The following is a 52,045-nucleotide window of genomic DNA, read 5'->3' as shown; positions in this document are numbered from 1 at the left end:
CAGCCCCCGAAACCTCGGCGACATCGTCCGCGCAGCCGTCCACCTCACCCACTTCGAATACCGGTACCTACCGAACCCTCGTTGAGATCACCTCAATGAGGACGGTTACCTGAGGGCGACGCCCTTGGCCTTGAGGAACGTCACCGGGTTCACCGCGTTGGCCCGGGTGGCCGGCGGCGCCGTGGTGTGGATCTCGAAGTGCAGGTGCGGTCCGGAGGAGTTGCCGGAGCTGCCCGCGTATCCGATCAGCTGGCCGGCGCTGACGCGCTGTCCGACGACCACGATCGGCTTACGGATGAGGTGGCAGTACCGGGTGACGACCTTCGCGGCATGTTCGATCTCCAGGTACCAGCCGCAGCCCGAGATCCTGACGGAGCCGTCCTTGTCGCAGCTGTAGCCCTTGGGCACATTGCAGTAGACGCCGATGACCTCGCCTGCGGCGGCGGAGCGGATCGGGGTGTTCTTGGCCGCGGCCACGTCCATGCCGTCGTGGGTGGGGCGGGTCTTGGTGCGGAACCCGCTGCCGACGAGGCCCGGAATCGGGTTGGTCCAACCGGCCTTGCTGACCGCCGGGGTCGCCGGGGTCGTGGGGGTGACGGGCCGGGTGGCCGGCGGGGCGACCTGGCCGGCGGTGGAGCAGCGTGGGATCCGCTGGGAGCTGCGGACGACGTAGGCGTCGGAGACAAAGCGCCCGTTAGGCATCTTGTCCCAGAGAATTGTCGTTCGCACTGAGCCGAAGACCTTCTGACCAACCTGCTGGCAGACGATCGAGATGCGCGCCTTGTTCCGGATCAGTCCGACCCGTGCCGTGACTGTCGAAGCGCCGGCGCGGATATTGAGCTGACCGTTGCCGCTCTTGATGACGCCGCTGCCGGCCGCTGCCTCGGCTGTGGTCGAGGTGCCGGCGAGGACGCCGAGCACGACGCCCACGGTCGCCAGAACGGTAATCGCGAGGTGGCGTGACCTGCCCATCTCGAAGGCTCCAATCCTGGGGCGCTATCGGATGATGGGGTGGTGCCGCGCGCCCTGATTCCAAGGTCGCTGCCGCAGGAGAGCTTGCCGTCGCCGTGGCGGTGCGAACGGGTTGCGGTCAGAGCTCGTGGGAGCGGCGCGGACGCCAGAACACGATGGTGACCATGAGGACGCCCAGCGCGGCCAGCGGCACGTAGTGCTTGTGCTGGGCCCACAGCACCGGCAGTCCGATGGCCGGCACCCGCAGTCGCGCGACGCCGCGGACGCTCTCCTGCGGGACGGCGGTGCTGTCGGCTTCTTCGTTCGCGTCGCCCTTGGTGACGAGGTTGCCGTCGGCGGTCTTGCCGACCAGACGGTGCAGCAGGAGCTTTCCGGGCTTGGCCGGGTCGTCCATGAGCAGCACGGTGCCGGGCGCGAGCTTGTCGATCCGTTCCCGTTCGATCGGCGCCGCGCCGACGATGTCGCCGACCCGGATCGCCGGGGCCATGGAGCCGGTGACGACCACCGACGTGGTCCAGCCGAACGCCGCCGGCAGCACCGACCAGGCGATCATTCCGACGGCGAAGGTCAGCACCAGGCCGCGGACGAGGCCCAGGGCGCTGACGCCGGTGTCGCGTAGCTGGTCGGGCCACCGTCGGTGGGCCTGGTGTCGCCCGCGTCCGGGCACGGGCGGCGGCGCCACGTCCGGTGTCATCGGGGCCGGCGGGGTCGCCTGCGGGCCGGGCGGGAGGGTGCCCGGCATCGGCGGCCCTGCGGGCGTCTGGTCGCTGTGGTTGTGCGAGCAGCAGTCCGCGCAGTCGACGACCGGGGTCGACGGGATTGCTACCTGAGCCGCCTCAGCGGCCTCGCGGGATGGTGCTGACATATTGCCCCCCTGGCGATGGTGTCACCGCTGAAGGTCGGCGGCGGCCCGCTCCAGTTGAGGAAATCAGACGGCTCAGGGCCTCAGTGTGGGTTCGCGGTGGCCGATAGGACCGCGACGAGCAGACGGCCCGCGGAGGACTCATGCCCCAAAAGGCACGGCGCCAACAACACGGCACCTGGGGTGCTGTGTGGCTGATGCTCGCGTTCGGAGCTGTCAGCCTTCTCGCCATCGTGACGATGGCGCCGCCGCAGGAAGCCCCAGAGCGTCTCAGCCATGTGGCCAGCGCGCCGTTGCTCAGCAACGACGGCGGGTCCGCGCTGTTCAACGTATCCGCGATGACGCCCGATCAACAGGTCACCAACTGCATCGCGGTGACCTACGGCGGCGCGGCCGGCGCGAGCGAGGTCCGCTTCGCGGTCGGCGGTTTCGTCGACGCCGCGGTCCCCGACGGCGAAAGCCTGGCCGATCACCTCCACATCGCGGTCGAGCTCGGCGACGCCGACACAGCAGGCGATTTCGGCGACTGTGCGGGCTTCTCCGGCGCGGAGATCTACCCCGGAACCATGACCGTCACCGAGCTGAACTCAGCGCTGGGTGAGCCGACCGGCTGGGTCCCCGGCCCGGATGAGTCACGGGTCTTCCGGATCACCATGACGTTCGACCCCACGCCGGACGTTGAGGACAACCTGCTCCAGGGCGCCGCTCTGGACCAGACGACCCTGGTCTGGGGCATCGAGACCGCGCCGACCCCGAGCCCGTCGACTAGCTCGTCCGCGGCGCCGACCTCGGCCGCGCCGTCGGCAGCGCCGTCGTCTGCGGCGCCGTCGTCTGCGGCGCCGACCTCAGCTGCGCCGTCGTCCGCGGCGCCGACGATCACGGCCCCTACGACTGTCGCCCCGACGACCACCGCGCCCACGACTGTCGCGCCGACGACCCGGCCGCCCACGACCACCCCGGCGACGACTGAGCCGGCGCCCAGCCCGGCCGGACCCAGTTCGGCGCCCCTGGCGCCCACCACCGGCGCCCCGGAGGTCACGGTCGGCCCGACCGAACGGGCGGACTCCAGCCCCACCGCCTCGACCAGCGCGTCCGGCGCCGCCCCCTCGGGCTCGGCTTCCCCGACGGCGCCAGGCCCGGCGCCGGTGACCGGCGACGGCGGAAGCGACGGCGACGGCGGCAGCAAGAGCGCCATCGGCCGTGCCGGCGACGCTGTCCGTAGCGCCAGCAAGGACGTGGCCGCCTGGTTCGGCCGCGCCGGAGCATCGGTGGGCCAGCTGCTGGGCGATATGGAAGACGTCCTGCCGGTCGGTGGGAGCGCCGCCGGATTCTCCATGATCCCGCTCGGTGCGATGCTGCTGTTCCTGCTCACCCAGGACCGTCTGGACCGCCGCGACCCCAAGTTGTCGCTGGCCCCGGTTTCCCGCGAACCCTTCCTGAATTTCGTCAACCCCGGGTTGGACTCTGCCGAAAGGTCGGATGAAGCCGTCGACAGACGTGGGCGCGCCATCGGTAGAGGAGGTGCGGAGTGACCACCGGATACAAGCCTGGCGAGTTGGCGCCGGTCGGCGACCGGCTGCGGTGGATGCTCCGCGCCCGTAGCGCCTTCGGCGCGCTCATCATCGCAATGGCGGCGACCCTGTCGCACTTCAGCGGGCACCAGATCCACGGCGGACCCGCAGTCTGGTTGGCGCTGGCGGTGGGTTGGCCCGCCCTGACGAGCCTGACCCTGCTGGTCCGGGACCAGGGCCGCGGTCTGGTCCGGTTCTCGCTCACAGCCTCCCTGCTCGGCGACGGCGTGCTGCTGGCGTTCGGCTGGTGGGCCACCGGCGCTCTGATGAGTCCGGTGGCGTACCTGGTAGTGCTGCACGGCGTCGCGGTGACGCTTCTGGCGTCGTTCCGCACCGGCGTGAAGCTGGCCGTGTGGCACACCATTCTGGCCTGGCTGGTGTTGGAGGCCGTCCGCGCCGAGCTGCTGCCCGGTGTGGAACAGGCGAACGCGCTCGACCGTTGGCTGTACTTCGGCGCCATGTGGGCCGCGGTGATCGGCACCGCCTCGTTCGCCGCCAGCAACGAACGCGAGCTACGCCGCCGCCGGTACGACAGCGAGGCGTTGCAGCAGTTCGGGGCGACGCTCGTCGCCCAGACCGAGCCGCTGGCCGTGGCCTCCGCGCTCGCCATGTTCGCCAACAGCGAGCTGGCCGCCCGCCGGGCTGTGGTCGTCCTGCGGGCGCGGACGGCGACCAACGCCGGCTTCCTGAGCCGGCCGGTCATGGTGGTGGCCGAAGGTGACGGGATCACCGTGAGCCACCCGGACCCGTCGCGTATGGGCACGTCCGTGGTCGCCGCGGCGATCGCCCTCGGTCAGACCCTGCTGCGTCCCCGATTCGATCCCGAGCGTGACCCCTCCCTGACCGAGGTCATGCCCGGCGCCCGCGGCCTCATCATCGTCCCCATCGCGATGGAGCAGGCGGTCGGCGCGCTCGTCGTGCAGATGGGCGTCGCCTCCCTGTGGGCACGCCAAGTCGAGCGGCGGGCGGTCAACACCGCCGAACAGGCCGCCAGCCAGGCTGCCAGCGCCCTCCAGGTGACGGTCCTCACCGAGCAGCTGCGGGCCCAGTCGCAGACCGACGGCCTCACCGGCGTCGCGAACCGTCGCCGCTTCGACGAGGTGTTCGCCGCACGGGTGTCGCAGGCCGCCGAGAACGGCGCCGATCTGGCCCTGTTGCTGGTCGACATCGACCACTTCAAACGACTCAACGACACCCACGGGCACCAGGCCGGCGACGAGACGCTGCGTGAGGTGGCCCAGGCGTTGCACTCGCAGTGTCAGGAACCGCATCTGGTCGCCCGGTACGGCGGCGAGGAGTTCGGCATCGTCCTCGCCGACACCGATCCGGTGGGCGCCCTGGCGATCGCCGAACGGGTGCGCGGCGCGGTGGCGCGGATCGAGGGCGTCACCCAGGTGACCGCCAGCATCGGCGTCGCCTCGTACCCGGGCCACGGGCTCAGCCCCGCCGAGCTCATCTCCGGCGCTGACGCCGCCCTGTACCGCGCCAAGGCCAGCGGGCGCAACCGCGTCCGTTCGGCGGAGGCGCCGAACATGTCACACCCGCACAGCGTTCCGGCTCAGGAAAACCCCTCAGGCCGTGACTCGCTACGCCGATAGGACCCCGTGAGCGCCACCCCGGCCGCTCTACGTAAGTACCAGCAGGAGGAGTAAGCCATGGATGGGCCAACGTACGCGGCACCGAGCGTGCCTCCCCCGCGCCGCTCACGCGGCGAACGCTTCCGCGGCGCTGCCGTGCTTGTGGGGCTCCTGACCAGCGCAGCGCTGGTCTGGCAGTCCACCCAGGCGGCATTCTCCAGCGTGACCGACAACCAGGGCAACAGCTTTGCTGCCGGTAGCGTGACGCTGACCGAGAACGACGCGGACAACGTCCTGTTCGCGGTCACCGGACTGGTGCCCGGCGGCACAGGAAACAACTGCATCGAGGTCGAGTACGACGGCAACGTCGCGGCCGAGGTCCGGTTGTACATCAACACGTTCGCCGAGAACGATGGCGCGGCCGACGGCGCGTTGCTCGACTCCGAGCTGCGTTTGTACATCCAGATGGGCGACGTCGACGACACCTGCGGCGTGGCCAACGGCTGGTCGGCCGTCAGCGCCGTGGCGCCGGGCGACTACGTCGAGCCGACGTTGAAGACGAAGTCGAACTTCGCCACCGGCTACGACCCGGGTTGGAACCCCAGCGCAGCCAACACGGTGCGGGCGTTCCGGGTGACGTACACGATGGATTCGGACGCCACCAACACCGCCCAGGGCGACAGCCTGTCGTTCAACTTCGCCTGGGAAGCCCAGAACACCTGATAGACCCCTGTGGACGAGTCCGGGCCGCGTGGTGGCGACACCGCGTGGCCCGGGCCCGTCCCGGGCCCTGCCGAGACGTTCGGGGCGAGGTTCGATGACCGACACCGTCACCGCTGCCGCGGTGCTGCTACACCGGCAACCCGTGCACAACGAGAGCCGTCAGCTCGTCGGCTACGAGATCAGACTCGCGCCCTGCGGCGCGGAACCCCTGGCCGAGGCGGGCGTCGCCGCTCGCGTCCTCACCGACCCCCGGCTGGGCGACCTCGGCGGACGCCGAGGCTTCGTGACGCTGCCACCGTCGATGCTGGCCGACCCGGACGCGATGCCGGCCGGACCTGGTCTGGTCGTCATGGCCACCGCGGCCGGGATGGACGAGACCGCCACCCGCAACGTGCTGGCGCTGGCCGCCGCCGGTCGCCCGGTGGGCCTCACCGGCGCCACGGTGAACGCCGACCCCCGGCTCCTGGACGTCGCCAGCTACCTCACTCTCGACCTCGCCGCCGACCCCGACTCGCTGCGGGATCTGGCCGACGAGTGCCGACTCGGCAGCCGTCGGGGTCGGATCACTCTCATCGCCGGCGGGGTCGCCACCGGCGCCCACCTCACCTACGCCAAGCTTCTGGGCTGCGGCCTGCTCGAAGGTCCGCTGCTCAGCCGCCCGGAACCCAAGGCCGGCGGCGCCCTGTCGGCCTCAAGGCTGGGTCGGGTCCAGCTGATGGCGGCACTGCAACGCCGGGACACTTCATTGGACGAGATCGTCGCCATGGTGGCCCGGGACCCGGCGCTGTCGTTCCGGCTGCTCAACGCCACCAACTCGGCCTCCTCCGGACTCTCCCGGCGGGTGTCGTCGGTGCGTGAGGCGGTAGTGCTGCTGGGCACCGGCCGGGTCCGGCAATGGGTGTCGATGATGGCGTTCGCCGACATGGCCGACGCCAACGAGGCATACCTGACGCTGGCGGTCAGCCGGGCCAGAATGTGCCAGTTGGTCGCCGAGCGGCTGCACGCCCCGGGGGAGGCCGCGTTCACCGCCGGTCTGCTGCTGGCGGTCGCGGAGCTCACCGGAAGCCCGATCGCCGACGTGGTGGACCGGCTGCCGCTGGCCGCGGCCCTGGCGACGGCGCTGGTCAGCGGCGCCGGACAGCTCGGTGAGGTGCTCGGGGCGGTCCGCGCCTACGAGCGTTGGCTGCCGCCGGCGATGGGCTGGCCGCTGCCGGTCGGCGAGCTGACCGAGGCGTACCTGGCCGCCGGCGCGTGGTCGGCCCGGGTGCTCGCCGACGTGCTCAGCCAACCGGGCGCCCCGGCCCGCTCGGCCTGACCGGCAGCGACGCTGCCGTGATTGTCGCTGCCGAGGCTACGATCGGTAACTATGCGGCGGCTGACCTGGTGGGGCCACAGCACCGCCGTCCTGGAGCTGGACGGGGTGCGGATTCTCACCGACCCGGTGCTCACCGACCGGGTGGCGCACCTGCGCCGGCGTCGTGGGCTGTCGCCGGCCACGCTGACCCAGCCCGACGTCGTCCTCATCTCCCACCTGCACGCCGACCACCTGCACCTGCCGTCGCTGCGTCGCCTCGGCGGACAGGCGCCGCTGGTGGTTCCGGCCGGCGCCCGCGCTTTCGTCCGGCACGCGCTCGGCGACAGCTTCGCCGAGCGCTGTATCGAGCTGCCGGCGGGCCAGGAGACCACCGTCGCCGGGGTGCGGGTGCGGGCGGTGCCCGCGGCCCACGACGGCGGTCGGCACCACTGGTCCCGCTGGCACGCCGAGGCCGTCGGCTACGTCATCGAGGCAGGTCTCAGCGTCTGGTTCGCCGGCGACACCGGGCTGCACCCGGCCATGTCGACGTTCGGTCCGGTCGACCTCGCGTTGGTGCCGGTCGGCGGTTGGGGACCCAGCCTGGGGCCGGGGCACCTGAGCCCGACCCAGGCCGCCGAGGCCGTGCGCCGCATCGGCGCCCACATGGCCGTCCCGATCCACTACGGGACGCTGTGGCCGATCGGGATGGACCAGGTCCGTCCGCACCTTTTCCACGACCCGGGGGAGCGGTTCGCCGACCACGCGATCGGGCTCGACGTCCCCGTGCTGACCCCTGGCGGCGTTCTGGATCTGCCATCGTGACCACCCTGGCCGGCATCCTGCTCTCGTTGGCGGCGCTGGTCGGATTCGGAGCGGTGGCCCCGGTGGTGCCCACCGGCCCGGCGGTCAGCGCGGCCGCCGCATACGCGCTTCACCAGAACGTCTACACGGTCCCCCTGGTGATTATCGCCGGCGCGCTCGGGGCCTACCTGGGCGACCTCGTCCTGTACGCCGCGTGCAGCTGGGGCGGCGAGCGCCTGGTCCGCCGGTTCGGCTGGTTGCGGGAGGGCGAGCGCAGCGCCAACCTGGCCCGTCAACTGGCCGAGCGGCAGGTGTCGGTGCTGTTGGTCTCGCGAATGCTGCCAGCCGGCCGCGTGCCGGTCCTGGTGGCGGGGGCGGTGGCCGGAATGGATTGGCGTCGATTCGCCGTGGCGAACATTCCAGCCTGCCTGCTGTGGTCGAGCCTCTACACGACGATCGGCCTCGTCGGCGGGGTGGCGTTGGCCGGGTCCTGGCTCGCCGTTCCGGTCGCAGCTGCCGCCGCCGCCCTCATCGTGGTGTCTCTGGAACTCGCTCGGCGGATTGCGGCAGCCCGCCGCTGACCTCGTCAGCGCCGCTGCCCTCGCTGTCCCCGCCGCCGCTGCCCCCGCCGGTTTCGCCATGCGGGCCCAGCCCCAGGTCGTCGCGCCACCGGGCCAGCAGGCGGTGCACCGCCACCGGGCCGACCAGCTCGGCGTCGCCGGCCGGGTCGGACCACTGGGCCGGATGCAGCAGCAGCCCGGCGGTCTGCCACCCGCCGAGCCCGCCATGACAGCCCACCAGCTCCTCGAACGCCGCCACCTCCTCGGTGTCCGGGTCGACCGCGCTGATCAGGACCAGGTCGCCGACGTGGGCGCACGCCTGGTGGGCCAGCAGGTCCGCGCGGGCCCGGGGCCCGTACGGCGCCAGCGGGTCCCGGCCGCGCACCTCGCCGTCGCGGAGCCGGTGCGCCCCGTCCCCGCCGACGGCGATCGGCCCGTCCGCCTCGGTGGCGATGACCACCACGCCAATCCCGGGGTGGGCGGCGAGCCCCCGCACCAGACCTGGGTGCTCCTGGCCCATGCGCTGGCAGGTCACCTGGCCGGGCAGACCGGTCAGATAGATCATGGCCAGGTTGCCCGAGGCCACCACGACCGCGTCGGCGTCCGCGTCAGCGATGGCCCGGCGCTCGCGTTCGGCCGGTCCCAACGCCACCTCGCCGTCGGCCGAACGGGTCCTGGTTGCCGCCCGGGTCGCCGCCGCCGCCGCCCCGCCGTGGCTGGTGACGCTGGTGAGCAGGGTGTTCACCGGGCCCCAACCCTCGACATCGGCGGTGGCTCCGGCGGTCTCCTCGACGGCCTCCGACCGCAACAGCCGACTCACCACCTGTTCGATCGACTCCTGGTACCGCTGCCGGAACGGCGCGCCCTGGCTCTGCCCGTGGTCGGAGAGCACCACGATTCGGTAGTCCCGCGCCCCGCCGTGGGCCGCCAGCCGGGACAGGATGCCGACGACCCGGTCCAGCCCCTCCAACGCCGCCATCGCCTCGTGCCTGGCCGGTCCGGCGTGGTGCGCGACCTCGTCGTAGTCGACGAAGTCGCAGAAGATCGTCGGGGCGCCCCGGGCCATCTGCTCGGCCACCAATGACACGTTGAGGTCCCGGAGCAGGACGTTGGTGACCGGCCGCAGCAGCAGGAACGCCCCACCACGGGCCACCCGGGGCCAGACCCGCCGGCGCCGTTGCAGTCGGGCCTGGTGCAGCTCCTTGAGTAGCTCGCCGACGCCCAGCACCAGTCCGCGGGCCAGGCCGTAGGGGCTGGTCATGAAGGCCGCGTACGCCGAGGAACGGGTCGGCAGCGCAGCCTGGCTGACGGTGAGCAGACTGGTGGGGGCGTCGCCGGTGAAGATGTTGCTGATGCTCACGCCGTCGTGGCGCAGCAGGCCGTCGCCGGTGCTCAGGCGCCGTTCGGCGAGCGCGGCGTCACCAGGCCGGCTGGTCACAACCAGGCGCCGGACGTCTTTCTCGTACCAGCGGAACGCCGGGATCTGGTCGGCCACCCCGTGCAGCAGACCGGCCTGGGCGGCCGGGGTGGTCGCGGGCAGGCCGGTGTGCCACTGACGTAGCCGGTAGCGGCCCGAACGTAGCCAATGCCCGATCTGTGGGAGGTTCCCGGCGCGCACCGCCCACTGGAGCAGCGGCGCGGCCACCCCGTCGAGCTGGATGATGAGCAGGCCGGGCGGGCGGGCCTGCCCGGCGGGTTGGCGGCTCCGGGTCATCCGGCGCAGCGTCTCGGCGAGGAAGGCGTCGTCGGTGCCGGCGTCGGCGATCCAGTGCACGATCGCCGAGAGGGCGGCGGCCACCCAGGCCGCGACGAACGCGAGGCTGAAGTGGGAGATCTGCGCGTTCGGGTCCAGCAGCAACGCCACATAGATGACGGTGGCCTGTAGGCAGATCCCGATGAGCAGCGCCACGTAGCCGCCGGCGATGGTGGCCACCGCGAGCATCGCCGGTCGCAGCACGGCGCCGACTGCCGCGACCAGCACTACCAGCCACAGCATCGACACCAGGCCGCCGGAGGTGATGCCCGGCAGCAGCCAGAGCGTGGCGGCCAGCACGACGAACGAGGTCGCGAAGCTACGCAGGAGCGACTTCACCCATGCGACGGTGGGCCGCCAGTCCCGCAGGACCCGCAGCCCGAGGCGCACCCGGGCGCGGGAGCCGGATGCCGGGGGACGCTTGGCCGCCGACATGCCCTCAACGATCGCACAGCGGCGCCGGCCGTCGGGCCCGTTGACGCGGGCGCCGTGGACGCTGGCTGTTGCGCCGGGCTCAGACGCCGTGCGCCTGGACGGGCTGGGTCCGCGCTTTCATGATCTTGTCGAGTCTGGCGGCGAGCATCGGGGTGAGCAGGGTCGAGTAATGGGTGGTCAGGTGGGTGTTGTCCCGGTAGACCAGGGTGTTGCCGACCAGCGCCGGACAGGTCGCCTTCGTGCACAGCCACGGCGTCGGCTCGATGACCGACGCCCCGGCGGCGGCCAGCGCGCCGGCGACGGCCCGGCGCCGGTCCGGCAGCGGCACCGCCTCGGCCTGCGACCGCTGGCATGGGGCGGCGTTGTCGAGGTTCGCGGCCAGACAGGGCAGCAGGTCCTCGCGCAGGTGCGGGGTGGTGTTGATGTACGCGACCCGCGCGCCCTTGGCCTTGATCTTCTCCAGCGAGGCGAGCCACCCCCGCACCCAGACCTGGTCGTTGTCGGGCCCGCCGTCCGCCGCGGTGGTCGACGATCCGATCGACGAGGTGACGATGAGGTCCGGCGCCAGCTTGCGGATCTGCTCCAGCGCTCCCTTGCGCCACCGGGTGCACTCCGGCAGCAGCCGCCGGTCGCTGAACCCGAAGACGGTGACCGAGGCGGCCGAGCACTCGTTGCGCACGAACACGATGAGGCGCCAACCTCGTTCGACGGCGATGGTGTTCAGCGCCGGGAACCAGTGTCCGGCGTGCGAGTCGCCGAGCAGCACGACGGTCCTGGCGCCGTCGGGGGCCCCGTACCGGCACTTTCGGGCGTTTCGTGCTGGGTCGTCCAGTTCGTGGCAGCCGTCGCGGTAGAACGTGGGCTTGTTCTCCAGCGCGGTGACCAGCGGCGGCGTCAGGTTCGCCGGGACCACCGGGCGGGCGGCGCTGGCGGCGAGCAGTTGGGTGAGGCGTCGCTGCGGCGATGGCGCCTCGGCTACCAGCTCGGTCGGATCGTCGGCGCTGGTGCGCCCGGCGACCGTCGGAGTGATCAGCGTGGCCAGCACCGCGACCGCCGCTGTCGCGGCCGACAGCGACCCGCCCAGCGCCAGGCCCCGGCGCGGGCTGTGGCGCAGCGTCGGCCGGTGCCGGACCGGGTTCTCCAGCCAGTGGTGTGAGGCGGCGGCCAGGCCCAACGCCACCGTCACGAAGCCCAGGCTCTCCACCAGGTGGGGCGCCCGGCCCAGCAGGGCTGCCCCGAAGACCAGCGCCGGCCAGTGCCACAGGTACCAGGAGTACGACAGCTTGCCGAGCAACCGCGCCGGGGCGCTGCCCAGCAGTCGGTCGGTGAGCCCGGCCGACCCACCGGCGCCGGCGGCGATGACCGCGACGGTTCCCGCCACCGGCAGCAGCGCGGCGTAACCGGGGAAGACGGTGCGTTCGTCGAAGGCGAGCGCGGCGGCGGCGATCGCGCCGAGCCCGGCGACGGCCAGCGGCAGGCGCGCCCGGGTCGGCATCCGCACGGTCGCCGTGGCCAGCAGCGCCCCGGCCGCCAGCTCCCAGACGCGGGTCGGACTGCCGAAGTAGGCCCAGGCCAGGTGCCGGGCCGACAGCCACACCGACAGCGCCAGCGACGCCACCGCGATGACCGCGACCCAGGTGAGGATGCGTCGGCGGGGCAGCCCGTCGGTAGCGTCGCGGCGACTACGACGCAGGAGCAGGAGGAGCAGCAGCGGCCAGAGCAGGTAGAACTGCTCCTCGACGGCCAGCGACCAGAAGTGCTGCACCGGCGAGGGCGGCTCGCCGGCGGCGAAGTAGTCGGTTCCGGTCTGCGCCAGCCGCAGGTTGATGAGGTAGACCGAGCTGGCGATGACGTCCCAGGCGGTCTGGACGGCGCGTAGCGGCGTGAGCAGCCAGGCCCCCACGAGGACCGCGACGAGCACCGGCGCGGCGGCCGGGATGAGCCGTACGGCCCGGCGCGCGTAGAACGTCCGCAATGACACTGTGCCGGTGCGGGCGGCCTCACGCAGCAGGCCGGCTGTGATGACGTAGCCGGAGATGACGAAGAAGACATCGACGCCGACGAATCCCCCGGCCAGGCTGGTGACGCCGGCGTGCGAGAGCACCACGAGCAGGACTGCGATGGCGCGCAGCCCTTCGATGTCGCCGCGCAGCGCCCGGCGGGCGGGCGGCGCGGGGGCTTCAGGGGCGATCGGGGCGGCCTCGTGGGCGCGCTGGGGGAGCGGGCGCGCGGCGGCGCCCGCCGGGCAGGGAGGAACGTCCGGCGAGGTCGTCGGAGATGTCATCGGAGGCGCAAACCGTCTCGTCAGCAGTGGGCGATGGGGGATCGCGGGCAACGGTACCGCAGGCACACGACAGCCGTCCGTCTGAAAGATTGGTAGATAACGTGCCATGGAAGTTTCTGTCTAGCTGCCAGATTCATTCGGCCGCGGTCCGGTTCACTGAAGCGGGTTCACTCCGTGGTACGCCAGCACATGCCAGGCGGTGGTGGCCACGTGCCGGACCGGGAAGTACCCCGACTCGGAGACCCCTGCCGGCAGCGGGCTGGACGCCGCGACGAGCCCGCTGCCACGCGGCAACGCCTGGCCGCCGACGGTCTGGCCGTCGCCGAGCCGGTCCTGGGCCTCGGCCAGGGTCGTCACCAGGGCCGCCCAACGTTGCGGGTCGGTGGGGTCGCGGCGGGCGGCGCAGGCGTGCTGCGCGGTCCCCTCGAACCACACCGCGTACGGGTCCGGGGTGGGCAGCGCGTCCCCGCCCGCGGCGCCGACGGTCCGGCTCGCGGTGCTGAAGGTCGCGCCGGTGATCCTGGCGCCGGGCGGCAGCGTGCTGTTCGGGCGGTCGGCGGAGTCGGTGACCGTCAGCGCGTTGTGCACGAACCGCAGCGCCGGCCGGGCCCGCAGCCGCACCGACGCCAGCCACGGGTGCAGCTGCGCCTCAAGGGTGGCTGGCCCACGGTCGACATCCTCGCCGTCGGCGGAGACTGTGGAGAAGCAGCGGTCGGTTTCCCGCCACATCCGGCTCACGAAACGGCCGGCGTGCGAGCGCTGCCGGGCCCAGGCGATGTCCCCGGTCGCGGCGGCCAGCGCCCCGAACAGGGCGATGAGGCCGGCGTTGTGCGCGGTGGACAGCGCGGGCAGGGTTCGCCCGCTGCCGTCCACCCCGGCCCGGAAGCCGCCGAGCGGGCCGGACGAGCGGCAGTGCCGCACCACCCAGGCGCCCAGCCGGGCTGCCCCGGCGGTGTAGCGCCGTTGCCCGGTGCGCCGACCGAGTGCGGCCAGGGCGATGCCGGCCCAGGCCAGGTCGCCGGTGTGGGAGGAGCGGAAGTCGAACGGACCGTCGGTGTTGACGGTCCCGTCGGGGCGGATGAAGCCGTGCGCCTGGGTCACCCCGCCGACGGCGAAGGTCCCGACCGTGTACGCCTGCCGCAGCCGCCCGTCCTCGAAGTCGGGGTCGTGCCGCTGGGCGTAGAGCAGCGCGTCGCCGATGAGTCGGGCCCGGGCCCGGGCGGAGCGGGTGGGGTGGCTCAGGTACGCCAGAACGGCGATGGCGGCATCGTAGGTGAAGGCGGTGGCGTGCAGTCCCATCTGATCGGCGTAGGACTGCGGCAGTCGCAGGGCGTGGGTGGCGCCGTTGCCGTCGAGCATGTGGTCGAGGAAGGCGACGGCGCGGTCGGCGGCGGCGGGGCGTCGGACCGGACGTCGGTCCTGGTCGGAGGCGGGCGGGTGGACGGTGGCGGTGCCGGCCGCGCGGGTCGCCGGCGGGGCGGCGGTGGCTGCTGAGGTCATCGGCGATCTCCCGGCCTTTATTGGATAACATGTCCGGTTTTACGCCAGTTTACGGCTGTGGGTCGGCGTATCCGCCCCCGGCCGCCCACACCCACCCCCGCCAGCGGCCGGCGGCCGAAACTGGCAGGGTGGGGCGGTGAGCATAGCCACCGTCGACCCGGCCACCGGCGAGCTGATCCGCCGCTACGACCACCTGACCGCCGAACAGGTCGAAGCGGCGCTGGCCGCCTCCGCCGCCGCCTTCACCCGTCTGCGCGCCACCGGTTACGTCGAACGCGCCCGCTGGCTCCGCGCCGCTGCGGACCTCCTCGACGCCGAACGCGACGACATCGCCGCCACCATGACACTGGAGATGGGCAAACCCCTCGCCGCCGCGCGCGCCGAAGCCGCCAAATGTGCCATCGCCTGCCGTCACTACGCCGACCACGCGGCCAGCTACCTGGCCGACGAGCCGCTGCCGGACCCGTCGGAGGTCGGGGCCGTCGCCGCCTACGCCCGCTACCGGCCGCTCGGCCCGGTCCTGGCCGTCATGCCCTGGAACTTTCCACTGTGGCAGGTCATCCGCTTCGCCGCCCCCGCCCTCATGGCCGGCAACACCGGGCTGCTCAAACATGCCTCCAATGTGCCGGCGACGGCCCTGTACCTGGGCGGGCTGTTCACCCGCGCCGGGTTCCCCGCCGGGGCGTTCCAGACCCTGCTCGTCGGCGCCGATGCTGTCGAGGGCATCCTGGCCGACCCACGCGTCCGCGCCGCGACCCTCACCGGCAGCGAGACCGCCGGCCGGTCGGTCGCGGCGTTCGCCGGCCGTCATCTCAAGAAGACTGTGCTCGAGCTTGGCGGCAGCGACCCGTTCGTGGTCATGCCGTCGGCTGACCTCGACCGCGCGGCACGTACCGCCGTCACGTCGCGCTGTCAGAACAACGGCCAGTCCTGCATCGCCGCCAAGCGCTTCATCGTCCACGCCGACGTGCACGAGCCGTTTCTGGCGGCGTTCGTGGCCGGCATGCGGGCGCTGCGGATGGGGGACCCGGCGGACGAGGCCACCCAGATCGGCCCGCTGGCCACAGCCTCCGGCCGCGCCGAGGTCGCCGCCCAGGTCGCCGACGCGCTCGCCCACGGAGCCATCGCCCACTGTGGCGCCGTCACGCCCGGCGGGCCCGGCTGGTTCTACCCGCCGACGGTGCTCACCGACGTGACGCCGACGATGCGGTTGTGGTCGGAGGAGGTGTTCGGGCCGGTCGCCGCGGTGCACCGGGTCCACTCGGACGCCGAGGCGCTGGCGTTGGCCAACGCCAGCGCCTTCGGCCTCGGCGCGAGCGTGTGGACCACCGATCCCGCCGAACAGGACCGTTTCGCCGCCGAACTGGACGCCGGCGCGGTCTTCGTCAACGGCATGACCACATCCTTCCCGCAGCTGCCGTTCGGTGGGGTGAAGAACTCCGGCTACGGCCGGGAGCTCGGCGCGCACGGCATCCGCGAGTTCTGCAACCTCACCACCGTGTGGGCGGGTCGCTGACGGCTGTGTTCCACATCACCCAGGAGGTCAATCACCCGTGCGGCTGAACGTCCACCACGCCCTGCCTGGACGGTCGTTGACCGCCCCGTCCTCGGCCCGTTTGATCACCGGCATGCGAACCAACATCACGCGCCGCGTCGCCGGCGCCCTCACCACCTCCGCCATCGGCGTCGTCAGCGCCGTCGCCGTGGCCTCGCCCGCGTCAGCCGCCTATGAGCACAAATTCGAAATCGGGACCCGCTCGTCGGCGGCCACACTCGCCGGCTCCTACGAGTCCATGATGGGCATCCCGGAGAACCCGCCGCCACCGATCGCCGTCGAAGGGACAATCAACCTGCGTAACCGCAACACCTGTGGAATCGTCCAGGTCAGCGGCGACGGCCCGGCCGACGAGCTGGTGTGGCGGACCATCGTCAGCACCTGCCGCAGGGGAACGACGTTCAACGAGCGCGTCAGCCTGATGCGCGGCGGGTTCGCGCCGTCGTTGCGCCTGTGCGCCGGACGCGCCGTCGCCGCCGCCGAGCTGGCCGCCGAGCGGAACCGTTGTATCGGCGAAACGCAGCTGGTCCTGCGTTGATCCAGCAGAGCTGACGCCGCCCCGCCATGTCGCCTTGGGTCTACGTGGGCATCGCCGCCTCGATCGCCGGGTCGGCGGTCTTCCCGCCGCTGCCCAGCGAAGGCGCGCTCGTCGCCGCGATGGGCCTGGCCGCCGCCCGTGAGCTGGACCTGGGCTGGGTCTGCCTCACCGTGGCGGTCGGGGCGACCCTGGGCGACCTGGCGGCGTACTCGCTGGGACGCGCCATCGGCGCCGGCGCCCGTCAACGCCGCCGGTCGCGCGTCCGTCGCGGGCTGCCGCCCGGCCCCGGCCGGCGTCAGGTCGCGCTCGGCTGGCTCCGCCGCCAGGAACGATCGTGGGGTCCTGGCCTCGTGGTGACCGGCCGCTTCATCCCGGGAGGCACCGCCGCGGTGGGGATCTCCGCTGGCCTCCTGCGCTATCCGGTCCGCCGGTACCTCCCGCTCTCGTGCGTCGGGGCGGTGTTGTGGACCGGATACGGCGCCGCCGTCGGCTTCCTCGGACACGCGGTCCTCCCCGGAAACGTCTGGGCCGCGGTGGCGTTGGCGGTGGCGCTCGCGGTTACTGTCGGCGTGGCGCTGAGCCTGCGACGTTCCCGGCCGCGCCGCCGCCCATAGGACCCTGCGCGCCTACCACCGCCGGCGTGTCGATGGCACCCCGAAGCCGCGTTCGTGGGCTCGGAGATGGGTACCGGCGGCGGCTACCGGCACGAACCAGCCCCGTCGGATAATAGCGAAATGACGATGCCGTTTCCCGCGCCGACGGACCCAGCGTCAGAGCGGACCGAGGTGTTCCTGAGGTACCTCGACTACTTCCGCGAGACAGCCATCGCCAAGGTGCTCGCGCTGCCCGACGATGAGCGTCGCCGCAGCCGCCTCCCGTCGGGATGGACGCCACTTGAGCTGCTCAAACACCTTCGATACGTCGAGCTGCGGTGGATCGAGTGGGGATTCCAGGGCGGCACGGTCGGCGAACCGTGGGGAGACCGGCGCGAGGACCGGTGGCACGTCACGCCCGACGAGTCATGCGACGCGCTGGTGACGGCGCTGCGCGCCCAGGGCGCGCATACCGCAGCGGTGGTCGCGAGCAACGAGCTGACCGCCGTCGGGGCTGCCGGCCCGAGGTGGGAGGGGGCGCCTCCGGCGACGCTGGAACGGGTGCTGTTCCACCTGCTACAGGAGCACGCCCGTCACGCCGGGCAGCTGGACATCGTCGTCGAGATCGCTGGCGGTCCGGTCGGCGAGTAGACCAGAATGGACCGATGGCGAGCCTTGGCACCGTCCGCGTCTTCCACGCCGAGCGGGGGTGGGGCGTCATTGACGGCCCGGAGGTCCCCGGCGGGTGCTGGGCGCACTTCTCCGCCATCGCCATGGACGGGTATCGGGAGCTGAGCCAGGGCCAGCAGGTGACGTTCCGTGCCGAGGCGTTCAGTCAGGACGGGTTCGCCTATCGGGCGGTGAAAGTCTGGACGGGAGGCGTCGAGCCGCCCGACCAGCCCCCAACTCCGGACGGCTCGGCCGGCTATCGCAGCTCGCTGACCCTGACATTCGATAACTGATTGGTCAGCGGCGTCCGGTCGCCAGAGCGACGAGAAACTGCCCGCCGCCGGTGTCGACGCTCGCGGTCACCGGCAGCCCGGGCGCCAGCCGGGAGAACCGGTCGACCAGCCAGTCCGCCGCCTCCTGCGCGTCCTTCCTGTTCGCACAGCGGGCGACCAGTTCGCGGCCACCCTTGCGTTCCAGCCGCTCAGCAACGGCGATCAACGGCGCGGGCTCCACCACATGCAGGCGGTCAGGCCAGGCGATGACCACCTTGACGGCGCCCTTGCGGGTGTTACAGGCGCGGTGCGCGAGCCGCTCGATGACCTTGGCCTTCTTGTCGGCGGTGCGACTGTCGATACTGGGGCCACGTGGGTCGTTCACCGACATGCCGGCGTCGACCGCCTCATCGCACACCCAGCATCGCCAGCCGTCTCGCTTCGCCACGTCATCGAGTTTCATCCCAGCAAACTAGCGTGTCCGACTGCACGCCAGTGTGGCAGCGCGACGACGAGCGGAGCTACGGCGCGGCGGGGCGGGGTGGTCGTCGTGCCAGTCCCACCAGCGCCCCGGCGGCGCGGGCCAGCGCGTACGCCGGGAGCGCCGCGTGCATCATCGTCCCGAGCACCCGGCCGGCCGGCTGGTACGCCCACGCCGCCGCGAATGGCCGTTCCGTCCCGGTCGCCAGCCCGTAGGCGATGCCGCTGACCAGGGCGCTGCCGAGGAACAGGACGGTCCCGACCCACCAGCCCAGCGCCGGGGTGGCGACGAGGTACCAGCCGGCCGCCACCGGGGCGGTCACGGCGGTGGTCGAGCGTCCGTAGTGCAGCAGCGCCGGCAGCGGGCCCTGGCGCCAGGCGAAGCGCCCGGTAAAGGCCGCTGAGCGGACGGTATTGCCGAAACCGTCGAGCGATCGGGTGAGGAGCCCACCGACGGTCGTCGGCACCGGCACGTAGGCGCGGGCCGACGAGACGTAGCCGACCTGCCACGCCCGCCCCGCTGCCGACGTCCCGTCGCGGGGCTCGTCCGGGGAGCGCGGTGTGGGCCCCAGCCACGGCTGCCCGACGAGCAGCGCGGCCAGCGACCGCCCCGGCCGCCATGCCGGCAGGCACGGCCAGACGGCCTCGCGTCGGCAGACCGCCAGGCCGGCTGGCAGCTCGACCACGGCGCCGATAGCCGCCTCGGCCCCGATGTTGATCCGGCAGCGGGCCTCCAGCCACGCGTCCTGGGCACGGGTGAGCGGGTTCACCTCGGCGTTGCGGGCGCGCAGGTGCGCGGTGACCGCGCCCAGCTCAGGGTGACGGTGCAGCGCGCGCAGACACCGGCGCACCGCGTCCGGGGCGGCGAGCGTGCCTTCGGCGACGAAGGCGAGCACCTCACCGGTGGCGTGTTCGGCGGCGTGCCGCAGCGCGTCGTGCGGGCCCGCGCCGGGCAGACGCAGCACGGTGATCGGCAGGGTGCGGGCCAGCTCGTCGAGGCCGTCGGCGCTCGGACCGGTGGCCACCACGATGATTTCGGCGGGGCTGTGGTCGGTGGCGGCGAGCGCGGCCACCGCCGTCACGGCCGCGTCGTCGTCCGAGCCGGCGACGGTGAGCAGGCTGACGACAGGGAACGACGGCAGCGCCGGGAACGTGTGGGCGCCGGCCGGCGGGCCGCGCCGCTCGTGCCGGGACGGGTCCTCGTACCGGCCGTACGCCAGGTAGAGCAGCCCGGTGGCGCCGGCGAGCATCGCGTACGGGTAGCCCAGCAGCGCCGGAGCGCCCACGACCAGGGGCGCGAGGACGGTGAGCAGGACGAACAGCGGCGTCAGGCCGGCCAGGGTGACCGCCTGACGGATGGCGGGCAGCGCCGTCCGGTCCGCTGATGGGGTGCGCAGCGTCGTCTCCGCTCGTTATGTCTGGTGGCGTGACGCCCGGGCGGCGCCTGGCTGACGGCCTCGTGCCGCGGTCTGGCTTCATCCTCGTCCGCTGGCGTCGTGGGCGCAGTCCACCGCGTGGACGGGCGAGCGCGCGCCCGGCCGACCCCGGACCATCGCGAATCGGGCAGGTGGCCGTGAACCGGATAGTCGACGATCGAACGGCCAGAGGCCTAGCCAGGGTCTGGTCGAGTTAGGACAATGTGACGATGGCCACCGCCGATACCGGAACCCACGCCGATACCGGAGCACAGCACGCGCTCGCGGCCGCTGCCGACCTGTCCGGGACGACGATCCTGCTGGTCGTTCTGGCGCTTTTCAGCGCCTATGGCCTGGGGTTCGCGCACGCGATCCTGCGCCGGGCGCGCAACGACTACCGCGTCACCAGGAAGTCGCTGCCCGGCCTGCGTCGGGGTGTCGTCAACGCCTTCACCACCACCGCCGGGCGCCTCGCGCTGGTGTTCATCGTCATCGCCGTGACGATGGCCTGGTCGGCGATGGCAGGGGACCGACCCCCGGCCTGAGGGCCCCGCCCGGGGTGATTCAGGCGGTGAAGCGGCCGCGGATGACGTTGGGGGCGCTGTGTCCGGCCAGCCAGCCGGCGAACTCGTCCGGCGGCATCGGCCGGGAGATGAAGTACCCCTGGAGAATGTTGCAGCCCTCCCGGACGAGGTAGCCGTAGGTGTCCTGGTCCTCAACGCCCTCGGCGACGACGTCCAGGCCCAGCGCGTGCCCCAGCTGCACCGCGGAGCGGACGACCGCCCGGTCCCGGTGGTCCACCGCGATCCGCAGCACGAACGACTTATCGATCTTGACTTCGTGGATGGGAAGCTCCCGGAGCCGACCCAGCGACGAGTAGCCGGTTCCGAAATCGTCGATGGACAGTCGCACGCCCAGGGCGTGCAGCTGGTCGAGGACCTCCTTGGCGGCCACCGGGTTGGTCATGATCGATGTTTCGGTGAGTTCCAGGGTCAACCCGCTCGGGGGCACGTTGGTCTGCTGGAGCAGGCGTGAGACCACCTCCGGCAGCGTCGGGTCGAGCAGGCTGTTCGGCGACAGGTTCACCGCAACATGCAGGTCATGGCCGTTGCGGCGCCACGCCGCACAGCGCCGCAACGCCACTTCCAGCACATGCAGGGTCAGCGGCCGGATGAGCCCGGAGTGCTCGGCCAGCGGGATGAACTGGTCTGGCGGGATGTTGCCGTGCGTCGGGTGGTGCCAGCGGGCCAGCGCCTCGGCGCCGGTGACCTGACCGGTGTGCGGGTCGAGCTTCGGCTGGAAGACCACCAGCAGCTCGCGTCGGTCGATGGCGTCCCGCAGGTCGGTGATGAGGGCCAGCCGGTCCGGCGTGTTCTTGTCGTCCTCGGGCAGATACACCCGTAGCCCGGTGTGGGTGGCCTTGGCCGCGTACATGGCGACATCGGCCCGGCCCAGCAGCGTCTGCGGGTCGTCGCCGTGGATGGGCGCCACCGCGATGCCGATGCTGGCCCGGGCGTTGAGCGACAGCGGCCCCCGCTGCACCGGCCGCTCCAGCTCCCGGGCGAGCGCGCTGCCCAACTCCACCGCCTCGACGACGGTGCGGACCCGGCGCAGCAGCACCGCGAACTCGTCCCCGCCCAGCCGCGCCACCTGCCCCTGGTCGGCCACGGCCTGCTGGAGCCGGGCGGCGACCTCGCGCAGCACCGCGTCGCCGGTGTCGTGCCCGAGGGCGTCGTTGACCTCCTTGAACCGGTCCAGGTCCAGCAGCAGCACCGCCGGGCCGTTGTCGTCGTGCCGGGCCGCGTCCAAAGCGGCCTCCAGCAGCATGAGAAAGTGCCGGCGGTTCGGCAGCCCGGTCAACGGGTCGTGCAGCGCCAGGTGCTCCTTCTCCTCGGCCTCCCGGCGGAGCCGGTCGACGAGGTGGGCCCGGGCCAGGGCGACGCTCGCGTGGTTGGCCAGGGCCTCGAACAGCCGGAGGTGTTCGGGGGTATAGCCGCCGATGTCGGGCAGGCTGTCCGTCACCAACAGCACCCCGGTGACGTCCGCCAACGGCACCGGCACCGCCATGCCGTCGCGCGGCCCCTCCCCGCCGCTGTCGGAGCTGCGCAGCACCGCGGCGCCGGTCAGCGCGGGCGTCCACCACTGGTCCGCCGGCCCGATCGCCAACAGGGTGTCCACGAGCCGGTCCTGCTCGCTCAGCCGGGTCCGGCTCGGTCGGTGCTCGTCGATCTGCGGGACGATGAGCTGGGCCTGGGCGCCACGCATCTGGTCGCGGGCGCGTTCGAGCACCACCCGGATCAGCGACCGGGTATCGGCGGAGCCGTCCAGCGCCCGGGTGAAGCTGTACAGCTCGTCGACCTGCGCGTGGCCCTGCTGCTGGGTGATGAGCGCTCGGTAGGCCAGGTAGAGGATGACCGACACCACCCCGAGCAGCACCAACGTCCACGGCGTCTGCTCGACCCCGATCGCGCTGATGATCGCCACCGTCGTGGTGACCAGGACGAACGGCTCGCCCCGCAGCGCCAGCGGCAGCCGTCGCCACTCGCTCGGGTCGTCGTGGAGGCTGATCGCCGCGGTGACCAGGACCGCCGCGACAGTGTCAGCCAGCAGGACGGCGGCGTAGACGGCCAGCCAGTCCTGGAGCGAGTCCGGGACGCCAGCGCCGCCCAGGGCGTGGAACGTCAACGCGGCCACCATCGACTGCACGCCCCACAGCGCCACGTTGAAGCCGAGCTTGAGGCCGCGCTGGCCACGAACGAAGAACAGTCCGACCGCGCCGCCGACGACCCGTGCCAGGACCAACGTCACCGGGTCGAGATGGGCCAGGGCCAGCACCAGCGGGATCTCGCTGACGCTCATCGCGTGACTGCCCCGGCGCACCCGCAGGTGCACCACGAAACCTTCGGTCACGGCGAAAAGCGCCACCAGGGCCACCAGCCACGGCCAGTCCGGCGTCGGCGTCCCGTGCCGGATGACGAGCCAGCCGGCGACCAGCGCGGTCAGCGCGCCGAGCGAGAGGCTGAGCGCGCCGACCCGTGCCTCGGGGCGCCGCCACCACGGGGCGCGGCGTTCGGCGTCGGGCGTTCCTGTCATGTCCAACCGGTCTCCTCGGCGAGTCACCAAGCGGACACCGCCTCGGTCACCGGCAGGGGATCAGCCCCAGGACGCCCCGCCCCAGGAGGTGCCGCCCCAGGAGGTGCCGCCCCAGGAGGTGCCGCCCCAGGAGGTGCCGCCCCAGGAGGTCCCGCCCCAGGAGGTGCCGCCCCAGGAGGTGCCGCCCCAGGAGGTGCCGCCCCAGGAGGTGCCGCCCCACGAGGTGCCGCCCCAGGAGGTGCCGCCCCAGGAGGTCCCGCCCCAGGAGGTGCCGGTCCAGCCTGAGCCCGTCCAGGTGGAGTTGTTCCACGCCCCATCCGTCCAAGCTTGGCCCTGATTCGCGGCCGCTGCCCAGACTTGCGGATTCCAGGTCTGCCCAAAAATGTCCTGTTCGCCCGAGAGGACGACCCCGGATGCCGGATCGACCAGGCGATGGGTGCCCCGCGACGCGTCCAGCGAGCCCAGCCCGGTGGCTTCCCAGCCGGCGGGGGCGCTGTCGCCGGTGACGGCGCCCCGGTCCAGGCGCCGCAGCGCGGCGGCGATGTCGAGCTGCCCGGCGCCGCGGCTGGCCGCCAGCACGCCCCGCACCGCGGTGTCAGAGCGGGTCAGCAGCGCCTTGATCTGGTCGGGGGTGAGATCCGGTCGCTTCTGGAGCAGCAGGGCCGCGGCGCCGGAGACGAACGCGGTCGCCTGCGAGGTGCCGCTGCCGCGGAAGAAGCGGTCGTCATGGCGCCCCTGCGGAAAGGCCAGGTCGAGGAACGAGCCGGCGTCCCGCAACGACACCACCCGGACGCCCGGGGCGTGGATGTCCGCCGAGCGGGACCGGGCGCCGCTGGCGCTGAACGGGGCGACGGTGTCGTCGCGGGTGGTCACGGTTCCGTGGTTGTCGACGGCGCCGACGGCCAGCACCCGTGGGTTCGCCGCCGGCATACCGACCGGCCGACGGGCGCCCTGGTTGCCGACCGCGACGGTCACCACGATGCCGTGCCGCCAGGCGACGTCGACGGCGTAGGAGAGCGGGTCCAGGCGCGGGTCCTGGGCGCCATCGGTGCCGAAGGCCAGGTTGAGCACCCGGATGTTGAGCCGTGGGTCGTCGCGGTGCGCCACCACCCAGTCGATAGCCGCGATCACCTGGGAGACGTCGGCGGCGCCGTCGAAGCTGCCGACTTTGACGTTGATGACGTGCGCGCCGGGGGCGACGCCGGCGAAGGCGCCCGTGTCGGCTGGGGCCCCGGCGTCGCGGCCGGCGATGATGCCGGCCAGGTGGGTGCCGTGACCGTAGGTGTCAAGGTGGCGTCGGTCGTCGGTCTGCGATTCGAAGGACAGGTCCGGACCATTAATGATCTTGCCTGGGCTGGTCAGTCCGGCGACTGGCACGACGCCGGTGTCGATGAGCGCGACACCGACGCCGGCGCCGGTGACGCCCTGTCGCCAGGCGCCGCGGGCGCCGGTGCTGGCGGCGAGCTGACTCATCGTGTTGCCCACGCCCACGCCCACGCCGCTGGCGGTGTTGTGGGGTTTCAGCGCCCTGTCGGCGGTAACGGCGAGCACGCCCGGGGCGTTCCGCAGGCTGCTCAGCGTGTCGTGCGGCGCCCGGACCACCAGCGCGTCGAGGGACCGCAGCCGGGCGGTGACCACGCCGCCGGCGCGCGCCACCGCGGCGTCGGCCCGTGCGCTGCCGTCGTGGCGGACGATGACCGATACGGACGGTTCGGCCGCGGCGCCGGCCGCGGCGGTCGCGGGCGCGATGGCGGCTGGCACAGTGGCGGCGATCAGGGCGATGGCCAGCGTGGCTGCTCGGCGTCGTCCTGGTCGGCTGGGCCTGACGTTCATCGCGCCTCCCGGTACCCAGAGTTGCAACTACTGATAGTAGTTACTCGTGTGCTTTCAGTATCGGCTTGCCGTTGCGCGACCTATGTCGGCCAACAGGGCGGAAGACGCGGCGCGCGGCGCGCCCATCCGGAAGGCACGCCGCGCCGAAGCACCTGCGTGGCACAGCAGAAGCGAAGCGGCAGGCTACGGGTCATGACGCATGGGGACCCTGGGCCCGCGCTACCGGAAGGCGACAACTCGGAAACGCCCGAGTTGTTGCTCCAGCGCGTCGCCCGTGGCGACGAAGAGTCCTTCAACCGGCTCTACAACCTCGTCGCCGCCCGGGTCTTCGGGCTGATCCGCCGGGTGCTGCGCGACCCGGCGCAGGCCGAGGAGGTCACCCAGGAGGTTCTGGTGGAGATCTGGCGCACCGCCGCCAGATACGACCCGGGCAGAGGCTCCGCCACCGCCTGGATCTTCACGATGGCGCACCGGCGGGCGGTCGACCGGGTGCGCTCGGAGCAGGCCGGCGCCGATCGGGCCCGGCGGGTCGCCATGGCCAGCGTCGAACGCGAGTACGACGAGGTCGCCGACGCGGCCGCGACCCGGCTCGAACAGGAGCGCGTCCGCGCCTGTCTGGGCGGGCTGACAGCGCTGCAACGGGAGGCGATCACCTTGGCCTACTACCAGGGCCATACCTACCGGGAGGTCGCCCAGCTGCTGGACGCCGGCCTTCCGACGGTCAAGACTCGGATGCGCGACGGCCTCATCCGCCTGCGCGACTGTCTGGGGGTAGGCCAGTGAACACTGACATTCACGGGCTGGCCGGCGCCTACGCGCTACACGCCCTCACCGACATCGAGCGGGCGGCGTTCGACCGTCACCTCGCCGACTGCGAGACCTGCGCCCTGGAGGTGCGGGAGCTACGCGAGACAGCCGCCCGAATCGGCGAGGCCAGTTTCTCCGTCCCGCCGCCCCGGCTGCGCCAGCAGGTACTCGCCGAGATCCGGCAGACCCGGCAGGTAGGCCCTGGCCGCCCGGAGCGACGCGCGCCGGCCGAACTCGTCCGTTGGCGTCGGCTCACGACCGTCGCCGCGGCCGCCGCGATCTTCGCGGCGGCGGTGGGCGGGGTCAGCTTCCTGCTCGGCGAGCAGCGGGTCCGGGAACAACGCGCGGTGGCCGAGGCCGCCCGCGCCGACGCCGTGGCCGCCCAGGCCGAGGCGTCCCGGATGGCCGCGATCCTCAACGCCCCGGACGCCGTGCTGCGGGGCCGGAACGCCCCCGCAGGCGGTCACGTGTCGGTCGTCTACTCCCCGAGCCACAACACCGGGGTGGCCATGCTCGACAAACTGCCGGCGCCGCCGCCCGGTCACACCTACCAGCTCTGGGTCATGGGCGACCAGCCCGTCTCGGCCGGCGTCGTCCCCGACGGTCTGACGAGCTTCCGGCACACGGTCACCGGACTCCGTGGCGCGAACGCCCTCGGGGTGACAGTCGAGCCGGCCGGAGGATCGGTCTCGCCCAACATGGACACCGCGATCACGCTCGGGCTCTGACCAAAAAAGATCCGAGAAAGCTCCCATCCGCTCGGCTGATGGCAACGAAGCACCAGGCGTACGGATCTTCCGTCATCTGAGAGGACTTATCGTCATGCGTGCTACCCGTTTCGCCGCCATCGCCACGTTCGCCGTCGTCGCCGCCTCGGTAGCGGCCTGCGACTCGACCAACGAGTCCACCAGCGACACCGGCGGCTCGGCGACGGCCACGACGGCCCCGGCGAGCCCGACGGCAGCCCAGTTCGGGGCGGCCTGTTCCGCCGTTCCCGCGGATCCGTCCAACCCGGGCAGCTTCGCCGGCATGGCCGACGACCCGGTGGCGACCGCAGCCTCCAACAACCCGGTCCTCAAGACGTTGGTTACCGCGGTGACCAAGGCCCAGCTCGTCGACTCGCTCAACACCGCCCCGGCGGTCACGGTCTTCGCGCCGACCAACGACGCGTTCGGCAAGATCCCGGCCGCGACGCTGGACAAGGTCCTGGCGGACAAGGCGCAGCTCACCAAGATCCTGACCTACCACGTGGTGCCGCAGCGGCTGGCTCCCGAGCAGCTCGCCGGAACTCACACCACCCTTGAAGGCGGCGCGATCACCGTCGCCGGCAGCGGCGAATCGTTCACGGTCAACGGCGCGTCGGGGGTCGTCTGCGGCAACGTGCAGACCGCCAACGCGACCGTCTACATCGTTGACAGCGTCCTGATGCCGAAGGCGTGAGCATGCGCCGAGATCACCGGCCGGCCGTCGCGGGAGTTCTCGCGGCGGCCGCCGGCCTGGCGGTCGGCGAGCTGGTCGCGGCGCTGAGCAGGCCGCAGTCCGGGCCGGTGGTCGCGGTCGGCGGCGCTGTCATCGACGCCACTCCCACGCCGGTCAAGGAGTGGGCGGTCGCGACCTTCGGGATGTGGGACAAGCCGCTGCTGCTGTCCGGGATCGGACTGGTCGTCGTCGGCTACGCGGCGGCGGCGGGAATGCTGGCAGCGCGGCGTCACCAGCTCGGGTACGCGGCGGTGGTCCTGTTCGGGCTGGTGGCCGCCGGGGCGGCGGCGTCCCGCCCGGACGCCCGCTGGACGGATCCGGCGCCCTCGGCGCTGGCCGCCGTCGTCGCTGGCGTCGCGCTCACGCTGGCGCTGCGCCCTTTGCGCCCGCCGCCTGATCCGCGTCGGCGCCAGTTCCTCGTCGCGGCCGCGGCTGTCGGCGGCGTGGCGGTGGCGACCGGCGGCTTGGCCGCAACACTGCGCAGCACCGGGCGGCAGGCCGCCGAACGGCTTCGCGCGGCCGTCCGGCTGCCGGCGCCCGCTGACCCGGCCCGCCCGTTGCCGGCGGGCGTCGGCCCGGGCTTCCATACCGCGAACGCGGACTTCTACCGGGTCGACACCGCGCTGACCGTGCCCCGTCTCGATCCCGAACGGTGGCGCCTGCGGATCACCGGCATGGTCGGCCGCCCCCGCGAGCTGACCTTCGCCGAGCTGCTCGGCCGCCCGCTGACCGAGCGCGACATCACCCTCAACTGCGTGTCCAACGAGGTCGGCGGCCCGTACGTCGGCACCGCCAGGTGGTTGGGGGTCCCGGTCGCGGCGTTGCTGCGCGAGGCGGGGGTCCTGGCCGGCGCCGACCAGCTCATCACGCGCTCTACCGAAGGGATGACCATCGGGACGCCGCTCACGACCATCCTCGATGGGCGGGACGCGCTGCTCGCGGTGGCGATGAACGGCGAGGCGCTGCCGTTCGCCAACGGCTTCCCCGCTCGCATGATCACACCCGGCGTGTACGGCTACGTCGGCGCCTGCAAGTGGGTGACGGAGCTGGAGGTGACCACGTTCGCCGAGGTGGACGCCTACTGGGTCAAGCGTGACTGGGCCGCGCAGGCGCCGGTGAAAACAGCCTCGCGGATCGATCGTCCTGCCCCGTTCGCCCGGTTGGCGGCCGGTCCGACGACGATCGCCGGGGTGGCCTGGGCGCAGCGTCGGGGGATCAGCGCCGTGCGGGTCCAGATCGATCAGGGTCCGTGGCAGGAAGCGGAGCTGCTGCCCGTTCCCTCGATCGACACCTGGGTCCAGTGGCGGTTGCCTTGGGCAGCCAGCCCCGGCAGTCACACGTTGCGCGTCCAGGCCGTCGACGCCCGCGGCGACGCACAGACCGCGGCGCGGGCCCGGCCGTTCCCGGACGGCGCGACCGGGTGGCACACCGTTGTGGTCACGGTCACCTGAACGATCAGGTCTGGAGCCAGCCCGGGCAGGCCGAGGAGAGCCTGCTGTCGGCCTCGGCGACCAACTCCCGTAACGCTGGGTGAATGTGGGGGCGGCGTTCCAACGCCCGCTCGATCCGGATCCGCCACGAGTCGGCCTCGGTGAGCCGGGCGTCGTAGCTGCGTGGGTTGACCACCCGATGTCGGGTCTGGGCGAGCGCCCGCTGGTAATCCGGGCCCAGAAGCTGTCGGATCTGGTCGCTCATCCAGAGGAGGTGGGCGCCGGTCTCGGTGGCGGTGACGAACGCGCGTGCGGCGCTCCAGGCAATTGCCTGTGGAGGAAACATCAATACTCCCTGATAACAGACTGTCACCAAGTCTGTAGGTGAGTGCGACAGCCGGACAAGCGGGTCATCGGCCCCCGAGATTCAGCCGTAAGTCCCCGTCCGCCATCGGGATCAGCTGCGGAACGGGTGTTCCGGACATCGGCGGGAGGTTAGGCCAGCGTCGAGCTGGGCATACCAAGTCACGTCAGCGAAGCTGCGAACCGTGACGCGGAAGGAAACGGCGATGGCGAACCTCATCACGGAGCACGACACCCGGGAACTGAGCACCGCCGAGCTCATCTCCCGAGCCACCGACCAGCTGTCCCTGCTGGTGCGCGATGAGCTGGCCCTGGCCAAGGCAGAGATCCTGGCGAAGGCCAAGCCCGCGGGAGTGGGCGCCGGCCTGTTCGGCGGCGCCGGGGCGATCGCCCTCTACGGGCTGGGAACACTGGTCGCGGCCGCCGTGCTTGGCGTCGCCGCCGGCGGTCTGGCGCTCTGGCTCGCCGCGCTCATCGTCGCCGCGGGCCTGTTCCTGTTGGCCGGTGTTCTGGTCGCGGTCGGCCGAAGCCAGCTCCGGCGGGCGTCATCGCCGGTACCACACGACGCGCTCAGCGGCTTGCGCGCTGACATCGACATGGTCAAGACGGCCGTACGAGAAGGGCATGCCAAATGACGACCACAGACATCACCGGCCTCCGTGAGGAGATCGCGGCGACCAGGGCCAACCTCGGCGACACCGTGGAGGCGCTGGCCGCCAAAGCGGACGTCCGCGAACGGCTGTCCCGGTCGGCGAGCCAGACCATGGACCGGGTGAGCCACACCGCCAGCGAGAAGGCCGTCCAGGTCGGCCAGGCGGTAACCCGGATGCGTGAGGACGCCCGTCGTCGACCGCAGCCCTGGATCGGTGGCGCGTTGGCGGCGGCAGCCGTCGTAGCGCTCATCGTCATCGGCTCGCGCCGGCGGTGACCGGCGTGTCAATGCGAACCATGGCGTACAAGCCGGTTGGCCTGGTGCTCGGCGTGGGCGCCGGCCTCATCGCCGGAGCGATCTTCAAGCAGGTGTGGCGGGTGGCTGGCGGGCGCGACGAGGCGCCCCACGCCACCGACGAGAAACGGGGCTGGGGCGAGGTGCTCGCCGCCGCCACCGTGCAGGGGGCGATCTTTGCGGTCGTCAAGGCCGCGGTGGACCGTGGGGGAGCGACCGCCGTGCAGCGGCTCACCGGGCGTTGGCCCGGCTGACCCGCCGGCTGTGACGCCACGGGACGGGCCTCAGGTCGGGCACGACCCGAGGCCGTCGGCTCACAGCAGGGTCAGGTCGCTGCGGCTGATGGTGTCCCCGAAGAACGAACGGATCTCGGCGATCGACGACTCGAACGCGACCAGATCGATCGGCTTGGTCACATACGCGTTCGCATGGGCCTGGTATGCGCCGGTGACGTCCCGGTCCTCGGCCGAGGTGGTGAACACCACGATCGGGATGGTGCGCAGCAGCTCATCGCTCTTGACCCGGGCCAGGACCTCGCGGCCGTCCATCCGGGGCATGTTCAGATCGAGAAGCATGAGGTCCGGCCGGGCCGCGTCCTCGTGCGCGCCCTTCCCGTGCAGGTACTCCATCGCCTCGACCCCGTCCGCGACGTGGTGGAGCTGCGACGGCTGCTCACAGCTCTCGAACGCGCCCTCGATGAGCGCGAGATCAGACAGATCATCCTCGATCACCAGAACCTGGAGGGCAGCCGAGTTGGGCACGGGAACCGTCGCTCTCTCGCCCTGATCCGCAAGCGGCCGGGACGGTGTTGTGGTGTCCGAACCCTACACCCGGCCAGCGGATGCCGCGCAGGTCAGCGGGGCACGGCCGGTCGCCCTGCCGCACAGGTGGCCGTCGGATGGCACTCTTGACGGGATGGATGGCTCTAAGCTCGCACGTCGGCTGCGCCGGGGGGCGCTCGCGGTCGTCGCTGTCTCGTTGCTTGGCGGCGCCGCCGTGTTCGCCGCCAACGCCTGGATTCGCGCCGGCGCCCGCCCCCATGTTCACACCGTGTCGTCCGTGCCGGCGGCCCCGGTGGTTCTGGTGCTGGGCGCGCAGGTGTACCCCGATGGAACTCCGTCCGGTTTCCTGGCCGCCCGGTTGGAGATCGCTCGTCAGTTGTTCGCCAGCGGCAAGGTCAGGGCGGTTCTCGTGTCGGGCGACCACGGGCAGTGGAGTTACGACGAGCCGGGCGCGATGGCGGCCTGGCTGACCGCGCGCGGCGTGCCGGCGAGCCGGGTCGTCCAGGACCATGCCGGGTTCGACACCTACGACTCCTGCCAGCGGGCCAGGCGGATCTTCGGGGCCCGGGACCTTATCGTCGTCACCCAGTCGTACCACCTCGAACGGGCGGTCACGCTGTGCCGCGACGCCGGGCTCAGCGCAGTGGGCGTTGGCGACGACACTTCTCGTCAGTTCGTCCCGCAGTGGCGTCGCGCGCAGCTTCGCGAGTACGGCGCGGCCGTCAAGGCCGCGATCGACGTCCTGACCGGCCGCGATCCGGCCCACCTGGGCAGGCGGGAGCCAGCCCTGGACGACGCCGTCGCCGGTTAGCGCTCTCGACCGTCGCCTCTCGCAGGCTGCCTTGTCACGACGGCAGGAAGTCGCCTGAAGTGGGACGTTCACCTTGAGATGCTGGCTCGGAGGCCGTTGCTGGGGCAGGGTGGGGGCGTCGGGCTGGGCAGCCTGACCGAGCGTCGGAATCCGCGTGGCTGGCGTTGGGCCGGCCGGGACCGGCGACAAACTGGAGGTTGCGATGCGGAACCGTCGGATTACCTGGGCCGTGGCGGCCGTGCTCGCGTTGGCCGCGCTTGGCTGCGGCAGCGGCGGTGGGGGCGATGACGACGACGATGACGACGGCGGCGATGACTTCGCCATGAGCGTTGTCCACAGCAGCGGCCACGGGGGATAACGCCCCGTCCGGCCAGGGTGTGCCACGAATGCGCGTGGCGTGACGCCGACTGCCGCTCCTAGGAATCGCTGCTCCTAGGAACCGGCGGCGCGCCAGGATGGCGGCATGCTGACTGTCTCCCCAGAGCGGGCAACCCGCGCGTGTTCGCCGCCGGCAACCACGCCACACCGGGTGCTTACGTATCTCGACGAGGCAGTGGCCGAGTACCGCCTGCACCCGCTCAACGTCCAGCGCGTCATCCCGGACCGCCCCGGCGTCTGCTGCTGCACACCTGTGCCGCCCGCGGGCGGCACAGTCAGCGTCGGCATCGAGGTGAACATCCTGCCTGCCGCGATCGAGGCGACGCGCCGACGCGTTGGTGGAGGCCGTCTCCGTCGACTATCTGGTCGAAGTGGACGATCCTCCGCCGCGGGCGGTCGCCCCCGACGTCACTCTGCCCGCCCTTCACGAGCGCCGGGACCTGCGGATCTGGTCCGAGATGGTCAGCGACGGCGTCCTCGCCCTCGACCGCGTCGGCGCCCTGGACCCCGCGACGGGCGCCACTCCGACACTCAGGCCCAGCATCTCGTCGACCATGCCGCCCACCCCGACGCCCGTGATGAGCTGCGCAAGGCCGGCGCCGACCTGTGGGCTGACGTTCCGTCGGCATCCTCCCCGGCCCAAGGGCGGGGCCGTTGGGTGGTTCAAGTTGCCCAGATTCAGCCAGTGGTCCGCTGTGTATATACATTGCATTTGATGGTACTTCGATCCCCGTTCGTCGTAGATGGCCGCCGCGCATCGTTGGATCCTCCAGATGTGTGGAATTGAACGCCCCGTTTACATAGACAGCGATCGCTGAGTCCATTTAGGGTTGGTGGCGTCTGGGTCGCATCCGACTGATCCGATCACCTGTTGTGGCCCGACCGATCATCTCAATTGCCCCCTGTGCGAAGGACACGAACATGCCCTCACCTGGTTTGACCCGAGCTCTCGCCGGCGCGTCGCGAAGCAGCAGGAACATCGCCCGGACGTCCGCGGTTCTGCTCGCCGTGGTCAGCGCCTCCCTCGGCGCGGGCGCCGCCTCCGCTGCCCCTGCCGACGCTGCGGTCACGGTCGCGACGCCGATCACCGCGGTGGCTGGCCCGCTGCGCCCCGATGCCGCCACGCCCCGTGTGGAGGATGCGTCGGCGCTCCAGGTCAACCTGTGCGGCAGCGGCTACGACAAGGACTGCTACGAGAAGGGCGGCGCGTCCGTCAAGGGCACCGTCCGGCTCATCAAGAAGCTCAAGCCGCAGGTTCTCACCCTCAACGAAGTCTGCCGCAACGACCTCGACACGCTGTTCGACGAAATGCGTGCCGCCAACCCCGGTAGCGGCTCGACCTGGTCGTTCTCGCCGATCCACGGCGCCAACGGCGCGCAGATCAACTGCGTCACGGGCGGCGCCTACGGCACCGCCGTGGTCGCCACCCTCGCCGGCATGACCAGCTACAACTCCTGGACCTACACGTTCAGCAAGCAGGCGCGGGGTGACGAGCGCCGGCTGGCCAACTGCTCAGTCATCCGGGGCCGCCAGGATGCGGGCTACTTCGTCTGTTCGGTGCAGTTCTCGCACGAGGACGCCGACGTGGCCGCCGCGCAGTGCGGTCAGCTCACCGGAAAGATCATGGGCGAGCTCGCTGGCGAAACCCCTTACCCGATCATGTCCGCGGGCACCTTCAACCTCGATGGGACCGGCGTCGCGGACTGCATCGACCCAGTCGCCGACGAGTACGACTACACCAGCGGCGACGACATGCAGTGGCTCGTCGGTTCCGAGGGCGTGACCCTGGGCGGCGCGCAGACCTTCGAGGTGAAGGGAACCGGCATCCCGGCGACCCTGTTCGACATCACCTTCGACACCCGTCGCTGACATCGTCGTCCGCGGCGCCGACAACACGATTTATGTCGCGCGCGTTCGTGGCTGACGTTCCATGAGCTGACGCACCGGTGGGCGCCCCGGAACACGGGGCGCCCACCGGTGCGTATGCCCAAACCCCGGGTCAGCGCGCCTGCGCCTGGCAAGCCGCGGCCGCTCCGCCGTCGCTCGTGGAGTTCCAGGCCGTGAACGTGACATCCGTGGCGCCGGTGGCCCGCTCCCGGCTGGGCGCGCTGGCGACCACCCGTAGCCGGAGCCGCTGCTTGCCCGTCCCGGTCGCGGGCCCGTACCGGGTGAACGGCCCGGCCGTCCGGGCATCGACCGCCGGGCTCGGCGCCAGCTGGGCTGTCAGCCCGTCGGCAAGCAGCTGCCAGCCGCCAGCGGTGGGCACCGAAGTCATCCAGGTGCGCCGCTCGAACCGGCCGTCACCGGTCAGGCGCAGCTGCGCACACTGCGGTCCGGCGCCGAGGTCCTGGAGGGCGTACGTCATCGTGGCAGTGCCACCGGCGGTGACCGGATCACCGAGGTCGGTGGAGTACCTGATGTCCGTGTCCGCCCGCGCGTAGACGAGGGCCGCTGCTGACTGTGCCGTTACCAGCGCCTCGGCGCGCGACGCCGACCGTACGCTGGCGACGATGCCCGCGGTCATGATGGTCCCGACCGTGGACATGATCCCCATCGCCACCATCACCTCGGTGAGGGAGACGCCGCGGTCGCAAACCGGATCGACGCCGTTCACCGGGGCTTGTCCGTCGCCGGGAACTCGCCGATGTCGCCCAGCGGCCGGGCAGGGATGGTCGCGGCGGCCCCGGCCGTCGGCGAATCGATCATGTTGGCCTGGGCGACCGGGCCCGCCCACTTCTGCCGGTCCGAGGCGCCGCATGTCTTGAGAATCACCTTCAGATTGTTCTGCGAACCGGTCCACTGGTAGACGTACGGGTCCAGGGGCAGCGGGATGGGGCTGCCGAGCAGGGTGGCGAGCAGCTTGACGACATTGGCGATCAGGGTCATCAGCCCGGCGTTGTCGAGGTCCGCCTCCTCGCCCACGGCCAGGCAGCGTCCGGTGCTGTTGCTGGCGATGTGGTAGGCGGTGGTGGCGTTGCCGGTGTTGCCGTACACCTTCCACAGCAGCGGGCCCGAGGCCGTTTTCGGGTTGCAGACGGCCCGGCCGGCGAACTTCGGCCAGTTGGAGTTGAGCGTTGCCGCCCCCAGCAACGACCCGACCAGGGCGTTGAGGATCTGGTCGGACGAACTGAGACAGTACGTCCTCCCGTCGTCACCTTTCTGGTAGATCGGCCCCGTAGCCACCGTCTGGCCGGGCGCGGGCACCGGCACCCGCCACAACTGGTCCGGGTCCAGATCGCGCGGATCCGGGCTCTGTGCACACTCCTTCGTCACCATCGGCCCGTACAACTCGCCGGCCCGGTACTCGACGCACATGCTCCGCAGCCCGGTGTTGACGAGCTGGGTGACCCGGCACGGCTGCCCCATCTCGGTCGCGCAGTCGACGGTTCCGTTGTTGCCGGCGAGTCCTGGGCCCACGTCGTCGAGGAAGCTCATCGACTGCAGTCCGTAGCCCTCCGCCGCGTTGAGGAAGTCGGAGAACACGTCGATGGCGCCGAGGCCGTCCGGAATCTCCTTGCGGCAGGCTCCGTTGACCGCGCTGCCCAGTGTGACAGGGAAATCATTGACCGCGGCGACGGAGGTCTTGGCCCGGTTGAGGCAGAAGCCGTCCAGCGCATCAGTGCTCGGTCCGCCAGCCGTGGGGCGTACCCCCTCGAAGTTGTTGGCACCGTTGTAGTACCAGCGGTGGCGCCAGGTCGCGGCGCCGGACCCGCAGGGTTGGAGGGTGACCGGGTTGCCGACGGCGTGCACGCCTCCGCCGTCGACGCACATCGGCTGGTTCACGCTGTACGAACCGGCGTGGACGAGAGCCAGGTCGGACCGGTAGTAGAAATTCTGTGCCCGGGGTCCGGCCGCCGCGCAGTCCCGGGCGTGCACGGGTGTGCCGGCTGGCGGCACCAGGGCGTTGGTGCCGACGTCGAGGCAGACGCGCTGCCGGAAGTACGCCGCGAGCACCGGAGTGAGCAGCACGCTGAACGTGCCGAGCAGCGTGGCGGGCGGACTGTAGAACGCGACCTGGCGGGGCAGGTTCGGGTCGAAATCCGTCCGGATGGTGTTGAAGGCGTACGTGCCCGCCAGGTGCCGTCCCCCGCTCATGACGTTACCGGAGCCGCGGACCGTGGCCCAGGAGTTGAGCCGGGCGTACCGGGGGGTAGCGCTGGGGCCGCCGGTGGCGGCACAGCCGAGCGGGCCGGACACCGCCGACAGCGGGTCCTCGCCGAAGTACTCGATCTCCACGTGGTAGCGGACGGGCGCCGTGGTCCCCGGACCGGGTGCGATCTCGCCGCTGATCGGGCTGTTACACGGCAGGCGGCTCTGGACGATCGTCCCAGGGGTGGCCGGGTCGGACGCGGCACGGATCCGAGCCTGCGCGAGGGCCAGACCAGCATGGGCGGCGTCCAATTCCCGGCCCCGAGTGATGGTGAGGCCGGTGCTGTTGGTCTGTTGGAGGATTACCGGCAGCATTGCCGCTGTCAGACCGACAGTCACCAGCGTGAGCAGCATCGCCATCACCAACGAGCCGCGGTCGCCGTCGGCGGCCGCCCGGAGCGGGCGGAACAGGGCTTGTCTCATCTTCACGCCGCCTTCAGGACCGGTTCGGTGACCGCGGTGGCGAACAGCGTCGCGCTGGCCTGCTCGCAGGTGCGGCGGGGGGGCTGGGTGGGGTTGGCCGGACACCCAGGGTGATCCCAGGTGACCGATACCGTCACCTTGACCAGGGCGCCGGCCGCGGCCAGGGCCGGCTTCGGCGTCACACAGGCGCCGCCGGTGGCCGGCTGCCAGCAGAGCGCCCAACGCTGGGTGAAGGTGACGCCGTTGACGACGACGGCGCGCGGGGTGAAGCTGGTCGTCAGGGCGTTTTCGATATCGGTCACTGGTATCGAATGGACCCGTTCCATGGCGTCGGTGGCGAGTTGCGCCCCCACCTGACGCTGGACCTGCCCGTGCGACCCGCTCATGCCCGAGATGAAGAAGGCGGACACGGCAGCCATCACCGTGCCTATGAGCGCCAGCGACACCATGGTCTCGACCAGGGTGAAACCGTCATCCGGCCTCGCGGAACGCGAAGAGAGCACCCGTGCCCCTCCAACCGTCGCCAGGCCCCTTTGGTCAGCCTCGTACGCGACCTATCGGCGAGACGCGCCCGCTTCTGAGGGGACTAACTAGGAGTGACGGCCGGACATTACGACGAACGCCCGCGACCGGGTTTGCCTGGTCACGGGCGTTTCGTTGCTGGTCAAGCGTGGTGCCCCCGGCAGGATTCGAACCTGCGCCACCGCCTCCGGAGGGCGGTGCTCTATCCCCTGAGCTACGGGGGCTCAGCGACGCTCGAAAGCGTAGCAGCAGAACTCTGACGGGGCCGAATCGGCGCCCCGGGAGTGTCGGTCACGACGGGCCAGGGTCAGCCCGCCACGACGATCGTTCAGTTGGCCGGCAGGGGCGTCCCGCCGAGGCGGGTCAACGCGGCGGTGAGGTTCTTGACCTCGGCGTCCTGCACGGACCTCATGGTGCGGGCGGAGCGGAGCACCTCCTTGTCGTCCCCGTGCTTGATCACGGCTTCGATCATGTGCACCCCGCCGAGGTGGTGACGGATCATCAGTTGGAGGAACAGCACGTCGAGCTGTCGCCCGGTGGCGGCCCGCAGCCGGGTCATCTCCTCGGCGGAGGCCATGCCCGGCATCATGCCGTCGTTGAGCTGGTGCAGGTTCTTGCGGTCATCATGCGGTATCCACGCCATCGCCGGGTCCGTGGAGGTGAGCGGCAGGTCCCATTCGCGGAGCCAGGCGCCCATCATGCCGATCTCAGCCTGCTGGCCGGTGGCGATGTCGACCGCGTACTGGCGAACGAGGGCGTCCTCACCGCGCCGGAAGCCGATCAGCCCCATCTCGACAGCTTGGGCGTGGTGGTTGGTCATGTCGCGGGCGAAGCCCGCTTCGACCGAGTTGTCGGTCGGGGCGCCGATCTTCGGCACGAGCCAGCCGATGGCGCCGCCGAGGATCAGCCCGATGACGATCGCCGCGGCCAGGGCCGCGACGCCGAACCTGGGCGTGCGGCCGGTCTCGGCCGGCGGCGTGGTCGTCACCGTCAGCCCTGGTTCGGAAGGTTGACGGGGACGATTCCGGTGGTGGTGACGCCTTCGGCGCAGGTGGCGTTCTCGATGGCGGCCGTGCCTCGCATCGTCTTGATGAACTCGTTGACCCGCTGGTCGTCGAGCGAGTCGAGCTTGAGCTGGTAACCCCAGGCTTGGAGGGCGATCGGCTTGTCGAGGTTCGGGAACGGGCTGAGCAGCATCTTGTCCCTGCCGCGGACCTTGCCGGCGAGTCTGTCCACCTGGTCCTTGGGCAGGTCGGGGCGGTAGGTGATCCAGACGGCGCCGTGTTCCATGCTGTGGACGGCGTGTTCGCTGGCGATCGGCTCGGTGTAGACGTCGCCGGTGCAGTTCTGCCAGATGCCGTTGTGGGGTCCGAACACCGGCGGCATGATGTCGTACTTGATGGGGCCGGCCTGGTGCCGACCGCCCTCGACGTCCTTGGGGCGGCTCTTGCGGTAGTTCTCCATGCCCTGGATCTCGTCGACGCCGACGACCTCGGGGGTCTGCGAGGTGTAGTAGACGCCGGCGCCGATGATGCCGGCGGTGAGCAGCCCCACTGCGCTGAACAGGGCGATCGCACCCCAGTTGCGCGCGCCGGCCACCTTGACCGGGGTCACCGGCTTGCGGGGCCCACGGCCGCCCTTCGCGCCCGGCTTGCCCGCTCCGCCGGGGCCGCGCCCGGCTCCGGGCTTCGCGCCGGTGCGTACGACGGACGGGTCGCGCGGCTCACCACTGGGGCTGCTGATGCTCATGGCACCTCGTTACGTGGATTGTTGTGGATGGATGTGGTTCTGGGTAGCGCCGCAGGCGGGCTGACCAGGACGGCGGGCCGCCGCGGAAATTCGAATTCTACCCTCGGTAGCATGGATCGGTGACTCCCGCAAAACTTGCTGAGACTGTCCTGAACGCCGCCTGTGAGGTGCTGGTCGCCCGGGGTCTGGACGCGTCGGCGCTGCCGGCGTCGACGAGCGTCGAGCGACCGCGAAGCCCCGAGCACGGGGACTACGCCTCGACCCTGGCGCTCCAGGTCGCCAAGAAGGTCGGTGTGCCGCCGCGCGAGTTGGCCCAGGCGTTGGCGGACAGGCTCGCCGATGCCCCGGGCATCGCCGCCGTGGAGATCGCCGGTCCGGGTTTCCTCAACATCCGGCTGGCCGCCGGCGCCGCCGGGGAGCTTGCCCGGGACATCGTGCTGACCGGCGCGGAGTACGGCCGCGGCGTACGGTTCGCCGGGCAGCGGCTGAATCTGGAGTTCGTTTCGGCGAACCCGACCGGGCCGGTGCACCTCGGCGGGGTGCGGTGGGCGGCTGTTGGCGACGCGCTCGCCCGGGTGCTGCGGGCGGCCGGAGCCGAGGTCACCACCGAGTACTACTTCAATGACGCCGGGGCGCAGATCGACCGCTTCTCCGGCTCGCTGCTGGCTGCGGCGACGGGCGTGCCGATCCCGGCGGACGGGTACGGGGGCGCCTACATCGCCGAGATCGCCAAGGCGGTCGTCGAGAAGCGGCCAGAGGCGTTGACGCTGCCGGCCGACCAGGCCCGGGAGCTGTTCCGGGTCGAGGGCATCGCGTTGATGTTCGATGAGATCAGGACGTCGCTGGCGGACTTCGGCGTCATGTTCGACGTCTACTTCAACGAGAAGGACCTGCATACCGGCGGCCGGCTCGACCACGCCCTGGAGCGGCTCCGCGAGCACGGCCACGTTTTCGAGGCCGATGGCGCGGTGTGGCTGCGTACCACCGACTTCGGCGACGACAAGGACCGGGTGCTGCGCAAGTCTGACGGCGCCTGGACGTACTTCACCGCGGACTGCGCCTACTACCTGGAGAAGCGGGAGCGCGGTTTCGACCGGGTGTTCATCATGCTTGGCGCCGACCACCACGGTTACGTGGGCCGGATGAAGGCGATGGTGGCCTGCTTCGGGGACGACCCGGATGTCAATCTGGAGATCCTCATCGGCCAGATGGTGAACCTGGTCCGGGACGGCCAGCCGATGCGGATGTCCAAGCGCGCCGGCACCGTCGTCACCCTTGAGGACTTCGTGGACGCCCTCGGCGTCGACGCCGCCCGCTACGCGCTGGCGCGTTACTCGGCGGACTCGCCGATCGACATCGACGTCGAGCTGTGGACCAGGGCCACCCGGGACAACCCGGTCTACTACGTCCAGTACGTAGCGGCCCGGACCGCCAGCGTCGCCCGCAACGCTTCAGAGCTGGGGCTCGACCGCGGGCCGGCGGAGACGTTCCAGCCGTCGCTGTTGACCCACGAGAAGGAGAACGAGCTACTCAAGGCGCTCGGCGAGTATCCGGCGATCGTGGCGACGGCGGCCGAGTTGCGCGAGCCGCACCGGGTGGCCAGGTACCTGGAGGAGCTGTCCGGCGCCTACCACCGGTTCTACGACAAATGCCGTATTCTGCCGACCGTGGACGATCCATGGTCGGAGACCAAAGCGGCCCGGCTCTGGCTCAACGACGCCACCCGCACCGTCATCGTCAACGGTCTGAGGCTGCTGGGCGTCTCGGCGCCGGAGCGGATGTGACGTGAGCGGTCGTTCGCACGAGGCTGGCGCGCTCCACCAGGACATCGGCCACCGCGGACCGGGGTGGCTGCGGCCGCCGGCGGACGTCAACGCGCTGCTGCCGGAGCTGTGGTCGCGGACGGTCAGCCGTCGCCCCGACGGGGCGCTGACCGTCGGCGGCTGCGATGTCCGGGAGCTGGCAGAGCGGTTCGGCACCCCGCTGTTCGTCCTCGACCTGGCTGATCTGCGGGCCCGCTGCCAGGAGTTCGGCGACGCGTTCACCGGCGGCGACGTGTATTACGCCGGCAAGGCGTTCCTGTGCAGGGCGGTGGCCCGCGAGATCGCCGCCGCCGGGCTCAACCTCGACGTGTGTTCCGGCGGCGAGCTGGCCGTGGCATTGGCCGCGGGTTTCCCGCCGGAGCGGATCGGCCTGCACGGCAACAACAAGACCGTCGCCGAGCTGGCCAGGGCGCTCGATGCCGGGGTCGGCCGGATCATCGTCGACTCGTTCGCCGAGATCGACCGGTTGACGGCGTTGGCACGCGAGCGCGGCGTCCGCCCCGGGGTGTTGATCCGGGTGACCGTCGGCGTCGAGGCGCACACGCACGAGTTCATCGCGACCGCCCACGAGGACCAGAAGTTCGGGTTCTCGTTGGCCGGCGGCGCGGCGCTCGCGGCGGCCCGCCGAATCCTTGACGACGGGGTGCTACGCCTCGACGGTCTGCATTCGCACATCGGGTCGCAGATCTTCGACGCGTCCGGTTTCGAGGTGTCGGCCCGACGGGTGTTGGCGTTGCAGGCCCAGATCCGCGACGAGCGTGGGGCGCAGTTGCCCGAGCTGGACCTGGGCGGCGGCTACGGCATCGCCTACACCAGCCAGGACGACCCGGCGCCGGCCAAGGAGTTGGCCGACCGGATCCGGGCGATCGTTGTCGGCGAGTGCGCGGCGTTGGGTCTGGCCGTGCCCAGGCTGTCGGTGGAGCCGGGTCGGGCGATCGTCGGCCCGGCGATGTTCACCCTGTACGAGGTGGGCACTGTCAAGGACGTCGACGGCATCCGCAGCTACGTGTCGGTCGACGGTGGGATGAGCGACAACCTACGCACCGCCCTGTACGGGGCGGAGTACTCGGCCTGCCTCGCCTCGCGCGCCTCGACGGCCCCGCCGGCGTTGACCCGGGTCGTCGGCAAGCACTGCGAGTCCGGGGACATCGTCGTCCGGGACGAGTTCCTGCCCGGCGACGTGGCGCCGGGTGACCTGGTGGCCGTGCCGGGCACCGGCGCGTACTGCTACAGCATGGCCAACAACTACAACCACGCCCCGCGGCCCGCGGTGGTGGCCGTCGACGACGGCGACGCCAGGGTGGTCGTCCGTCGGGAGACCGAGGATGACCTGCTGCGATTGGACGTCGGGTGATGGCGCCGGACCGGACGCTGCGGGTGGCGCTGCTGGGTTGCGGCACGGTCGGCGCGGAGATGGTCCGGTTGCTGCACGAGCAGTCCGCGGACCTCACCGCCCGGATCGGCGCCCGGGTCGAGCTGGCCGGTATCGCGGTCCGGCGTCCCGGGCGGGACCGCGGCGGCCTGCCGGTCGACCCGGCGCTGTTCACCACGGACGCGTTGTCCCTGGTCAAACGCGACGATGTGGACGTGGTCGTCGAGGTCGTCGGCGGGATCGAGCCGGCGCGCGGCTGGCTGATCGAGGCGCTGCGGGCCGGCAAGAGCGTCGTCACCGCGAACAAGGCGTTACTGGCCGAGGACGGCGCGGCCCTGCACGCCGCGGCGGCCGAGGGCGGGGCGGACCTGTACTACGAAGCGGCGGTGGCCGGGGCGATCCCGCTGCTGCGCCCGCTGCGGGAGTCGCTGCACGGCGACACGATCACCCGGGTGACCGGCATCGTCAACGGCACCACCAACTACATCCTGTCCGCCATGGACGAGACCGGCGCCGGCTTCGCCGAGGCGTTGGAGCGGGCCACCGAGCTGGGCTACGCCGAGGCGGACCCGACCGCCGACATCGAGGGCTTCGACGCCGCGGCGAAGGCGGCGATCCTGGCGTCGTTGGCGTTCCACACCCGGGTGACGGCCGCCGACGTGTACCGCGAGGGCATCACCGACGTGTCCGCCGCCGACGTCGCCAGCGCCGCCGAGCAGGGCTGCGTCATCAAGCTGCTGTGCCTGGCCGAACGCTCTGGGGACGCGGTGTCGGTGCGGGTTCATCCGGCGATGATCCCGCGCTCGCACCCGTTGGCCGCTGTCGGCGACGCGTTCAACGCCGTCTTCGTGGAGGCCCGCGCCGCCGGTGAGCTGATGTTCTACGGCCGGGGGGCCGGCGGGGCGCCGACGGCCAGCGCGGTCCTCGGTGATCTGGTCGCGGTGGGCCGGCACCGGCTGTCCGGGGTGCGGGCGGCGGGCGAGTCGGCCTACGCTGACCTGCGGGTGCGGCCGATGGGCCAGGCGTCGACCCGGTACCACATCAGGTTGGACGTGGCCGACAGGCCGGGCGTGCTGGCGACGGTGGCGAATGTGTTCGCCGCCCATGACGTCTCCATCGGAACGGTGCGCCAGTCCGGCCGGGGGGCCGACGCGGCCCTGGTGATCGTCACCCACCTCGCCCCGGACGCGGCCTTGGCGGCGACCGTCGCGCAGCTGCGCGAGCTGGACATCGTCCGGTCGGTCGCGAGCGTGTTGCGGGTCGAGGGAAGCTGAGCGAGGGGAACCGATCGACATGAGCGGGGGCGCCGGAATGTGGCGGGGGCTGATCGAGGCGTACCGGGACCGGCTTCCGGTGGACGCGGCGACGCCAGTGGTGACGCTGTACGAGGGGAACACCCCGCTGCTGCCGGCCCCGGCGTTGTCGGAGCGGGTCGGGGCGGACGTCTTCCTCAAGGTCGAGGGCGCGAACCCGACCGGGTCCTTCAAGGACCGGGGTATGACGATGGCCGTCTCGAAGGCCGTCGGGGCAGGGGCTGAGGCGGTCATCTGCGCCTCCACCGGCAACACCAGCGCCTCGGCCGCCGCGTACGCGGCGCGTGCCGGCATCACCTGCGCGGTGCTGGTGCCGCAGGGCAGGATCGCGTTGGGCAAGTTGGCCCAGGCGTTGGCGCATGGCGCCCGGCTGCTGGAGGTCGAGGGCAATTTCGACGACTGCCTGACGCTGGCCGGAAAGCTCGCCCAGGACCACCCGGTGACTCTGGTCAACTCCGTCAACCCGGACCGCCTGCATGGGCAGAAGACCGCCGCTTTCGAGATCGTCGAGTCCCTCGGCGACGCCCCGGACGTCCACTGTCTCCCGGTCGGGAACGCCGGCAACATCACCGCGTACTGGATGGGCTACGGCGAGGACCACGTCGCCGGCAACGCGACCCGGCGCCCCCGGATGTTCGGGTTCCAGGCCGCTGGCGCGGCGCCGATCGTGCGCGGCGAGGTGGTGCGGGAGCCGGAGACGATCGCCACCGCGATCCGGATCGGCAACCCGGCCAGCTGGGCGGAGGCGGTGGCGGCCCGGGACGAGTCCGGCGGGCTCATCGACGCGGTCACCGACGACGAGATCCTGGCCGCGTACCGGTTGCTGGCCCGCGAGGTGGGTGTCTTCGTGGAGCTGGGCAGCGCGGCCAGCGTCGCCGGTCTGCTCAGGACCGGCGCGGACGGCCGCCTGCCGCGGGGCGCCCGGGTGGTCTGCACCGTGACCGGCAACGGGCTCAAGGATCCGCAGGCGGCTATGTCCAACGCCGACACCCCGCAGACGATCCCCAACGACGCCGCGGCAGCGGCCGCGGCCCTCGGGCTGTCCTGACCGAACCGGGTCGCATCGGCCTGACTTGGCCCATGATCCGGGTCGTCGGTCCGGGAGCGTAGGGTCGGCCGGTGTCGTCGCCACTGGACCTGCTGAAGCGTAACCGTGACTTCCGGCGCCTGTTCTTCGCCGAGATGGTGGTTTTCGGGGCGGACTGGTTCGTGTTGGTCCCGCTGCTGGTCCTGCTGCCGGAGCTGACCGGGGACGGCCGGCTCGGCGCGCTGGTGTTGGCCGTCGACACCGGCATCGTGGCGCTGCTGCTGCCGTTCACCGGCACCGTCGCCGACCGGCTCGACCGGCGCAAGATCATGATGGTGGCGAATGTGGCCTCGATCGGCGGCGTGTTGGCCCTGTTGCTGGTGCGTAGTCCGGCGACGGCCTGGGTGGCGTTGCCGGCGATCGCGGCGGTGGCGGTCGCCAAGGCGTTCTACTCCCCGGCGGCGGGGGCGGCATTGCCCAATGTGGTCGATCCGCCCGATCTGCCGTTGGCGAACGCCGTCGCCGGGTCTGCCTGGGGCACCATGGCGGTAGTCGGCGCCTCGCTCGGCGGGGTGATCAGCAGTCAGCTCGGCGCGCGGCCGAGCTTCGTCATCGCCGCTGTCGCCCTGGCCGCGGCCTCCGCGGTCACCTGGCTGATCCGCCGCCCGCTCCAGCTGCCGCGCGACGCCGACCGGGCGCCGGCGCGGCCGCTGGCGGCGCTGGCCGAGTCGCTGCGGTTCATCGGCGCACGCCCCCGGGTGCGGGCGCTGGTGACGGTCAAGTCCGCGGTCGGGCTCGGCAACGGCGTCCTGACGGTGTTTCCGTTGCTGGCCATCTCGTTCGGCGTCGGCGCGATGGGGACCGGCCTGCTGTTCGCCATCCGCGGCCTGGGGGCGCTGGTCGGGCCGTTGGCCACCCGCCGGTTGCTGGCCAACCGGTCCTGGCTGCTGCCTGGCCTCGCGGTCTCGATGTCGCTCTACGGGCTGTCATACCTGGGCGTCGCCGCCTCGCCGTGGTTCGCGTTGACTCTGGTCCTGGTGTTCGTCGCGCACGTCGCGGGTGGTTCGAACTGGGTCATCTCCAACTACGCCCTGCAACAGGAGATCCCGGACGGTCTGCGTGGAAGGGTGTTCGCCACCGACATGATGTTGGCGACCTTGGCGATCTCGATCAGCCAACTGGCCGTCGGGGCGGCGCTCGACGTCCTGGAGATCCGGACGATCATCGCCGCCTGCGGATCGGTGACGCTCGTCTACGCGTGCGGATGGTGGCTGGTCGCCAGGCGGCTGCCGCGCTGAGCACGTCCGGCCGCTAGCCTTGCCCGATGACGATCTTCGGCTCGGGCGAGGTCGTGGTCCGCGCTCCGGCCACGAGCGCGAATCTCGGTCCCGGCTTCGACGCGCTCGGCCTGGCGCTGGCCTGCTACGACGAGGTGCGGGTCCGGGTGGTCGAGCGCGGGGTCACGGTGGTCGTCGCGGGCGAGGGCGCCGACGCCGCGTCTGGCGACGAGGGGCATCTGGTGGCCCGGGCGATGCTGGCGGCGTTCGATGCTCTCGGGGCGCGTCCGCCGGGGTTGTCGATCCGCTGCGTCAACGCGATTCCCCAGGCCCGGGGGTTGGGCTCGTCGTCAGCGGCGATCATTTCGGGGTTGCTGGCCGCCCGGGCGTTGACCGTCGGTGGCGCCGACCGTCACGACGACGCCGACCTGCTCGACCTCGCGGCCCGGATGGAGGGGCACCCTGACAACGTGGCCGCCTGCCTGCTCGGCGGCGTGACCATCGCCTGGCGGGCGTCGTCACCGGCGCGGCCGCGGGCGTTCGCGGCCCGGCTCACCCCGGTGGCCGGGCTGGCGCCGACGGTCTTCGTGCCGGCCGAGCGTGGGCTGACCGCCCACGCCAGGGCCGCGCTCCCGGCGACGGTGCCGCACGCCGACGCGGCCTTCAACGCCGGCCGGTCCGCGCTACTGAGCCACGCCCTCGTCAGCGCCCCTGAGCTGCTGTTCGCCGCTACCGAGGACCGACTGCACCAGCGGCGCCGGGCGGCGGAAATGCCGGCGACGGCGGCCCTGGTGACGCGGTTGCGGGCGCTCGGGGTGGCGGCTGTTGTCAGCGGCGCCGGTCCCAGTGTGCTGGCGCTGTCGCCGCCGCCGGAAGCGTTCGACCCGGGACCCGGGTGGCAGGCCCGCCAGCTGCCGGTCGACGGGCAGGGAGCACAGGTCGCCGGTCCGTAGCCGGCGATCGTCGACCCCGGATTCGGTCGGAGCAATGTCTGGTCAGCCCGGTATTTGTCCGGTCTGGTGGGGTGGTGACACGCCGGGTTTGAGTCTGTCATCGCAGGTAGCTTGCCGTACCTGTCAGGGTATGACTACGCTTCACCCAGGCACAGCCGCGAGCAGGCGTACGTGACGCAGGACCATGAGCGCGTCTTTTCGAGCGGTCATCATGAGCACAACGCCGAGCCAGCGGTCATCGGGTGCCCCCCGTCGGATCAGATCCACGGGCAGGTCACCCAGTTTCGACGGTTGCCCGTCAATTCTCGTCAAGCCAGTGGCTCCATCCGATTCTTGGCGGGATCGCCGGTCGCCCGTCTCGGGCCGCTGGAGGCAATTGCGGCCCGAAGCTGTGCCCACACCCGTGCCCCGCCTGTGAGCGGGGCGGGTCTACCGAGGCCACCGAGCCATCATCTGATCGTCAACTCGGCAGCCCGGCCTAACGAGGGAAGGAATCCATTGAGCGACACCACCGGCGTCACGTCGGATGTCACCAACGTCGCCGACGCCAGCACCGGCGCCACGCGCCGACGGCGCTCGGGCACCGGCCTGTCCGCGATGCTGCTGCCTGAGCTGCAGAGCATGGCCACGTCGCTTGGTATCTCCGGCACCGCGCGGATGCGCAAGAGCGAGCTCATCGCCGCCATCTCCGAGCGTCAGGGCGGTGGGGCCCCGGTGCGGGCCCGGTCCGAGGTCGCCGCTGCCGTGGCGCCCGCGCGGGAAGAGGTCCGGGCCGAGGTGAGCGAGGCGCCGCGGCAGGCGGCGTCCGTCGGCGCCGACGAGCGCGGCGAGACCGAGGGCGGTCGTCGTCCCCGTCGGACCAGGTCCGGCGCCCCGGCGGCGCGAGCCGGCGAGGAGCGGGCCGACTCCGGCGTCGAGGTCGCTGACCGGGGCGAGCCCCGGCGTGAGCGGGCCGACGGCGGCGAGCACCGTAGGGACCGCGGCGAGCGGGCTGAGGGCGTCGAGCCCCGTCGGGACCGCGGCGACCGGGACCGTTCCGAGTCCAGCGACCGGAACGAGCCTCGCCGCGAGCGCCCGGACGTTCGGCGTGACCGCAACGACCGCGACCGCAACGACCGTGGCGACCGGGACCGTGGCGAGCGCGCCGAGCGTGACCGTAACGACCGCGACGACGACGACGACCAGGCCGGCCGTCGTAGCCGTCGCAGCCGGTTCCGTGACCGCGACCGGGACCGCCGTGGCGGCCGCGCCGGCGGCCGCGAGCGTTCCGAAGGCGCCGAGCCGCAGGTCAACGACGAGGACGTGCTGGTGCCGGTCGCCGGCATTCTGGACGTGCTCGACAGCTACGCGTTCGTGCGGACCACCGGGTACCTGGCCGGCTCCAACGATGTCTACGTGTCGATGTCCCAGGTCAAGAAGCACGGGCTCCGGCGCGGCGACGCGGTCACCGGCGCGGTGCGGGCCGGCCGCGACAGCGGCGAGGGCGGCGGCAACCGGCGGGACAAGTACAACCCGCTGGTCCGGCTGGACACCATCAACGGGATGGAGCCCGACGAGGCGCGCCGCCGGCCGGAGTTCTACAAGCTCACCCCGCTGTACCCGCAGGACCGGCTGCGCCTGGAGACCGAGGCCAACATCCTCACCACCCGGGTCATCGATCTGGTGATGCCGATCGGCAAGGGTCAGCGCGCCCTCATCGTCTCGCCGCCCAAGGCGGGCAAGACGATGGTCCTACAGGCGATCGCGAACGCGATCACCAAGAACAACCCGGAGTGCCACCTCATGGTGGTGCTGGTGGACGAGCGGCCCGAAGAGGTCACCGACATGCAGCGGTCGGTGAAGGGCGAGGTCATCGCCTCCACCTTCGACCGTCCGCCGGCGGACCACACGACGGTCGCCGAGCTGGCGATCGAGCGGGCCAAGCGGCTGGTGGAGCTGGGTCACGACGTGGTCGTCCTGCTCGACTCGATCACGCGGCTGGGCCGGGCGTACAACCTGGCCGCTCCGGCGTCCGGTCGGATCCTGTCCGGCGGTATCGACTCGACGGCGCTGTACCCGCCGAAGCGGTTCCTCGGCGCGGCGCGCAACATCGAGAACGGCGGCTCGTTGACGATCCTGGCCACCGCGTTGGTGGAGACCGGATCGGCGATGGACAACGTCATCTTCGAGGAGTTCAAGGGCACCGGCAATGCGGAGTTGAAGCTGGACCGGAAGATCGCCGACAAGCGGGTCTTCCCGGCCATCGACATCGACCCGTCGGGCACCCGCAAGGAGGACATCCTCCTCGCGCCCGAGGAGTCGGTGATCATCCACAAGCTCCGGAAGGTTCTGCATTCGCTGGACTCGCACGCGGCGTTGGATCTGCTGCTCGAAAAGCTCAAGCAGACCAACACCAACATCGAGTTCCTCATGCAGATCGCCAAGACGAGCCCGGGCGAGTAATCGGCTGAGCGTTCGACGCCCGCGAAGTGGATCGCACAGGTGGTCCGTTTCGCGGGCGTCGTCGTTGCCGATGGACACCCAACTGGGCGATTTATGACTTTTGCGGGCTAGTCGACCGGCATGGCGGTGTGTCAGATTCTGGCTGCGGACAGTTCTGACAGGAGGCCGCACACATGCCGGTGCCCGGTTACCGCGACGTCCCCACCCGCCGATGGGAGCCGGACGCGCCGCTCGACCTCGCCGAAGCCGAGGAGTTTCTTGGCCGCTGCTACGGCGAGAATCCCCGCCTCGGCCCGGTCGAGCCCCGGCTGGCGCGGGTCCGCGCCCAGGTCGCGGCCACCGGCAACTACACCCACACGCCGCAGGAGCTGGCCCACGGCGCCAAGCTCGCCTGGCGTAACGCCAGCCGGTGCATCGGCCGGCTGTACTGGCGCAGTCTGGTCGTCCTCGACCGGCGTCGGGTCCGCAGCGCCGCCGGGATCCATGCCGGCGCGGTCGAACACCTCAAGATCGCCTCGGGTCTCGCCGGCGAGGACGCGCGGCCCGGGATGATCCGTCCGGTGATCTCGGTCTTCGCCCCGGCGACGCCGGGACGGCCGTACCCGCGGATCTGGAACGAGCAGCTCATCCGGTACGCCGGCTACCGCGCCCCGGACGGCACGGTCACCGGGGACCCGCGCAACGTCCACTTCACCGCCGCGATGGCCGAGCGGGGCTGGACCGGCGCCGGCGGGCGCTTCGACGTGCTGCCCCTGGCCATCGAGACCCCGGCTGACGGCGTCCGGCTGTTCCCGTTGCCGGCCGAGGCCGTGCTCGAGGTGCGGTTGCGGCACCCGGAGCACGCCTGGTTCGCCGAGCTGGGGCTTCGCTGGAACGCCGTTCCCGCGATCGCCAACATGCGGCTGACCATCGGCGGGCTGCACTATCCGCTGGCGCCGTTCAGCGGCTGGTACATGGGCACCGAGATCGGGGCGCGTAACTTCGCCGACAGCGACCGCTACGACCTGCTCCCGGAGGTGGCACGGCGCCTCGGCCTGGACACCTCGCGGGAGGCCACGTTGTGGCGGGACCGGGCGCTGGTGGAGCTGAACCGGGCGGTGCTGTGGTCGTTCGACCAGGACGGCATCAAGATCACTGACCATCACACCGAGTCGGCCCGGTTCCTGGCCCACCTGCGTGCCGAGGGCCGGGCCGGGCGTGATGTCCCGGCCGACTGGACCTGGATCGTCCCGCCGATGTCCGCCAGCGCCACCGGCGTCTTCCACCGCTACTACGCCGAGGCCGACCTACGGCCCAACTTCTACCTCGACGCCGAGGCGCGCCAACTGGCCCGGTACGGCCGGGCCGCGACGTCAGTCGCGCCCCCGCAGCGGGCGGGAATGGCGCCCGTCGCCCCGGTGTTGACCAGTGCGGTCACCCCGCTGCCCGCGCCCCGCCAGAGCGTGGCAGACTGGTGAGCCGGCCAACCTGGTACCGGTTCCCGCCTCCCGCGACCGCCTGTGGCGCCCCGACGCGCCGCCAGCGGCACGCCCGGACATCGCCTGCGCGACGTCCGCCCGGCGCCCGGCGACCATCGACGAAAGGACCGCGGTCATGAAGCAGGGCATTCACCCCGAGTACGTCAGCACGCAGGTCAGCTGCTCCTGTGGGAGCACGTTCACCACCCGCAGCACCGCCAAGGGTGGCTCGATCCACGTCGAGACCTGCAGCGCCTGCCACCCGTTCTATACCGGTAAGCAGCGCGTGCTCGACACCGCGGGCCGGGTCGCGAAGTTCCAGGCCAAGTACGGCAAGATCTCCAGCGGCAAGAAGTAGCTCGTCCGACCGGCGCTCGTCCCACACGGCCCTGGCGGTCGGGGCGGGCGCCGCTCGCGTCCCATGGCCGGCGGCCGACCCGCCGCCACTTCCCGGGGCACGGCTGGGACGACCAGCGGCGGCCCCTCCGTCCGACGGAGGAAACGCGTTGAGCGACAACGGCAGCCAGCGGCTCGCTGGTCTTCTGGCCGAGTACGCCGAGCTGGAGGCCCGCCTGGCCGACCCGGCCATCCACGCCGACCAGGCCACCGCCCGTCGGGTGGGCCGGCGTTTCGCCGTCCTGGCGCCCATCCAGAAGGCGGCAGCCGAGCTGCGGCAGGCCCGCGCGGACCTGATCGCGGCCCGGGAGCTGGCGGCCGAGGACCCGGCCTTCGCGGCCGAGACCGAAACGCTCGCCAGCGAGCTGCCCGCGTTGGAGCGACGCCTGTCCGAGCTGCTCATTCCGCGCGACCCGCACGACGCCAAGGACGTCATCGTCGAGATCAAGGCCGGCGAGGGCGGCGAGGAGTCGGCGCTGTTCGCCAGCGACCTGCTGCGGATGTACACCCGGTACGCCGAGCGTCACGGCTGGGTGACCGAGGTCATCGACGCCCAGGAGTCCGACCTGGGCGGCGTCAAGGACGTGTCGCTGGCGGTCAAGACCAAGGGCGTGCCCGACGGCGGCAACGGCGTCTGGTCCCGGCTCAAGTGGGAGGGCGGCGTGCACCGCGTCCAACGGGTGCCCGTCACCGAGTCCCAGGGCCGGATCCACACCTCGGCCGCCGGGGTGCTGGTGCTGCCCGAGGCCGAGGACGTCGATGTCCAGATCGAGGCCAACGACCTACGCATCGATGTGTTCCGGTCCTCCGGTCCCGGTGGTCAGTCGGTCAACACCACCGACTCCGCGGTGCGGATCACCCACCTGCCGACCGGCATCGTCGTGTCCTGCCAGAACGAGAAGTCCCAGCTGCAGAACCGGGAGCAGGCGATGCGGATCCTGCGCGCCCGGCTGCTGGCCGCCGCCCAGGAGGCCGCCGACGCGGCCGCCTCGGACGCCCGGCGCCTCCAGGTGCGCACCGTGGACCGCTCCGAGCGGATCCGCACCTACAACTTCCCGCAGAACCGGATCACCGATCACCGCATCGGCTACACCGCGTACAACCTGGACCTGGTCCTCGGCGGCGACCTCGACGGGATGCTCGACGCCCTCTCCGAGGCCGACCGGCAGGCCCGACTCGCCGGTGACGCCGAGCTGAGCCGGCGCTGAGTCGGCCCAGGGACGCGCCATGACCGCCGGGCCCGCGGCCGCCCACCCGCCCGGCGGGGAACGCGCGTCGGCGACGATCGGCCGGGCGGCAGTCGAGCTGGCCGCCGCCGGCGTGGCCTCGCCGCGGGTCGACGCCGAGTTGCTGGCCGCCCACGTCC

At 71.8% G+C, this 52,045-nt stretch carries 49 protein-coding genes and 1 tRNA gene (1 of these 50 cut by a window edge); 33 read left to right on the top strand and 17 right to left on the bottom strand.

Annotated elements, in window-relative coordinates:
* Nucleotides 1-105: 105 nt before the first annotated feature.
* Together ABD287_RS10355 and ABD287_RS10350 are read right to left on the bottom strand one after the other, a co-directional pair.
* On the bottom strand, nt 106-930 hold the full coding sequence (locus ABD287_RS10355) for a peptidoglycan DD-metalloendopeptidase family protein (protein ID WP_344171645.1): 825 nt from the start codon (nt 928-930) through the stop codon (nt 106-108).
* Nucleotides 931-1,090: 160 nt separating this feature from the next.
* Nucleotides 1,091-1,837 (bottom strand): S24/S26 family peptidase, encoded by a 747-nt coding sequence (locus ABD287_RS10350; RefSeq protein ID WP_344171643.1) that lies wholly within the window; start codon nt 1,835-1,837, stop codon nt 1,091-1,093.
* 140 nt (nt 1,838-1,977) lie between these two features.
* Here ABD287_RS10350 and ABD287_RS10345 point away from each other — a divergent pair, with 140 nt between their 5' ends.
* The 6 genes from ABD287_RS10345 to ABD287_RS10320 all read left to right on the top strand — a co-directional run bounded on the left by ABD287_RS10345 (nt 1,978) and on the right by ABD287_RS10320 (nt 8,381).
* Nucleotides 1,978-3,366 carry a hypothetical protein gene (locus ABD287_RS10345; RefSeq protein ID WP_344171641.1) on the top strand — a complete coding sequence of 463 codons (1,389 nt, stop codon included), beginning with the start codon at nt 1,978-1,980 and terminating at the stop codon, nt 3,364-3,366.
* Nucleotides 3,363-5,003, top strand: a complete 1,641-nt coding sequence (locus ABD287_RS10340; RefSeq protein WP_344171639.1) for a GGDEF domain-containing protein — start codon at nt 3,363-3,365, stop codon at nt 5,001-5,003. The genes ABD287_RS10345 and ABD287_RS10340 overlap by 4 nt, the downstream gene beginning before the upstream one ends.
* A 57-nt stretch (nt 5,004-5,060) precedes the next feature.
* Nucleotides 5,061-5,705 (top strand): hypothetical protein, encoded by a 645-nt coding sequence (locus ABD287_RS10335; RefSeq protein ID WP_344171637.1) that lies wholly within the window; start codon nt 5,061-5,063, stop codon nt 5,703-5,705.
* Between the two features lie 94 nt (nt 5,706-5,799).
* The gene (locus ABD287_RS10330) at nt 5,800-7,020 is read left to right on the top strand and encodes an EAL and HDOD domain-containing protein (RefSeq protein ID WP_344171635.1); all 1,221 of its coding nucleotides are present in this window, start codon (nt 5,800-5,802) and stop codon (nt 7,018-7,020) included.
* A gap of 51 nt (nt 7,021-7,071) precedes the next feature.
* Entirely contained in the window at nt 7,072-7,821 is a 750-nt protein-coding gene (locus ABD287_RS10325) for an MBL fold metallo-hydrolase (RefSeq protein ID WP_344171633.1), read from the top strand.
* Entirely contained in the window at nt 7,818-8,381 is a 564-nt protein-coding gene (locus ABD287_RS10320; RefSeq protein WP_344171631.1) for a DedA family protein, read from the top strand. Before ABD287_RS10325 ends, ABD287_RS10320 begins: the two co-directional genes overlap by 4 nt.
* On the opposite strand, the gene ABD287_RS10315 is transcribed toward ABD287_RS10320, so the two are convergent.
* The 3 genes from ABD287_RS10315 to ABD287_RS10305 all read right to left on the bottom strand — a co-directional run bounded on the left by ABD287_RS10315 (nt 8,329) and on the right by ABD287_RS10305 (nt 14,332).
* Nucleotides 8,329-10,548, bottom strand: coding sequence for an alkaline phosphatase family protein (locus ABD287_RS10315; protein ID WP_344171629.1), 2,220 nt, complete (start codon nt 10,546-10,548; stop codon nt 8,329-8,331). The two genes, ABD287_RS10320 and ABD287_RS10315, sit on opposite strands and share 53 nt — an antisense overlap.
* A 79-nt stretch (nt 10,549-10,627) precedes the next feature.
* Complete coding sequence (locus ABD287_RS10310; protein ID WP_344171627.1) at nt 10,628-12,832, bottom strand: acyltransferase family protein; 2,205 nt, start codon at nt 12,830-12,832, stop codon at nt 10,628-10,630.
* 153 nt (nt 12,833-12,985) lie between these two features.
* A complete protein-coding gene (locus ABD287_RS10305) occupies nt 12,986-14,332 on the bottom strand; it encodes a glycoside hydrolase family protein (protein WP_344171625.1) in 1,347 nt (448 codons plus the stop codon).
* A gap of 136 nt (nt 14,333-14,468) precedes the next feature.
* Here ABD287_RS10305 and ABD287_RS10300 point away from each other — a divergent pair, with 136 nt between their 5' ends.
* The 5 genes from ABD287_RS10300 (at nt 14,469) to ABD287_RS10280 (ending at nt 17,980) form a co-directional block, all read left to right on the top strand.
* Complete coding sequence (locus tag ABD287_RS10300) at nt 14,469-15,848, top strand: NADP-dependent succinic semialdehyde dehydrogenase (protein WP_344171623.1); 1,380 nt, start codon at nt 14,469-14,471, stop codon at nt 15,846-15,848.
* A gap of 112 nt (nt 15,849-15,960) precedes the next feature.
* Entirely contained in the window at nt 15,961-16,425 is a 465-nt protein-coding gene (locus ABD287_RS10295) for a hypothetical protein (protein WP_344171621.1), read from the top strand.
* Nucleotides 16,426-16,451: 26 nt separating this feature from the next.
* Nucleotides 16,452-17,039, top strand: a complete 588-nt coding sequence (locus ABD287_RS10290) for a DedA family protein (RefSeq protein ID WP_344171619.1) — start codon at nt 16,452-16,454, stop codon at nt 17,037-17,039.
* 120 nt (nt 17,040-17,159) lie between these two features.
* Nucleotides 17,160-17,669, top strand: coding sequence for a mycothiol transferase (locus ABD287_RS10285; protein WP_344171617.1), 510 nt, complete (start codon nt 17,160-17,162; stop codon nt 17,667-17,669).
* 14 nt (nt 17,670-17,683) lie between these two features.
* Entirely contained in the window at nt 17,684-17,980 is a 297-nt protein-coding gene (locus ABD287_RS10280; protein WP_344171615.1) for a cold-shock protein, read from the top strand.
* Nucleotides 17,981-17,984: 4 nt separating this feature from the next.
* Here the strand turns inward: ABD287_RS10280 and ABD287_RS10275 are convergent, their stop codons facing one another.
* Both ABD287_RS10275 and ABD287_RS10270 read right to left on the bottom strand, forming a co-directional pair.
* On the bottom strand, nt 17,985-18,422 hold the full coding sequence (locus ABD287_RS10275; RefSeq protein ID WP_344171613.1) for a hypothetical protein: 438 nt from the start codon (nt 18,420-18,422) through the stop codon (nt 17,985-17,987).
* Between the two features lie 58 nt (nt 18,423-18,480).
* A complete protein-coding gene (locus ABD287_RS10270) occupies nt 18,481-19,725 on the bottom strand; it encodes a glycosyltransferase (RefSeq protein WP_344171611.1) in 1,245 nt (414 codons plus the stop codon).
* Nucleotides 19,726-20,084: 359 nt separating this feature from the next.
* Here ABD287_RS10270 and ABD287_RS10265 point away from each other — a divergent pair, with 359 nt between their 5' ends.
* Nucleotides 20,085-20,399: a hypothetical protein gene (locus ABD287_RS10265; protein ID WP_344171609.1), complete on the top strand. Its 315-nt coding sequence runs from the start codon at nt 20,085-20,087 to the stop codon at nt 20,397-20,399.
* A gap of 19 nt (nt 20,400-20,418) precedes the next feature.
* Here ABD287_RS10265 and ABD287_RS10260 read toward each other — a convergent pair whose 3' ends face one another.
* A complete protein-coding gene (locus ABD287_RS10260; protein WP_344171607.1) occupies nt 20,419-22,947 on the bottom strand; it encodes a putative bifunctional diguanylate cyclase/phosphodiesterase in 2,529 nt (842 codons plus the stop codon).
* Between the two features lie 60 nt (nt 22,948-23,007).
* Complete coding sequence (locus tag ABD287_RS10255) at nt 23,008-24,780, bottom strand: S8 family serine peptidase (protein ID WP_344171605.1); 1,773 nt, start codon at nt 24,778-24,780, stop codon at nt 23,008-23,010.
* Nucleotides 24,781-24,972: 192 nt separating this feature from the next.
* Here ABD287_RS10255 and sigK point away from each other — a divergent pair, with 192 nt between their 5' ends.
* The 4 genes from sigK to ABD287_RS10235 all read left to right on the top strand — a co-directional run bounded on the left by sigK (nt 24,973) and on the right by ABD287_RS10235 (nt 28,517).
* Nucleotides 24,973-25,563 carry an ECF RNA polymerase sigma factor SigK gene (sigK, locus tag ABD287_RS10250; protein WP_344171603.1) on the top strand — a complete coding sequence of 197 codons (591 nt, stop codon included), beginning with the start codon at nt 24,973-24,975 and terminating at the stop codon, nt 25,561-25,563.
* Nucleotides 25,560-26,315 (top strand): anti-sigma factor, encoded by a 756-nt coding sequence (locus ABD287_RS10245; RefSeq protein ID WP_344171601.1) that lies wholly within the window; start codon nt 25,560-25,562, stop codon nt 26,313-26,315. Before sigK ends, ABD287_RS10245 begins: the two co-directional genes overlap by 4 nt.
* Before the next feature lie 94 nt (nt 26,316-26,409).
* Nucleotides 26,410-27,027, top strand: a complete 618-nt coding sequence (locus ABD287_RS10240) for a fasciclin domain-containing protein (RefSeq protein WP_344171599.1) — start codon at nt 26,410-26,412, stop codon at nt 27,025-27,027.
* Nucleotides 27,028-27,029: 2 nt separating this feature from the next.
* Entirely contained in the window at nt 27,030-28,517 is a 1,488-nt protein-coding gene (locus tag ABD287_RS10235) for a molybdopterin-dependent oxidoreductase (protein WP_344171597.1), read from the top strand.
* A 4-nt stretch (nt 28,518-28,521) separates the two neighbouring features.
* On the opposite strand, the gene ABD287_RS10230 is transcribed toward ABD287_RS10235, so the two are convergent.
* On the bottom strand, nt 28,522-28,842 hold the full coding sequence (locus ABD287_RS10230) for a hypothetical protein (RefSeq protein WP_344171595.1): 321 nt from the start codon (nt 28,840-28,842) through the stop codon (nt 28,522-28,524).
* Nucleotides 28,843-29,065: 223 nt separating this feature from the next.
* Here ABD287_RS10230 and ABD287_RS10225 point away from each other — a divergent pair, with 223 nt between their 5' ends.
* The 3 genes from ABD287_RS10225 to ABD287_RS10215 are packed head-to-tail and all read left to right on the top strand — an operon-like array spanning nt 29,066 to nt 30,059.
* Nucleotides 29,066-29,494: a phage holin family protein gene (locus tag ABD287_RS10225; protein ID WP_344171671.1), complete on the top strand. Its 429-nt coding sequence runs from the start codon at nt 29,066-29,068 to the stop codon at nt 29,492-29,494.
* Nucleotides 29,491-29,787, top strand: coding sequence for a DUF3618 domain-containing protein (locus ABD287_RS10220; protein WP_344171593.1), 297 nt, complete (start codon nt 29,491-29,493; stop codon nt 29,785-29,787). The genes ABD287_RS10225 and ABD287_RS10220 overlap by 4 nt, the downstream gene beginning before the upstream one ends.
* Before the next feature lie 11 nt (nt 29,788-29,798).
* Complete coding sequence (locus ABD287_RS10215) at nt 29,799-30,059, top strand: DUF4235 domain-containing protein (RefSeq protein ID WP_344171669.1); 261 nt, start codon at nt 29,799-29,801, stop codon at nt 30,057-30,059.
* A gap of 60 nt (nt 30,060-30,119) precedes the next feature.
* Here the strand turns inward: ABD287_RS10215 and ABD287_RS10210 are convergent, their stop codons facing one another.
* The gene (locus ABD287_RS10210) at nt 30,120-30,566 is read right to left on the bottom strand and encodes a response regulator (RefSeq protein WP_344171591.1); all 447 of its coding nucleotides are present in this window, start codon (nt 30,564-30,566) and stop codon (nt 30,120-30,122) included.
* A gap of 154 nt (nt 30,567-30,720) precedes the next feature.
* On the opposite strand from ABD287_RS10210, the gene ABD287_RS10205 reads away from it, so the two are divergent.
* The 3 genes from ABD287_RS10205 (at nt 30,721) to ABD287_RS10195 (ending at nt 33,645) form a co-directional block, all read left to right on the top strand.
* A complete protein-coding gene (locus tag ABD287_RS10205) occupies nt 30,721-31,398 on the top strand; it encodes a SanA/YdcF family protein (RefSeq protein WP_344171589.1) in 678 nt (225 codons plus the stop codon).
* Nucleotides 31,399-31,600: 202 nt separating this feature from the next.
* Complete coding sequence (locus tag ABD287_RS10200) at nt 31,601-31,756, top strand: hypothetical protein (protein WP_344171587.1); 156 nt, start codon at nt 31,601-31,603, stop codon at nt 31,754-31,756.
* 941 nt (nt 31,757-32,697) lie between these two features.
* The gene (locus tag ABD287_RS10195; RefSeq protein ID WP_344171585.1) at nt 32,698-33,645 is read left to right on the top strand and encodes a hypothetical protein; all 948 of its coding nucleotides are present in this window, start codon (nt 32,698-32,700) and stop codon (nt 33,643-33,645) included.
* Between the two features lie 130 nt (nt 33,646-33,775).
* Here ABD287_RS10195 and ABD287_RS10190 read toward each other — a convergent pair whose 3' ends face one another.
* The 6 genes from ABD287_RS10190 to ABD287_RS10165 form a co-directional block, all read right to left on the bottom strand.
* Entirely contained in the window at nt 33,776-34,390 is a 615-nt protein-coding gene (locus ABD287_RS10190; RefSeq protein ID WP_344171583.1) for a PulJ/GspJ family protein, read from the bottom strand.
* Nucleotides 34,387-36,348, bottom strand: coding sequence for an RICIN domain-containing protein (locus ABD287_RS10185; RefSeq protein WP_344171581.1), 1,962 nt, complete (start codon nt 36,346-36,348; stop codon nt 34,387-34,389). The genes ABD287_RS10190 and ABD287_RS10185 overlap by 4 nt, the downstream gene beginning before the upstream one ends.
* A 2-nt stretch (nt 36,349-36,350) precedes the next feature.
* Nucleotides 36,351-36,851 carry a type IV pilus modification PilV family protein gene (locus ABD287_RS10180; protein ID WP_344171579.1) on the bottom strand — a complete coding sequence of 167 codons (501 nt, stop codon included), beginning with the start codon at nt 36,849-36,851 and terminating at the stop codon, nt 36,351-36,353.
* Nucleotides 36,852-37,019: 168 nt separating this feature from the next.
* Nucleotides 37,020-37,094: transfer RNA gene (locus ABD287_RS10175), tRNA-Arg, on the bottom strand.
* A 104-nt stretch (nt 37,095-37,198) separates the two neighbouring features.
* Nucleotides 37,199-37,858 (bottom strand): DUF305 domain-containing protein, encoded by a 660-nt coding sequence (locus ABD287_RS10170; protein ID WP_344171577.1) that lies wholly within the window; start codon nt 37,856-37,858, stop codon nt 37,199-37,201.
* A gap of 2 nt (nt 37,859-37,860) precedes the next feature.
* Complete coding sequence (locus ABD287_RS10165; RefSeq protein WP_344171575.1) at nt 37,861-38,619, bottom strand: thioredoxin-like domain-containing protein; 759 nt, start codon at nt 38,617-38,619, stop codon at nt 37,861-37,863.
* A 119-nt stretch (nt 38,620-38,738) separates the two neighbouring features.
* Between ABD287_RS10165 and argS the strand changes: the two genes are divergently transcribed.
* From argS to prmC, 11 genes are all read left to right on the top strand, one after another.
* A complete protein-coding gene (gene argS / locus ABD287_RS10160; protein ID WP_344171573.1) occupies nt 38,739-40,403 on the top strand; it encodes an arginine--tRNA ligase in 1,665 nt (554 codons plus the stop codon).
* A gap of 1 nt (nt 40,404) precedes the next feature.
* The gene (gene lysA / locus ABD287_RS10155; RefSeq protein ID WP_344171571.1) at nt 40,405-41,796 is read left to right on the top strand and encodes a diaminopimelate decarboxylase; all 1,392 of its coding nucleotides are present in this window, start codon (nt 40,405-40,407) and stop codon (nt 41,794-41,796) included.
* A gap of 17 nt (nt 41,797-41,813) precedes the next feature.
* Nucleotides 41,814-43,088: a homoserine dehydrogenase gene (locus ABD287_RS10150; protein ID WP_344171667.1), complete on the top strand. Its 1,275-nt coding sequence runs from the start codon at nt 41,814-41,816 to the stop codon at nt 43,086-43,088.
* A gap of 37 nt (nt 43,089-43,125) precedes the next feature.
* Complete coding sequence (gene thrC, locus ABD287_RS10145; protein ID WP_344171665.1) at nt 43,126-44,175, top strand: threonine synthase; 1,050 nt, start codon at nt 43,126-43,128, stop codon at nt 44,173-44,175.
* 71 nt (nt 44,176-44,246) lie between these two features.
* A complete protein-coding gene (locus ABD287_RS10140; protein ID WP_344171569.1) occupies nt 44,247-45,452 on the top strand; it encodes an MFS transporter in 1,206 nt (401 codons plus the stop codon).
* Nucleotides 45,453-45,478: 26 nt separating this feature from the next.
* Nucleotides 45,479-46,384, top strand: coding sequence for a homoserine kinase (gene thrB / locus ABD287_RS10135; RefSeq protein WP_344171567.1), 906 nt, complete (start codon nt 45,479-45,481; stop codon nt 46,382-46,384).
* Between the two features lie 498 nt (nt 46,385-46,882).
* Complete coding sequence (gene rho, locus ABD287_RS10130) at nt 46,883-48,826, top strand: transcription termination factor Rho (RefSeq protein ID WP_344171565.1); 1,944 nt, start codon at nt 46,883-46,885, stop codon at nt 48,824-48,826.
* Between the two features lie 173 nt (nt 48,827-48,999).
* Entirely contained in the window at nt 49,000-50,283 is a 1,284-nt protein-coding gene (locus ABD287_RS10125; protein ID WP_344171563.1) for a nitric oxide synthase oxygenase, read from the top strand.
* 136 nt (nt 50,284-50,419) lie between these two features.
* Nucleotides 50,420-50,641, top strand: coding sequence for a 50S ribosomal protein L31 (gene rpmE, locus ABD287_RS10120; protein ID WP_344171561.1), 222 nt, complete (start codon nt 50,420-50,422; stop codon nt 50,639-50,641).
* A gap of 148 nt (nt 50,642-50,789) precedes the next feature.
* Nucleotides 50,790-51,887, top strand: a complete 1,098-nt coding sequence (gene prfA / locus ABD287_RS10115) for a peptide chain release factor 1 (RefSeq protein WP_344171559.1) — start codon at nt 50,790-50,792, stop codon at nt 51,885-51,887.
* 19 nt (nt 51,888-51,906) lie between these two features.
* On the top strand, nt 51,907-52,045 hold the 5' portion of the coding sequence (gene prmC / locus ABD287_RS10110; protein WP_344171557.1) for a peptide chain release factor N(5)-glutamine methyltransferase. Its footprint extends 773 nt past the window's final position; the window shows 139 of its 912 coding nt (coding positions 1-139); its start codon is at nt 51,907-51,909; its stop codon lies beyond the right edge, outside the window.

Origin of the sequence: Pilimelia columellifera subsp. columellifera (assembly GCF_039532605.1) — a bacterium.
Taxonomy (GTDB): Bacteria; Actinomycetota; Actinomycetes; order Mycobacteriales; family Micromonosporaceae; genus Pilimelia; species Pilimelia columellifera.
The sequence above is the reverse complement of the archived record's forward strand: the minus strand, read 5'-3'. Positions and strand labels throughout refer to the sequence as shown.

Bases quoted from the DNA above. Each gene is read 5' to 3' on its own strand.
- ABD287_RS10350 (WP_344171643.1), bottom strand. From the start codon at position 1,837: ATGTCAGCACCATCCCGCGAGGCCGCTGAGGCGGCTCAGGTAGCAATC.
- ABD287_RS10345 (WP_344171641.1), top strand. From the start codon at position 1,978: ATGCCCCAAAAGGCACGGCGCCAACAACACGGCACCTGGGGTGCTGTG.
- ABD287_RS10335 (WP_344171637.1), top strand. From the start codon at position 5,061: ATGGATGGGCCAACGTACGCGGCACCGAGCGTGCCTCCCCCGCGCCGC.
- ABD287_RS10330 (WP_344171635.1), top strand. From the start codon at position 5,800: ATGACCGACACCGTCACCGCTGCCGCGGTGCTGCTACACCGGCAACCC.
- ABD287_RS10325 (WP_344171633.1), top strand. From the start codon at position 7,072: ATGCGGCGGCTGACCTGGTGGGGCCACAGCACCGCCGTCCTGGAGCTG.
- ABD287_RS10315 (WP_344171629.1), bottom strand. From the start codon at position 10,548: ATGTCGGCGGCCAAGCGTCCCCCGGCATCCGGCTCCCGCGCCCGGGTG.
- ABD287_RS10310 (WP_344171627.1), bottom strand. From the start codon at position 12,832: ATGACATCTCCGACGACCTCGCCGGACGTTCCTCCCTGCCCGGCGGGC.
- ABD287_RS10305 (WP_344171625.1), bottom strand. From the start codon at position 14,332: ATGACCTCAGCAGCCACCGCCGCCCCGCCGGCGACCCGCGCGGCCGGC.
- ABD287_RS10295 (WP_344171621.1), top strand. From the start codon at position 15,961: ATGCGAACCAACATCACGCGCCGCGTCGCCGGCGCCCTCACCACCTCC.
- ABD287_RS10290 (WP_344171619.1), top strand. From the start codon at position 16,452: ATGTCGCCTTGGGTCTACGTGGGCATCGCCGCCTCGATCGCCGGGTCG.
- ABD287_RS10285 (WP_344171617.1), top strand. From the start codon at position 17,160: ATGACGATGCCGTTTCCCGCGCCGACGGACCCAGCGTCAGAGCGGACC.
- ABD287_RS10280 (WP_344171615.1), top strand. From the start codon at position 17,684: ATGGCGAGCCTTGGCACCGTCCGCGTCTTCCACGCCGAGCGGGGGTGG.
- ABD287_RS10275 (WP_344171613.1), bottom strand. From the start codon at position 18,422: ATGAAACTCGATGACGTGGCGAAGCGAGACGGCTGGCGATGCTGGGTG.
- ABD287_RS10265 (WP_344171609.1), top strand. From the start codon at position 20,085: ATGGCCACCGCCGATACCGGAACCCACGCCGATACCGGAGCACAGCAC.
- ABD287_RS10260 (WP_344171607.1), bottom strand. From the start codon at position 22,947: ATGACAGGAACGCCCGACGCCGAACGCCGCGCCCCGTGGTGGCGGCGC.
- ABD287_RS10255 (WP_344171605.1), bottom strand. From the start codon at position 24,780: ATGAACGTCAGGCCCAGCCGACCAGGACGACGCCGAGCAGCCACGCTG.
- sigK (WP_344171603.1), top strand. From the start codon at position 24,973: ATGACGCATGGGGACCCTGGGCCCGCGCTACCGGAAGGCGACAACTCG.
- ABD287_RS10240 (WP_344171599.1), top strand. From the start codon at position 26,410: ATGCGTGCTACCCGTTTCGCCGCCATCGCCACGTTCGCCGTCGTCGCC.
- ABD287_RS10235 (WP_344171597.1), top strand. From the start codon at position 27,030: ATGCGCCGAGATCACCGGCCGGCCGTCGCGGGAGTTCTCGCGGCGGCC.
- ABD287_RS10230 (WP_344171595.1), bottom strand. From the start codon at position 28,842: ATGTTTCCTCCACAGGCAATTGCCTGGAGCGCCGCACGCGCGTTCGTC.
- ABD287_RS10225 (WP_344171671.1), top strand. From the start codon at position 29,066: ATGGCGAACCTCATCACGGAGCACGACACCCGGGAACTGAGCACCGCC.
- ABD287_RS10220 (WP_344171593.1), top strand. From the start codon at position 29,491: ATGACGACCACAGACATCACCGGCCTCCGTGAGGAGATCGCGGCGACC.
- ABD287_RS10215 (WP_344171669.1), top strand. From the start codon at position 29,799: ATGCGAACCATGGCGTACAAGCCGGTTGGCCTGGTGCTCGGCGTGGGC.
- ABD287_RS10205 (WP_344171589.1), top strand. From the start codon at position 30,721: ATGGATGGCTCTAAGCTCGCACGTCGGCTGCGCCGGGGGGCGCTCGCG.
- ABD287_RS10200 (WP_344171587.1), top strand. From the start codon at position 31,601: ATGCGGAACCGTCGGATTACCTGGGCCGTGGCGGCCGTGCTCGCGTTG.
- ABD287_RS10195 (WP_344171585.1), top strand. From the start codon at position 32,698: ATGCCCTCACCTGGTTTGACCCGAGCTCTCGCCGGCGCGTCGCGAAGC.
- ABD287_RS10185 (WP_344171581.1), bottom strand. From the start codon at position 36,348: ATGAGACAAGCCCTGTTCCGCCCGCTCCGGGCGGCCGCCGACGGCGAC.
- ABD287_RS10165 (WP_344171575.1), bottom strand. From the start codon at position 38,619: ATGAGCATCAGCAGCCCCAGTGGTGAGCCGCGCGACCCGTCCGTCGTA.
- thrC (WP_344171665.1), top strand. From the start codon at position 43,126: ATGTGGCGGGGGCTGATCGAGGCGTACCGGGACCGGCTTCCGGTGGAC.
- thrB (WP_344171567.1), top strand. From the start codon at position 45,479: ATGACGATCTTCGGCTCGGGCGAGGTCGTGGTCCGCGCTCCGGCCACG.
- ABD287_RS10125 (WP_344171563.1), top strand. From the start codon at position 49,000: ATGCCGGTGCCCGGTTACCGCGACGTCCCCACCCGCCGATGGGAGCCG.
- rpmE (WP_344171561.1), top strand. From the start codon at position 50,420: ATGAAGCAGGGCATTCACCCCGAGTACGTCAGCACGCAGGTCAGCTGC.